Origin of the sequence: Shewanella sp. MSW (assembly GCF_007636515.1) — a bacterium.
Lineage (GTDB): Bacteria > Pseudomonadota > Gammaproteobacteria > Enterobacterales > Shewanellaceae > Shewanella > Shewanella indica.
This window is the reverse complement of sequence record NZ_LVDR01000022.1, coordinates 1-57,671: the sequence shown is the minus strand read 5'-3', so window position 1 is coordinate 57,671 and position 57,671 is coordinate 1. Positions and strand designations below refer to the sequence as shown.

53 protein-coding genes and 1 rRNA gene (1 of these 54 running past the window's edge) are annotated in these 57,671 nt (G+C 53.1%); 40 read left to right on the top strand and 14 right to left on the bottom strand.

What is annotated here, in order from left to right:
• Positions 1 to 45, bottom strand: partial view of a hypothetical protein gene (locus AYI96_RS20630; RefSeq protein WP_256213884.1) — the start only. 87 nt of this gene lie to the left of the window's left edge; only the first 45 of its 132 coding nucleotides appear in the window; the start codon lies at positions 43 to 45; its stop codon lies off the left edge, out of view.
• A gap of 426 nt (positions 46 to 471) precedes the next feature.
• Complete coding sequence (locus AYI96_RS18475; protein WP_039035240.1) at positions 472 to 1,359, bottom strand: DMT family transporter; 888 nt, start codon at positions 1,357 to 1,359, stop codon at positions 472 to 474.
• A gap of 125 nt (positions 1,360 to 1,484) precedes the next feature.
• On the opposite strand from AYI96_RS18475, the gene AYI96_RS18470 reads away from it, so the two are divergent.
• Positions 1,485 to 2,288, top strand: a complete 804-nt coding sequence (locus tag AYI96_RS18470; protein WP_101095141.1) for an AraC family transcriptional regulator — start codon at positions 1,485 to 1,487, stop codon at positions 2,286 to 2,288.
• 618 nt (positions 2,289 to 2,906) lie between these two features.
• On the opposite strand, the gene AYI96_RS18465 is transcribed toward AYI96_RS18470, so the two are convergent.
• A complete protein-coding gene (locus AYI96_RS18465; RefSeq protein WP_224867961.1) occupies positions 2,907 to 3,296 on the bottom strand; it encodes a GreA/GreB family elongation factor in 390 nt (129 codons plus the stop codon).
• A 229-nt stretch (positions 3,297 to 3,525) separates the two neighbouring features.
• Positions 3,526 to 4,500, bottom strand: coding sequence for a LysR family transcriptional regulator (locus tag AYI96_RS18460; RefSeq protein WP_039035238.1), 975 nt, complete (start codon positions 4,498 to 4,500; stop codon positions 3,526 to 3,528).
• Positions 4,501 to 5,183: 683 nt separating this feature from the next.
• Between AYI96_RS18460 and AYI96_RS18450 the strand changes: the two genes are divergently transcribed.
• Together AYI96_RS18450 and AYI96_RS18445 are read left to right on the top strand one after the other, a co-directional pair.
• Positions 5,184 to 5,651, top strand: coding sequence for a GNAT family N-acetyltransferase (locus AYI96_RS18450; RefSeq protein WP_144362124.1), 468 nt, complete (start codon positions 5,184 to 5,186; stop codon positions 5,649 to 5,651).
• Positions 5,652 to 5,969 (top strand): putative quinol monooxygenase, encoded by a 318-nt coding sequence (locus tag AYI96_RS18445; protein WP_071476011.1) that lies wholly within the window; start codon positions 5,652 to 5,654, stop codon positions 5,967 to 5,969.
• Between the two features lie 56 nt (positions 5,970 to 6,025).
• Here AYI96_RS18445 and AYI96_RS18440 read toward each other — a convergent pair whose 3' ends face one another.
• Positions 6,026 to 6,277, bottom strand: a complete 252-nt coding sequence (locus tag AYI96_RS18440; protein ID WP_025888228.1) for a hypothetical protein — start codon at positions 6,275 to 6,277, stop codon at positions 6,026 to 6,028.
• Positions 6,278 to 6,487: 210 nt separating this feature from the next.
• Between AYI96_RS18440 and AYI96_RS18435 the strand changes: the two genes are divergently transcribed.
• The gene (locus AYI96_RS18435; RefSeq protein ID WP_144362123.1) at positions 6,488 to 7,366 is read left to right on the top strand and encodes a radical SAM protein; all 879 of its coding nucleotides are present in this window, start codon (positions 6,488 to 6,490) and stop codon (positions 7,364 to 7,366) included.
• Here the strand turns inward: AYI96_RS18435 and AYI96_RS18430 are convergent, their stop codons facing one another.
• Positions 7,367 to 8,212, bottom strand: coding sequence for a mechanosensitive ion channel family protein (locus tag AYI96_RS18430; RefSeq protein WP_071476012.1), 846 nt, complete (start codon positions 8,210 to 8,212; stop codon positions 7,367 to 7,369).
• 123 nt (positions 8,213 to 8,335) lie between these two features.
• Between AYI96_RS18430 and AYI96_RS18425 the strand changes: the two genes are divergently transcribed.
• Positions 8,336 to 8,827, top strand: a complete 492-nt coding sequence (locus AYI96_RS18425) for a hypothetical protein (protein ID WP_071476013.1) — start codon at positions 8,336 to 8,338, stop codon at positions 8,825 to 8,827.
• Between the two features lie 19 nt (positions 8,828 to 8,846).
• Here AYI96_RS18425 and ygiD read toward each other — a convergent pair whose 3' ends face one another.
• The gene (gene ygiD / locus AYI96_RS18420) at positions 8,847 to 9,626 is read right to left on the bottom strand and encodes a 4,5-DOPA dioxygenase extradiol (RefSeq protein WP_071476014.1); all 780 of its coding nucleotides are present in this window, start codon (positions 9,624 to 9,626) and stop codon (positions 8,847 to 8,849) included.
• Between the two features lie 406 nt (positions 9,627 to 10,032).
• Here ygiD and AYI96_RS18415 point away from each other — a divergent pair, with 406 nt between their 5' ends.
• On the top strand, positions 10,033 to 11,208 hold the full coding sequence (locus tag AYI96_RS18415) for a type III PLP-dependent enzyme (protein ID WP_039035229.1): 1,176 nt from the start codon (positions 10,033 to 10,035) through the stop codon (positions 11,206 to 11,208).
• Positions 11,209 to 11,275: 67 nt separating this feature from the next.
• Here the strand turns inward: AYI96_RS18415 and AYI96_RS18410 are convergent, their stop codons facing one another.
• The gene (locus AYI96_RS18410; RefSeq protein WP_039035228.1) at positions 11,276 to 11,488 is read right to left on the bottom strand and encodes a YdcH family protein; all 213 of its coding nucleotides are present in this window, start codon (positions 11,486 to 11,488) and stop codon (positions 11,276 to 11,278) included.
• 307 nt (positions 11,489 to 11,795) lie between these two features.
• Between AYI96_RS18410 and udp the strand changes: the two genes are divergently transcribed.
• Entirely contained in the window at positions 11,796 to 12,554 is a 759-nt protein-coding gene (udp, locus tag AYI96_RS18405; protein ID WP_025011557.1) for a uridine phosphorylase, read from the top strand.
• A gap of 63 nt (positions 12,555 to 12,617) precedes the next feature.
• Here the strand turns inward: udp and AYI96_RS18400 are convergent, their stop codons facing one another.
• Entirely contained in the window at positions 12,618 to 13,370 is a 753-nt protein-coding gene (locus tag AYI96_RS18400) for an outer membrane protein OmpK (protein WP_039035227.1), read from the bottom strand.
• A gap of 413 nt (positions 13,371 to 13,783) precedes the next feature.
• Here AYI96_RS18400 and AYI96_RS18395 point away from each other — a divergent pair, with 413 nt between their 5' ends.
• From AYI96_RS18395 to AYI96_RS18380, 4 genes are all read left to right on the top strand, one after another.
• Positions 13,784 to 14,245: an NfeD family protein gene (locus AYI96_RS18395; RefSeq protein ID WP_039035226.1), complete on the top strand. Its 462-nt coding sequence runs from the start codon at positions 13,784 to 13,786 to the stop codon at positions 14,243 to 14,245.
• A gap of 22 nt (positions 14,246 to 14,267) precedes the next feature.
• A complete protein-coding gene (locus AYI96_RS18390) occupies positions 14,268 to 15,194 on the top strand; it encodes an SPFH domain-containing protein (protein WP_039035225.1) in 927 nt (308 codons plus the stop codon).
• Complete coding sequence (locus AYI96_RS18385; protein ID WP_039035224.1) at positions 15,191 to 16,147, top strand: SPFH domain-containing protein; 957 nt, start codon at positions 15,191 to 15,193, stop codon at positions 16,145 to 16,147. The genes AYI96_RS18390 and AYI96_RS18385 overlap by 4 nt, the downstream gene beginning before the upstream one ends.
• Positions 16,148 to 16,567: 420 nt before the next feature.
• A complete protein-coding gene (locus AYI96_RS18380) occupies positions 16,568 to 17,098 on the top strand; it encodes a PH domain-containing protein (RefSeq protein ID WP_039035223.1) in 531 nt (176 codons plus the stop codon).
• A 54-nt stretch (positions 17,099 to 17,152) separates the two neighbouring features.
• Here AYI96_RS18380 and rarD read toward each other — a convergent pair whose 3' ends face one another.
• Both rarD and AYI96_RS18370 read right to left on the bottom strand, forming a co-directional pair.
• Complete coding sequence (gene rarD, locus AYI96_RS18375) at positions 17,153 to 18,037, bottom strand: EamA family transporter RarD (protein ID WP_039035222.1); 885 nt, start codon at positions 18,035 to 18,037, stop codon at positions 17,153 to 17,155.
• Between the two features lie 106 nt (positions 18,038 to 18,143).
• Positions 18,144 to 18,608 (bottom strand): thioesterase family protein, encoded by a 465-nt coding sequence (locus AYI96_RS18370; RefSeq protein WP_044733531.1) that lies wholly within the window; start codon positions 18,606 to 18,608, stop codon positions 18,144 to 18,146.
• 204 nt (positions 18,609 to 18,812) lie between these two features.
• On the opposite strand from AYI96_RS18370, the gene recQ reads away from it, so the two are divergent.
• Positions 18,813 to 20,600, top strand: coding sequence for a DNA helicase RecQ (gene recQ / locus AYI96_RS18365; RefSeq protein ID WP_373297560.1), 1,788 nt, complete (start codon positions 18,813 to 18,815; stop codon positions 20,598 to 20,600).
• On the opposite strand, the gene AYI96_RS18360 is transcribed toward recQ, so the two are convergent.
• Complete coding sequence (locus AYI96_RS18360) at positions 20,582 to 22,345, bottom strand: diguanylate cyclase domain-containing protein (RefSeq protein ID WP_144362122.1); 1,764 nt, start codon at positions 22,343 to 22,345, stop codon at positions 20,582 to 20,584. The two genes, recQ and AYI96_RS18360, sit on opposite strands and share 19 nt — an antisense overlap.
• Before the next feature lie 479 nt (positions 22,346 to 22,824).
• On the opposite strand from AYI96_RS18360, the gene leuA reads away from it, so the two are divergent.
• From leuA to AYI96_RS18310, 10 genes are all read left to right on the top strand, one after another.
• Positions 22,825 to 24,393, top strand: a complete 1,569-nt coding sequence (gene leuA / locus AYI96_RS18355) for a 2-isopropylmalate synthase (protein ID WP_144362121.1) — start codon at positions 22,825 to 22,827, stop codon at positions 24,391 to 24,393.
• The gene (gene leuB, locus AYI96_RS18350; RefSeq protein WP_039035217.1) at positions 24,390 to 25,484 is read left to right on the top strand and encodes a 3-isopropylmalate dehydrogenase; all 1,095 of its coding nucleotides are present in this window, start codon (positions 24,390 to 24,392) and stop codon (positions 25,482 to 25,484) included. Before leuA ends, leuB begins: the two co-directional genes overlap by 4 nt.
• Entirely contained in the window at positions 25,484 to 26,893 is a 1,410-nt protein-coding gene (leuC, locus tag AYI96_RS18345) for a 3-isopropylmalate dehydratase large subunit (protein WP_144362120.1), read from the top strand. Before leuB ends, leuC begins: the two co-directional genes overlap by 1 nt.
• A 1-nt stretch (position 26,894) precedes the next feature.
• Positions 26,895 to 27,500 carry a 3-isopropylmalate dehydratase small subunit gene (gene leuD, locus AYI96_RS18340; RefSeq protein ID WP_144362119.1) on the top strand — a complete coding sequence of 202 codons (606 nt, stop codon included), beginning with the start codon at positions 26,895 to 26,897 and terminating at the stop codon, positions 27,498 to 27,500.
• Between the two features lie 508 nt (positions 27,501 to 28,008).
• Positions 28,009 to 29,355, top strand: coding sequence for an outer membrane protein transport protein (locus tag AYI96_RS18335; protein WP_144362118.1), 1,347 nt, complete (start codon positions 28,009 to 28,011; stop codon positions 29,353 to 29,355).
• A gap of 178 nt (positions 29,356 to 29,533) precedes the next feature.
• Positions 29,534 to 30,004, top strand: a complete 471-nt coding sequence (locus AYI96_RS18330) for a nuclear transport factor 2 family protein (protein WP_144362117.1) — start codon at positions 29,534 to 29,536, stop codon at positions 30,002 to 30,004.
• A 25-nt stretch (positions 30,005 to 30,029) separates the two neighbouring features.
• Positions 30,030 to 31,535 carry a glycerol kinase GlpK gene (gene glpK, locus AYI96_RS18325; RefSeq protein ID WP_117200229.1) on the top strand — a complete coding sequence of 502 codons (1,506 nt, stop codon included), beginning with the start codon at positions 30,030 to 30,032 and terminating at the stop codon, positions 31,533 to 31,535.
• Positions 31,536 to 31,624: 89 nt separating this feature from the next.
• Positions 31,625 to 32,338: an NUDIX hydrolase gene (locus AYI96_RS18320; protein WP_071476025.1), complete on the top strand. Its 714-nt coding sequence runs from the start codon at positions 31,625 to 31,627 to the stop codon at positions 32,336 to 32,338.
• Positions 32,339 to 32,488: 150 nt separating this feature from the next.
• Positions 32,489 to 33,355: a ribose-phosphate diphosphokinase gene (prs, locus tag AYI96_RS18315; protein ID WP_144362116.1), complete on the top strand. Its 867-nt coding sequence runs from the start codon at positions 32,489 to 32,491 to the stop codon at positions 33,353 to 33,355.
• 12 nt (positions 33,356 to 33,367) lie between these two features.
• Entirely contained in the window at positions 33,368 to 34,948 is a 1,581-nt protein-coding gene (locus AYI96_RS18310) for a nicotinate phosphoribosyltransferase (protein ID WP_144362115.1), read from the top strand.
• A gap of 31 nt (positions 34,949 to 34,979) precedes the next feature.
• Here AYI96_RS18310 and AYI96_RS18305 read toward each other — a convergent pair whose 3' ends face one another.
• On the bottom strand, positions 34,980 to 35,279 hold the full coding sequence (locus AYI96_RS18305; RefSeq protein WP_052248197.1) for a hypothetical protein: 300 nt from the start codon (positions 35,277 to 35,279) through the stop codon (positions 34,980 to 34,982).
• 571 nt (positions 35,280 to 35,850) lie between these two features.
• On the opposite strand from AYI96_RS18305, the gene mraZ reads away from it, so the two are divergent.
• The 15 genes from mraZ (at position 35,851) to lpxC (ending at position 52,763) form a co-directional block, all read left to right on the top strand.
• Positions 35,851 to 36,309 (top strand): division/cell wall cluster transcriptional repressor MraZ, encoded by a 459-nt coding sequence (gene mraZ, locus AYI96_RS18300; RefSeq protein ID WP_039035209.1) that lies wholly within the window; start codon positions 35,851 to 35,853, stop codon positions 36,307 to 36,309.
• Positions 36,310 to 36,338: 29 nt separating this feature from the next.
• Positions 36,339 to 37,280, top strand: a complete 942-nt coding sequence (gene rsmH, locus AYI96_RS18295; RefSeq protein WP_144362114.1) for a 16S rRNA (cytosine(1402)-N(4))-methyltransferase RsmH — start codon at positions 36,339 to 36,341, stop codon at positions 37,278 to 37,280.
• A 7-nt stretch (positions 37,281 to 37,287) separates the two neighbouring features.
• Entirely contained in the window at positions 37,288 to 37,602 is a 315-nt protein-coding gene (gene ftsL / locus AYI96_RS18290) for a cell division protein FtsL (protein WP_039035250.1), read from the top strand.
• Positions 37,599 to 39,335: a penicillin-binding transpeptidase domain-containing protein gene (locus tag AYI96_RS18285; RefSeq protein ID WP_039035207.1), complete on the top strand. Its 1,737-nt coding sequence runs from the start codon at positions 37,599 to 37,601 to the stop codon at positions 39,333 to 39,335. The genes ftsL and AYI96_RS18285 overlap by 4 nt, the downstream gene beginning before the upstream one ends.
• On the top strand, positions 39,332 to 40,801 hold the full coding sequence (gene murE, locus AYI96_RS18280) for a UDP-N-acetylmuramoyl-L-alanyl-D-glutamate--2,6-diaminopimelate ligase (RefSeq protein ID WP_144362113.1): 1,470 nt from the start codon (positions 39,332 to 39,334) through the stop codon (positions 40,799 to 40,801). The genes AYI96_RS18285 and murE overlap by 4 nt, the downstream gene beginning before the upstream one ends.
• Complete coding sequence (gene murF, locus AYI96_RS18275) at positions 40,798 to 42,174, top strand: UDP-N-acetylmuramoyl-tripeptide--D-alanyl-D-alanine ligase (RefSeq protein WP_144362112.1); 1,377 nt, start codon at positions 40,798 to 40,800, stop codon at positions 42,172 to 42,174. Before murE ends, murF begins: the two co-directional genes overlap by 4 nt.
• Positions 42,175 to 43,257, top strand: a complete 1,083-nt coding sequence (mraY, locus tag AYI96_RS18270) for a phospho-N-acetylmuramoyl-pentapeptide-transferase (protein ID WP_039035204.1) — start codon at positions 42,175 to 42,177, stop codon at positions 43,255 to 43,257.
• A 6-nt stretch (positions 43,258 to 43,263) separates the two neighbouring features.
• On the top strand, positions 43,264 to 44,583 hold the full coding sequence (gene murD / locus AYI96_RS18265) for a UDP-N-acetylmuramoyl-L-alanine--D-glutamate ligase (protein ID WP_144362111.1): 1,320 nt from the start codon (positions 43,264 to 43,266) through the stop codon (positions 44,581 to 44,583).
• Entirely contained in the window at positions 44,573 to 45,790 is a 1,218-nt protein-coding gene (gene ftsW, locus AYI96_RS18260) for a cell division protein FtsW (RefSeq protein WP_144362110.1), read from the top strand. Before murD ends, ftsW begins: the two co-directional genes overlap by 11 nt.
• Positions 45,787 to 46,890: an undecaprenyldiphospho-muramoylpentapeptide beta-N-acetylglucosaminyltransferase gene (gene murG / locus AYI96_RS18255; RefSeq protein WP_039035201.1), complete on the top strand. Its 1,104-nt coding sequence runs from the start codon at positions 45,787 to 45,789 to the stop codon at positions 46,888 to 46,890. Before ftsW ends, murG begins: the two co-directional genes overlap by 4 nt.
• Positions 46,887 to 48,356: a UDP-N-acetylmuramate--L-alanine ligase gene (gene murC / locus AYI96_RS18250; RefSeq protein ID WP_039035200.1), complete on the top strand. Its 1,470-nt coding sequence runs from the start codon at positions 46,887 to 46,889 to the stop codon at positions 48,354 to 48,356. Before murG ends, murC begins: the two co-directional genes overlap by 4 nt.
• A 96-nt stretch (positions 48,357 to 48,452) precedes the next feature.
• Positions 48,453 to 49,217, top strand: a complete 765-nt coding sequence (locus AYI96_RS18245) for a cell division protein FtsQ/DivIB (RefSeq protein ID WP_144362109.1) — start codon at positions 48,453 to 48,455, stop codon at positions 49,215 to 49,217.
• A 3-nt stretch (positions 49,218 to 49,220) separates the two neighbouring features.
• Entirely contained in the window at positions 49,221 to 50,456 is a 1,236-nt protein-coding gene (ftsA, locus tag AYI96_RS18240) for a cell division protein FtsA (RefSeq protein ID WP_039035199.1), read from the top strand.
• A 35-nt stretch (positions 50,457 to 50,491) separates the two neighbouring features.
• Positions 50,492 to 51,664, top strand: a complete 1,173-nt coding sequence (gene ftsZ, locus AYI96_RS18235) for a cell division protein FtsZ (RefSeq protein WP_039035198.1) — start codon at positions 50,492 to 50,494, stop codon at positions 51,662 to 51,664.
• A gap of 178 nt (positions 51,665 to 51,842) precedes the next feature.
• Positions 51,843 to 52,763 carry a UDP-3-O-acyl-N-acetylglucosamine deacetylase gene (lpxC, locus tag AYI96_RS18230; protein ID WP_071476031.1) on the top strand — a complete coding sequence of 307 codons (921 nt, stop codon included), beginning with the start codon at positions 51,843 to 51,845 and terminating at the stop codon, positions 52,761 to 52,763.
• Positions 52,764 to 52,771: 8 nt separating this feature from the next.
• On the opposite strand, the gene AYI96_RS18225 is transcribed toward lpxC, so the two are convergent.
• Positions 52,772 to 53,224 (bottom strand): DUF721 domain-containing protein, encoded by a 453-nt coding sequence (locus AYI96_RS18225; protein ID WP_039035196.1) that lies wholly within the window; start codon positions 53,222 to 53,224, stop codon positions 52,772 to 52,774.
• 28 nt (positions 53,225 to 53,252) lie between these two features.
• Between AYI96_RS18225 and AYI96_RS18220 the strand changes: the two genes are divergently transcribed.
• The 3 genes from AYI96_RS18220 to AYI96_RS18210 all read left to right on the top strand — a co-directional run.
• Positions 53,253 to 54,152, top strand: coding sequence for a M23 family metallopeptidase (locus AYI96_RS18220; RefSeq protein ID WP_039035195.1), 900 nt, complete (start codon positions 53,253 to 53,255; stop codon positions 54,150 to 54,152).
• Between the two features lie 58 nt (positions 54,153 to 54,210).
• A complete protein-coding gene (secA, locus tag AYI96_RS18215) occupies positions 54,211 to 56,934 on the top strand; it encodes a preprotein translocase subunit SecA (protein WP_039035249.1) in 2,724 nt (907 codons plus the stop codon).
• Between the two features lie 530 nt (positions 56,935 to 57,464).
• A 16S ribosomal RNA gene (locus tag AYI96_RS18210) occupies positions 57,465 to 57,671 on the top strand; the annotation flags it as partial.

The window sequence follows — 57,671 nt, the reverse complement described above, 5'->3', positions numbered from 1 at the left end:
CATGGGTTTCTTCTTTTGCTCTTTGCTGTTTTTGTGCTCTTTCATGGTGTTGATTCCATTGATAGCGAAAGCCTGGCTGGGGTTTATCTCCCCGCTTCCTGCAATTTAAGATCCACTTACAGCTGGCATACCGGTCAGTCAGACACCGGCGTGATTCAACCAGTTGGTCGGCTTGGGCCGACCTGGATATTTTACGCCTGTTGCCGAAATACTGCTGTCGGCTTCAATAGAATATTTGTGAATAACGCTCTGGTTTTGAGACGGTATTTGACTAAGGAGCGTTAACAAGCTTTATCTGTGCAGTGCGTCGGTTTGCAGGCCTGGACGCAAGGCGCGGTTCGCAGCCAATGGCCCTGGCCCTTTGCAAGAATTTTCTAAGAGTATTTCACTACAAAGTGGCCAGGGCCGTGCGCAAGATTGTGCGAGAGAGCGAGTGAAAGCTTGGACGAATCAGTCGCTGCCACAACTTTTTTAAAGTGCTTCCGCCTTGAGTATGGCTCTTGGGCGTCTGGCTCGATACTGCACCAGGCTGACCCCGGTCAGCACTAAAGCACCGCCGACATAGTGAGGTATTCCCAATTGCTCATCCAGTAGCGTGGATGCCAGCACGGCAGTGAAAATTGGCATCAGATTCATAAAGATGGCAGTTCTCTCTGTGCCCAGTAGGGCTATTGCTTTGATCCAGGCCCAAGGCGCCAGAATCGAGGCACAGATAGCGGCATAGGCTATCAAGGGCAGTGAAGCCTGAGTAATGCTGATACTGCTGGCAAAAAGCAGCAGGGGGGACAGCATGAACACGGCGAACAGTATTTGCACGTACAACAAATCCCAGGTCGGCAGTTGCAGTGACCAGCGTTTCAACAGCACGCCGTAGAGGGCGTAGACCACGGCGGCCAGCAGTAACAGGAGATCGCCGGGAACCACTGAGGTGGACAGCCGGGCCAAGTCGCCTTGGCTGAGCATAAACAGTAAGCCGCTGAAGGAGATAAAGGCGCCAAGCAGTGCCAATTTGGAGAGCCTTACTCCGAGTAAAGGCACCGCCAGCAACAGGCTGAGAACCGGCACCAGAGAGGTGATCAATGCCATATTGGTGGCGCTGGTGGTCGCGGCGGCAAAATACGCCAGGCTTTGGTTCAGCACCATTCCTAGGCTTGCCAACACGGCGAGTTTGCCAAGATGAGGGCGAATCATGGCGCGGCGGCGCCAAACCCCGGGAAGCAACACTGGGGTCAATAACAAAAGTGCAAAGGCCCAACGATAGAAGGAGATGGCTTCCGGCGCTATAACATCGGCGGAGAGTTTATTAACCAGACTATTGCCGGCCCAGATGGCTACCGCCAATAAGGGAAAAAGATACAAAAAAGGACTCCTCAGCCCTAAGAACAAGGCTTAACAGATAGATAATAGGGGCAGATTATTTCACGTCTTATGTGATATACATATCTGCTATCAGACAAGTTCAATCCGCCTTCGGACATAGGTATATGGCTAATATTTATCATCCACCGGGGCAGCATCCTGGTGATGGCTCACAGGTGTTTTTCTATTACCAGCAGTTTTCACCCGATACGCTGACACCCATGCACAGCCATACCTGGGGGCAACTGCAATTGAGTCGCGGTGGTTTGATGGAGCTGGTGGCTCAAGGGCGGCGCTTTATGTCGTTGTCGCAGTGCGGTATCTGGATCCCGGCCGGTATAAAACATGAGAGCTACATGCGCCGCTGCGTGCAGTACAGTTCAATGAATGTGCCGCAGGAACTGGCTACCAGGCTGCCCAAGCACATCTGCCTGCTGGAGTTGAGTCCGATAGCGGAAGCTATTTTGATGGACTTGAACTCAAGAGGTGTTGAGCTGGCCCATACGCCTGAGGATCAAAGGCTGCTTAAGGTGCTATTGGATCAATTGAGTCGGGCCAGGGAAGTGCAGCCTTTTTTACCGGTAACCGACCATCCCATGTTGCAAGCCATAGCTGCCGAGCTGGAAGCCGTACCTGAGGGCGGGCGCAGTTTTGCTGCCTGGGCAGATACCTTGGGGACAACAGAACGCACTTTGGCGCGCTTGTGCCAGGCAAGGCTTGGGATGAACTATACCGAGTGGCGGCAACGTTATCGCTTTATCCACAGTTTACAATTGCTGCGGCAAGCGATATCAGTAAAAGAGGTGGCATTGACGCTGGGGTATCATCAAACCTCGCCCTTTATTAGTTTGTTTCGCAAGTATGCCGGTTGTACACCACAGGCTTACAGGCAACAACTGGCCCAAGGAAGTGCCCTTGTTCTTCCTTGAAAAAAAGGGGCGCCTTAAGGCGCCCAAAAGGTGGCTCGAAACTAAGGAAGGTGCGAACAAGTCCTCGTGGCACTCTGGCTTACACAGCAATTGGCGTTCAAGGCATCTGACTGAAGGCATGCCGGGGCCTGTCGAAGTCGGATAACGCAGAGAGCCCTTTGCAGTGAAAGCCCCGAAGGGCGTGGCTTACAGGCCTGCCTGCTGTGTTGTGTTTCTTGCAAAGGACTAGGGCCATTTGCTGCGAACCACGCCTTGCATTCAGGCCTGTAAGCCGACGCAGAGCACACATGGGACTTATTTGCACCTTCCCGAAGGAGTAGCTTGGGCTTACTCTTGATCTGCGCGTTTTTCGCGCTTTTCCCGTCGTTTTTCTTTCAGGGATTTAGTTGGTTTTTTCTTCGCTTTTTCTTTACTCATGAGCGTATCTCCTCTTCAATGACCCCTCTCCACGCCGCCGCTTTGCCAGGAGAGAGGGCTGTTTCCCCTTTGACCGACCGGGAAAGAGGCGGTGGTCAAAGGATTAAGCCAAACCCCGGATCATCCTGTCGGGGCAGTTCACGGCTGAATTAAACACTTCAAGGCACTGTCTCCTCTTGTTAAGCGTCTATAAGCATGCAATCAGGCTGGCAGGCAGGGCCTTGGCTGGTTCAGGGATAAGATCTGAAACAGCACGGGGCCACCTGGTACATCCACTTCAATCAGTTCATCCAGCGTACATCCGAGCAGGGCTTCGCCCAGATCGGACAATACCGAATAGCGGCCGGAGTCGGGATCATGTTGTTGTGGATAAACCAACTCTACCTCCAGAAATTCGCCGGTTTTCAGGTTTTGTAGGCGCGCCTTGGTTCCCGGGTGCACCACACCGCCGCCGGGACAGGGTTGCGCCAGTCTGGCGATCACCGATGCCAGGGTCAGTGGTCTCAATGAGACATTGAACGAGTTTTGCAGATAGAGCTGCGATGTTTTGAATGAAAATAGATCTGCCAGTGCAGACAAAGATTTATACACCACCACAACCTCACAGGCTGAAACGGAAAATGAATAGAAAACTTTGTTACTGCCGGATGCGCGGCCGCACCCGGCTTACACTGGAAATGTCAGTGAGGTGCTCTTGAGAGAAAAAGTGTGACTGTACATAATGAGCCTCCGCAACATCAATGCAAGTGCAAGCACTTAAAAATAAGGGAAAATATGACCAACACCCACCATAGCCCAAGGAGATCGTAAAAGCAAACCCTCAATGGTCACAGCAGATATTGGTCGGGGTCATCTGTGCCAAATTCTCCGGGGGAATGACATAGGGGGGTATGTCCAATACCAGATTACCCCAACGTTGGAACAAGGCTTCATAGAAGTATTCGATAAAGGTGCGGCATTTTCTCGGTAGATAGGCGCGTTTGGGATAGATGAGATTGACAGTGACATGCTCCATGGGAAAATCTTGCAGTATCGGCAGCAAGTCACCTCGCTGCAATGCATCATAGGCAATCATCATAGGTAGGCTGGCGATCCCAAGGCCATCTATGGCGGCTTCTCTGGCCAGGGTGATATTGTTGACCTGCAAGCGACAGTCGGGAATGATCTCTTGCCACTGCTTGCCATCAAATATTCGCCAGTTGCCATCTATGTATGGTGATGCCAGGCGTATTCCTTTGTGCTTCAATAGCTCATCGGGTGAAGCCGGTGTACCAAATTTCTGTAGATATTCCGGGCTGGCCATCAACACCTTGTGGGCATTTATCAGGCGGAAGTTTTCCAGTCTCGGGTCATCCAATCCCTGGACATGAAACATCACATCGATCCCTTCTTCGACCATATCTACTTTGCGGTTGGTCAGTTCGGCTTCAATCTGCATTTGTGGATAGTCTTCCAGAAATTTGGCAATTACAGGGCCGAGAGCTTGCTGGCCAAATTCTATTGGGCAAACAATACGCAGGTTGCCGCGGATAGTTTGCTGACTGGCGCTGAGTTGATCTTCGGCGCTGCGTAAATCCGTGAGTATTTTATTGACTTTGTTGAAGTAAATAGACCCTGCCTCAGTCAGTTTCAGGCTACGTGTGGTGCGTAGTAAAAGCTGTACTCCAGTGCTGTGTTCCAACTCGGCTATCTTACGACTAACGGTCGCCTTGGTGATGCCCATTGCCTTAGCTGCGGCGGTAAAGCTTCCCTTATCAACAACTTGTGCAAAAACCTGTATCCGATTAAGATCCATTTTATTGTTACGCCTGTGAAACAGTGGGTTGAGTATCGGGTATCTAATAAATCTACTGAGACAGTTGTAAAATACCACTGCAAACTTCAGGAGTCTAATGATGTCAATGAGTGAGGCCGTCAGCGTTATCTTCGGCTCTCTTGGAATGTGATTACTGACATCGGCAGTCAATATTTATTGAAGCCAAAAACAGTGCTGATATAAAAACTGATATTGCTTGTGCTCGACCCTTGGTGCCGGATGGGGTTGTGTGAGGTAAGGGGACTCGACAGAGCCCGACTTCCACATTGATAACCCGGTTCGCCGATACAGACCTATTTAGATGCGTTTCCCGACCAAACCTTTACTGGTGTTATCGATAGTCTGTCACCGGCCTCCGGCGCCAAACCTATCCCACCTTCTCTAGGCTACGCCGGGAGATGGCTTGGCGCTTAACTCGGTAACTTGGGCTATTTTTCTTTGTGGCGCTTGGCTTTGAATAACAAGCAAGGCCGGTTATTTTGAGGACTCGGGACGAGCGATCACTGTCTTATCGACCACATCATGGGGCAGGCCAATGATTGGAGCGTGCGTCTCTTGGTTATACATCTTCATCCCTCCTATCGTACTCATTGCTGAGATATTTTGCGCCGAATTTCAGACTGGTGTAGGCTGAGTTTCCGAGAAATAACAGAGTACTACCTGTGCAGTGGCAACTATTACCCTTTACAGAGTTAACCTTGGACTCCCTCTATGAGTTGATGAAACTGAGGGTGGATATTTTTGTAGTTGAACAAAATTGCCCTTACCCTGAGTTGGATGAAAAAGACCGCGTGGCGGGGACCATGCACCTGCTTGGCTGCGGTAGTTCCGGAGAATTGTTGGCTTATGCCAGATTGCTGCCAGCAGGTGTCAGTTATTCCCAGGTCAGTATCGGCCGGGTAGCAGTCGCGCCCAAGGCTCGTGGTGATGGCCGCGCCAGGCAGTTGATGCAGGAGGCGATTGTTAATTGTCAAAAGCTGTGGCCGGCTGAAGATATCAAGATTGGCGCGCAGGATTATCTGCGGGCGTTTTACCAGAGTTTGGGGTTTGAAGCGGTTTCAGATGTTTATCTGGAAGATGGCATTCCCCACCTGGATATGTTGTTGCATGCTCAAAAGAAGGACACTTGAATGTCGTTATATCGTATAAACCAGCGTCAAATCGTATGTGTGGCCAGCTTTCTGGCCAAACCAGGCAAAGAACAGGCTTTGATTGAGGTGCTGGCGGCACTAATCACGGATACTCGCAAGGAAGATGGTTGCATTCGTTACGAGTTGAATCAGAGTCGTGATGAGCCGCGCAGGATCACTTTCGTTGAGAAGTTTGTCGACATCGAATCTTTCGATCAGCACTGCGCTAAAGAAGCCATCCAGCACTATTTCCATCAGCAAATGCCTGAGCTGGTAGAGTCCCATCATGTAGAGACTTATCAGGAAGTCATCGTCTGATATTTCCGGGATGAATTGAAGCAGGCTTTAAAACCAATGCCCCGTCCGGGGCATTTTCAGGCCCTGAGGCGAATATCCGGTTGCAGATCCAGCTCTCCTGCCGAGGAGATAGTCGCCAGCTGTGCATGCTGAGCTATGATAGCCAAGGGTCCACTGAGCAGATTACGTACAAACAGCAAGCGATAACCATATCCCTGTAAGCGATAGAAGGCGAGTTGTTGCTCGGCAGTCATGGCATGCCAATGGATGCTATTGCTGACCTGCTCTGCGTCCGGCTTTCGTCTGTCAGGTACTTGTGTGGCGATCATAGTGACTCTTTCCCAGATTGGCACTTGCTGACCATAAGGCGCTGCAGTTGTTACGTATTTGGCTAATATAACAGGCTTGCATGACTTAAAATATGATTTTGTTCAAAAAACAGACTAATTTAGCGCTTCAGTGTTAGCCCTAAAGTTTAAGCCTGGTCGTTACCGGAACATAAAGGGGTAATAGCGATTGGGTCATCGAGGAGGAGCCGTATGTTGTCTTATATTGAACCTGTGTTCCGGCCGCCATCGGAATGGAAATCTCTCATATTGCAGGTAACCAATGGTTGCAGCTGGAACCGCTGCGCTTTTTGCGACATGTATACTCAGGAGCAAAAGCGGTTTAGGGCGTTTAATTTGGAAAAGGTGGAGCAAGACCTGCGCCGGGTTGCAGCTTCCGGCGCCGAGGTGAGCCGGGTGTTTTTGGCCGATGGTGATGCCATGACTTTGCCGTTTGCCAGGTTGGAACAGATTTGTGAGCTGATTCATTACTACTTACCCAATGTCAGTCGCATCAGCAGCTATTGTCTGCCACGCAACCTTGGTAACAAGAGTGTGGAGCAGCTACAGCGGCTGCGGCAACTTAAGCTGTCCTTACTGTACGTGGGCTGTGAGAGTGGTGATGACGAGGTGCTGACCCGTATTGGCAAGGGGGAGAGTTACGCCTCCTCGCTGGCGGCGCTGGAGAAAATCCGTGCTGCCGGGATTAAGTCATCTGTGATGATACTCAATGGTCTGGGGGGTGTGGCTTTATCGAGGCAACACGCACTTAATTCAGCGCGGTTGATGAATGAGGTGCAGCCGGATTATCTCAGTACCCTGGTGGTGACCCTGCCACTTGGCAAGGAAAGAATGGATAGTGCGTTTGATGGCGATTTTCAAATGCCGGACCAAAGACAACTGTTGCTGGAGATGCGTTATTTGCTGCAGGAGTTGGAGTTGAAGCAGACCATTTTCCGTTCGGATCATGCTTCCAATTATTTGGTGCTGAAAGGCATACTTGGGCGGGATAAGGCCAAATTGATGGCGACGGTTGAGGAGGCGCTCGCAGGACGCTTCGCCCTGCGAGCCGAGTGGCAAAGAGGCTTGTGATCAGTTCTCTTGTCGCTCAGTGATCCTTATGTCCCGTGCCGGGCAGGGGATCTGAATTCCTGCTTGTTGCAGGCCTTGCCAGATTTGCAGATTTATTTGGTACTTATCCTGGAAATAGCTGGCAGTGGGAACCCAATAGCGCACGCCGATATCTATGCCTGTGCTGTTAAAACCATTGATACCCACCTGTGATGGGGAGTTGGCATCGACACTGGGATGGCTGCCGATCACCGCCTGAGCGATGGCTATCGCCTGCTGGGGATCGGCTTGATAGTCGATATTGAAGTGGGTTTCCACCAACTTGTTGGCAAAGGAGTTATGTAGTATCTCGCCGACAATGTGTTTATTGGGAATGCTAATCTGCTCGCCTTCCTCGTTGGTGAGTATGGTCAGCCCCAGATGAATATCTTTGACCAGGCCAGTGGTCCCCTTGACCGTGATGGTGTTGCCCACGATAAAGGGACGAGTGACGATAATGGTCACCCCAGCGGCGTAGTTGGATAACATGCCCTGAATTGCCAACCCGGCACCCAGTGACGCGGCACCTATGGCTGCCACCATGGGGGTGACGCTTATCCCCAACTTACCTAAGGCAACGATGGCGATCATTATGATGATCAGTATCCGCACCAGATGGGTGACAAAGGTGGCCAGGGTGACATCGACATTGTGTTTTGCCAACTGGCGGCTGACGGTGTTGGCCACTTTGGCGGCCAGCCACAACCCCAGTAGAAAGATGATCAGTGCACCCAGGAGTTGGAAGCTGTATTTCACCAAAAACTCGGTTATCAGATCATAAACATTTTGCAGCTGCGCCAACTCCAGCTCCAACCCGGTATTTTTCATTGCTTGGCTCCTTTCCTGAAATGTCGCAAGATATGGACACAATATTCCTGAGTCATGTCACTCACTTGTATTCAATAACAGGGTATTCTGCCTCTTTGTTATGGCAAATTAAAAGGGAACTATATGAAGTCTTTTGCGTTTTTATTTTCTCTGTGTCTGACCATATTGGTCAGCCCTATGATCCAGGCTTCCGAATATACAGTGGGCGATAGATTGACTCCCATTTCGCTGCAGGATCAGCATGAAGCAACCATGGTGTTGGATACTTCGGCCAAGTATCTTTTGTTTGGTCGCAGCATGAAAGGCGGGGAGATCATCAAAACTGCACTCGAAGGCCGTGATAATCAGGCGTTGCAACAGGCGGGTATCTTTTACCTGGCCGATATCAGCGGTATGCCATCCTTGATTGCCAAATTTGTTGCCATTCCACAGATGCGGGATCTGACTTTCAGTATTGCTCTGGACAAAGAGGGTGAGATCAGCAAATTACTGCCCGCCGCCAAGGATGCCGCCAGCCTGATCTCTCTGGACAAGTTGGCCATTACCAAGCTGCAATACTTTGATGATGCCGAAGCCCTGAAGCAGGCACTCAAAGAAGCCGGGCTGCAAGACTGAGCCCTTGGCAGCTAGAGCTTCAGCCGAGCTGCAGACTCAACATACTGATAGCCCCCATCTCCAGGCTGTTGTTGAACAGCAGCCTGCGCTCTCCCGGGAAGGCGCTTCCCAATAAATAAAACAGCGGCTGCAGATGCTCATCTGTTGGATGACACAGCTCGGCGGTGTTGGCATCGACCAGGGTTTTATAGTCCAGCAGCGCTGAGTATTCTTCTGCCAATAAACTGTCGGCAACCGCTTGATTAAACCGGGTCGCCCAAGGCCGTGGTGGGCTGCCTGGTGCCAGGACGCGCAGATTGTGGACCACATTGCCTGAACCTATGATCAGTACGCCTTGCTCGCGCCAATGCCTTAACTCGCGTCCAAGCTGAAATTGCTGCTGCGCTCTGAGGTTTTGATCCAGACTCAGCTGAAATACCGGAATATCGGCCTCGGGGTAGAGGTGAACCAAGGCCGACCAACTGCCATGATCCAACCCTTGCGAATTGATACGAGTGACAGGAATGCTCAAACTGGCAGCAACCTGCTCTGCCAACTCCGGCGCGCCGACGGCCGGGTACTGCATGGCAAAGAGCTCGGCGGGAAAACCGCCGAAATCATGTATGGTTTGCGGCCGACGTGCGGTGGAAATAACTGTGCCCCGTGTCAACCAATGGGCCGAAAGTAATAATATCGCTCTGGGCCTGGGGAGTGTTTGTCCCAGCTTTTGCCACTGCTGTGTGGTGGTGTTGTTTTGCAAAGCGTTCATCGGGCTGCCATGGCCCAGAAACAGCGCCGGCATTATCTGTGTTGCGGACATAGAGTCTCCAAATCAGCTATCGGATGCAGCTCCTGACATATTTGCATTCAGCTTACCCGGACGCTCGATTGAAAATAATCGCAAAATACTCGCTATATACTTCCATTAAATCGAATATCCGGTGCACTCTTGCTTGCCGCTATGCTTTACCTGTAGCCGTTTGCTTTGAAGCATCTTCAAGCGAGCAGCAATCATGGTTTGTATTTGAGGGTGAAAGTAGTAATTGCATGATTCTTAATGATTTTAATTTGTAGTCGTTAGGGTTTGAATTTTTGGAATAAAAAATTATTTTTAATGTATAAAAATTCATTGCCTGAGAGGCTGAAATAGCGTTTACTGCGCTGGATTTTAATCCGCATCGGCGAGGCTGTTCGCCGCACTTGAATGTCGAGGAGACACAGGGCCAATGAGCCAATTTCAATCTATTGATGTTGCTGATTATTATGACAATGAAACCTTTGAGCGTATCAAAGCTTTTGCCAGTGATAAGGTGACACCTTTTGTGGTGATAGATACCAAGATCATCGCGAAACAGTATGATGATATGGTGCAGAGCTTTCCCTTTGCTAGCGTTTATTATGCAGTGAAGGCCAACCCGGCACCTGAGATCCTCAGCTTGCTGCGTGATAAGGGCGCCAATTTTGATATAGCCTCCATCTATGAGCTGGATATGGTGATGGAGTTGGGTGTTTCCCCCGAGCGGATAAGCTATGGCAATACCATTAAAAAACGCAAGGATGTCAGAGCTTTCTACCAGCGTGGCGTGACTATGTTTGCCTCAGACTCAGAGGCCGATCTGCGGATGATTGCCGAAGAAGCCCCTGGGGCCAAGGTTTATGTGCGGATCCTCACCGAAGGGACTGAAACCGCCGATTGGCCTTTGTCGCGTAAGTTTGGTTGTCAGAACGAGATGGCCTATGAGCTTTTGGTGCTGGCCAAGGAGTTGGGGTTAAAGCCATACGGCTTGTCGTTCCATGTGGGCTCTCAGCAACGGGATATTGGGGCTTGGGACGCGGCTATCGGTAAGGTGAAGGTGATATTTGACCGGCTCAAAGAGGAACACGGCATAGTGCTGGAGATGATCAATATGGGCGGCGGCTTTCCGGCCAACTATATCGACAAGACCAATAGTCTTACCACTTACGCCGAGCAGATCATTCATTTCCTCAAAGAAGATTTTGGTGAGCAGTTGCCCAAGATAGTGCTGGAACCCGGGCGCTCCTTGATTGCCAATGCCGGAGTGTTGGTCTCTGAGGTGGTGCTCATCAGCCGTAAGTCCAACACGGCACTGGAGCGCTGGGTATTTACCGATGTCGGTAAGTTTTCCGGGCTGATTGAGACTATGGACGAAGCGATTAAGTTTCCGATTTACACTGAGGCTCAAGGGGAGCTGCAACCTTGCGTCATTGCCGGGCCTACCTGCGATAGCGCCGATATAATGTATGAACAGTACAGTTATGGGTTGCCAGAGGAGTTGGCTATCGGCGATAGGCTTTATTGGTTGACCACTGGCGCTTATACCACCACTTATTCGGCTGTGTGCTTCAATGGTTTTCCGCCTTTGCAAGACTACTACTTGTAATCCTGGCTAGGGTTTTAGCCTAAATTGATTTACACAGGGTGCCAATTGGCACCCTATCTGTTTGGGGTTAATTGTTCGCCTTGAGGATGGCGAAAACTTGTTCTTTCAACTCCAGTTTACGCTTTTTCATCTCTTTGACTTCTTGGGTAAATTCACTGGATAGTTGGCTTTCCTTATTCTTTATCTCTTTATCCAGCAGATTGTGTTCATCAAAAAGCTTCTGAAAATGGCTATCGCTGTTCTTGAGGCTGGTGATCAGATCGCGGTATTCCGGAAACATTGGCGCACTCCTGTTGGTTGGGGGATTAGTGTTAACCCTACTCTGTTTGAAATGACGAATTTGTGACCTTGATCAACGGAAAGATTAACCGTTTGGTGGAGGTGAGTGAGGCCTTTTACTGCTATGCTTTCGAACAAGTTGCGGTAAAAATAGTCAGACAATTGTAGCCAACTTGGTAACTCTTTTACGGCTTAATATTTAATTATTGCCGTAAAATCTGTGATCAAGTTAATCTTATCCGCTTCCATACTGGGATAGAGTCTCGTTGAGACGAATTTTACAATCAAAATTGAAAGGGGTTTTCACTATGGCTGATGTATTTCACTTGGGTTTGACCAAGCAGATGTTGGATGGCGCCACACTGGCTATTGTGCCCGGCGATCCTGAACGAGTTAAACGTATCGCTGAATTGATGGATAAGCCAACTTTTTTGGCAAGCCATCGTGAATACACCAGCTATCTGGCTTATCTTGATGGTAAGCCGGTGGTGATCTGCTCTACCGGTATTGGTGGTCCTTCGACTTCCATCGCTGTGGAAGAACTGGCGCAATTGGGGGTTAATACTTTCCTGCGTGTCGGTACTACAGGTGCAATTCAGCCTCATGTGAATGTGGGCGATGTGATAGTGACTCAAGCTTCTGTGCGTCTCGATGGTGCCAGCTTGCACTTTGCACCAATGGAGTTCCCTGCAGTGGCTAACTTTGAGTGTACCACCGCCATGGTTGCCGCCTGTCGTGACGCCGGAATTGAACCACATATTGGGGTTACAGCCTCATCCGACACCTTCTACCCGGGTCAGGAACGCTATGATACCGTTAGTGGCCGGGTAACCCGCCGTTTTGCCGGTTCAATGAAAGAGTGGCAGGAGATGGGGGTTCTTAACTATGAAATGGAGTCCGCGACTCTATTCACCATGTGTGCTTCTCAAGGCTGGCGTGCCGCTTGTGTGGCCGGTGTGATAGTCAACCGTACCCAACAAGAGATCCCCAACGAGGCAACAATGAAGCAAACTGAAGTCAGTGCGGTTTCGATCGTGGTCAACGCCGCCAGAAAACTGCTGGCCTAGGCCTAATAGGTAAAAATGGAAAAGGCGCTCAACGAGCGCCTTTTTAATGAAGCATGATCCGGCTCAGAAATGGTACTGAGCTATTACCGAATAGGTGTTCTGGTCGACACCGTCCACACCATACTTGTTCTGCCAGTAATCATATTCAATACCCACCAAGAGTTTATCCTTTTTGGCTTCACCAAAAAGCACTGCGCCCAGGTCATATTTTATCTGGGGGTTGATGTGGATATTTTCTTTGTAGCCGTCTTCATCGGCGGCGAATACCCAGTCAATAAAGCCGTCGAAAACAATCTTGCTGTTGCCCACGGGAATGTCCATACGGAACACCGGAGTCAATTGCCAGCCATCGCTGAGATTGGCGCTGTTTTGGGCGTCACGGCGATAGGTGTTGAGTTGGAAATAGGTGAAGTAGGGCAGTTTGAGATCCATGCCGACACCGTAGAGTAGCGTCTCAACCGGGCCTTCACCCTCTTCAAACGTCAGGGCCAGCGACAGGTCGGTTACCGGACCGAAACCCACAGGTTCGCCGAGAATTTTACCGGCACTGAAGCGGGTAGAGATCTCACCATAGGTAGTATTGTCTTTGCCGCCATTGTGGCCGTTGAAATTGATAAAGTCCTGAAACACAAACCAGTCACCGTATTTCCAGCCACCGGCGCTTTCCAGGGTAAAAGTGGTTTGTTTGTCGGATGGTGCCAGGTCATAGTCCTGGCCATAGAGTGCGGTTACATTGATATCCCACCATTGCACCAGAGGTTCGCTGAATGCTTGAGGCGAGAGTAACAGAGCTGCACACAGGCAGATTTTTTTCATCTTAGAGTATCCCTTTGGTAGAGTCAGAAGCGGTTTGCTGTTGTGCCGGCAGCTATCTGTTGACGAAATATTTCGTCAAGGCTGAATTCTGTGATTCGATTGCCGGTCAAAAAGCCATGGCAATATAGGGAAAAATCGCGTTGGACTCAAAGCTTTTTTAACTGGCAGAAATACTTGTTACTTAATAATATTTTTGCATTTATTCAATGACTTAACTTGTATTTTGGGAGCTGTTGATTCGAGGCGGGTTAACGGGGATGTAAAGAAAAGTTGAATTTTGTGAGCTGAAAGTCATTTGTGCGGCTCATTCAAGGTCGTTTCAATTGCCCGTCATGACATATTATGTCGCCAAGGTGCGTAACTGCTGATATAGTGCTGAGAATGGATACTTGATTTTTGGGGGGGAGGGATATATGGCATCTTCGGATCCCATGCTTTATTGGGCCTTAGTCGGTATAGTGCTGATGCTGGCCGAACTGATACTGCCTGGCGGGATAGTAGTATTTCTCGGCGCGGCTTGTCTGGTGGTTGCCGGGGCTATCTGGGTGGGTTTGGTTGATGGCTTGGCCCAAAGCCTAACCCTGTGGTTTATCTCCTCAATCGTTTTGTTATTGAGCTTCAGGCAACTGACTCAACGCTTGGTGGGGGGGGACTCTCACGTTGGCAATACTGACGAAGAGCTGGATCTGTTTAATTTGCCGGCTCGGGTCAAGGAAACTATTGGGCCGGGTGAAAAAACCGGTCGCGTCGAATTTCAGGGGGCGGATTGGCCTGCACTGGGAGACGGCTCGGAGATCCCGGCCGGTACTCGGGTGAAGATCATCTGTCGCGACAATATTGCGCTGGTCGTGGAACCATTAGACGACTCTGAATAATCAATCAAGCAGGAAGGACTCTATGTTTGCATTTACCATTTTTATACTCTTTGTTCTGTTTATTCTCTATAAGCTGATGTTGATTGTGCCCATGCGTGAGGTGCATGTCATTGAGCGTTTGGGAAAATTCCGTACAGTGTTGCAGCCTGGCTTTCACTTTTTAATCCCTTTTTTCGATCGAGTGGCTTATCGCCACGATACCCGTGAGCAGGTGCTTGATGTACCGCCGCAGAGCTGTATCTCCAAGGACAATATCCAGCTGGAAGTTGACGGTCTGGTTTACCTCAAAGTGATGGACGGTAAGCTGGCAAGCTATGGGATTGAAGATTACCGCATGGCGGCGGTAAATTTGGCGCAAACCACCATGCGTTCCGAGATAGGTAAGTTGAGCCTGAGCCAAACTTTCTCAGAGCGTGACGCGCTCAACGAGGCAATTGTCCGCGAAATTGACAAGGCGTCCGATCCCTGGGGGATCAAGATGCTCAGATATGAAATCAAAAACATTAGCCCATCCAGGCATGTGATCCACACCCTGGAGAAGCAGATGGAAGCCGAGCGCCGCAAGCGCGCTGAAATCACCCTGGCCAGCGCCGAGAAAGAAGCGATGATCAATCTGTCTCAGGGTGAGCGGCAGGAAGCGATTAACATCTCAGAGGGCCAGAAACAGAAACGCATCAACGAGGCTCAAGGTACGGCACAGGAGATTGCGATTGTTGCCAACGCCCAAGCCGAGAGTATGGCCATGATTGCCAAGGCGCTGGCGGTCAACGGCGGGAACGAGGCGATGAACATGCAGCTCAAGGAACAGTTTATCGAACAGGTCGGTGAGATCTTGCAGAAGGCCGATATTTCTGTGGTTCCCACTGAACTGGCGAAGATGGAAGGTTTTTTCGAGGGTATTCAGCAAGTCAGCAATACAGCTGCCGGTAGCAAAGGAGCGCGCAAATGAATCTGGGACAGATAGATACCGACATGGTCGTACTGGGGATCTGGGGTCTTATTTTTCTGGTCTTTATCATCAAGCTGTTTCAGTCGATTCGCTTGGTGCCAACCAAATCCGCCTATATTGTGGAGCGTTTGGGTAAATATCATATGACCCTGGATGCCGGTTTCCATGCGCTGCTGCCATTTATTGATAAGGTTGCCTATATCCATGACCTTAAAGAAGAAACCATAGATGTACCGCCTCAGGAATGTTTCTCCAGCGATGAAGTGAATGTCGAAGTCGATGGGGTTATCTATATTTCTGTGGTGGACCCGGTTAAAGCCAGCTACGGGGTAACCGATTATCGTTATGCTGCGATTCAGCTGGCGCAAACAACCACTCGCTCTGTGATAGGTACTCTGGAGCTGGACCGCACCTTTGAAGAGCGCGACTTGATTAGTGCCAAGGTGGTAGAGGTACTGGATCAGGCCGGTGCCACCTGGGGGATTCGGGTGCATAGATATGAGATCAAGAATATTACGCCGCCGGAAACCGTGAAAAACGCCATGGAGATGCAGGTCAATGCCGAGCGTGAACGCCGGGCATTGCTGGCCAAGAGTGAAGGCGATAAGCAGAGTAAGATCAATCGCTCCGAGGGTTTGAAACAGGAGATGATCAACCACTCAGAGGGTGAGATGCAGCGCCGAATCAACGAGGCCGAAGGTAAGGCCGAGGAGATACTGGCGATTGCCCGCGCTACTGCAGGTTCGATAGAGAAGTTGGCCGAAGTGATCGCTGCGCCCGGTGGCAAAAACGCACTGCGGATGCAACTGGGTGAGCAGTATCTGGCGCAGCTCAGTGGTCTGAGCAAGCCTGGCAGTAAGATAGTCCTGCCGGGGAACATGGTGGACTTTGAATCCTGGATGGCCTCAATCGGGCTGACTGAAGAGAATGATACCATTCCACCCAGGAGTTAATTTAATCCTCTAAGAATGGAAAGGTGGGGATGCGGCTAAGGATATACATTGTCCGGCGCCGTATCCGTGCCCGTTTGATGCGTCTTGCAGGTACTTGTCAGCCACGTGATTATTTACCAGATTGTTTAGTTCTAGGTTTTTGCTTGCGACTCGAATGAGTGCCGTAGTTTCCGGTAGTGTAAACATACTCCAAAGTTGCTGGGTCATGGATTCTGTTTATATATCAAGCCCCTGCATTTTAAAATTATCCACTCCTTCTTTGAATTAAAGTCTTGCAGACCACATTAAGGCCCTGTTCGGGCTTTGATTTCAGTTTTAGTCGGGCAGCGCTTTTTATTACTGCGAGATTTTATTTTTGACATATTATGTCTTTCAAACCTAAGCTAAGGCCACTTATGCCTATCCATTAAGGAGCAAGAGATGAACAGTGGAAGTTACGAGTTGGCGCCATTGACCGGCGTCGCCATTGGCAGCTTTATCGCCTTGATACTGATGTTGGCGGCTATATTGCTGTTTATCCGCAGGCGAAAGATGCCGACAACGGCCAAGAGCGCCGCCTCGGGTTTGCTGTTGGTAACATTGGCGGGTTCTGTGTGGGTATTTTGGCAGGCGCAGGCATCCAAGGTGGAATTGACGGCTCAAAGCCTGGTGATCGAGGTGCCTTTCTACGGTCAGAGCCTGGCTCCTGAGCATCTGCGTATCTCAGAGTCGAAAGTGATTAAGCTCGGCGATGCCAGTGGCCCCAAGCTTGGCATGCGTACCCAGGGCATAGGTCTGCCCGGTTACACCCTGGGGTGGTATCGGCTCAATGATGGCAGCAAAGCGTTTGTGGCTCTGACGGAAAAAGACAGCGTTTTGTTGTTGCCGACCGACCTTGGTTACAGCCTGCTGCTGAGTATGCCTGAAGCGGAGAGTTTGCTTAAGGGACTGGGGCAGAACCTGCCGGGATAAACGTTGAATATTGCTTAACCGGCCCGGAAACTCCATCCGGGCCGATTGTACTTGTTACCTGCGAGAGCGTTTTTGCAGCATATCCAAAGTAAACACCACCAGGGCGGCCCAGATAAAGCCGAAGGTAATGCTCTTTTCGATATCGAAGGGTTCATCGAACAGGGTCACCGCCATGATAAACATGATGCTGGGGCCAATGTACTGGAAGAAGCCCAGCATGATCAGCGGGATCCGCACTGCCGCACCGGCAAAGCACAGCAAGGGGATGGTGGTGATGATACCGGCAGCCATCAGCAGCAGGTTGAGATCCCAACTGTTGCTGAGCATATTGGCGCTGGCTTCACCGGTGCCCAGCAGTAAAAAGCCCAGCGCTGCCGGCATTAACACTGCAGTTTCGACCAAAAGTCCTGTCTTGGCGTCGACATTGACCTTCTTGCGCAGCAGGGCGTAGAAACCGAAGGAGGCTGCGAGCCCCAGGGATACCAGCGGAATTGAGCCGAAGGAAACCAGCTGGATCACCACCCCGGCAGCGGCAAGCGATACCGCAACCCATTGCAGTTTTCCGAGTCGCTCCCCCAGAAACAGCATGCCGAGCATCACATTGAACAGCGGGTTGATAAAGTAGCCCAGGCTGGCATCCAGCATATGATCATTGTTGACCGCCCAGATAAACAGCAGCCAGTTGCCGGCGATAAGAATCGAAGTCAGCAGCAGTACCGCCAACTGTTTCGGGCGCTTGAGTAACAGCCTGAGCTGTCCGAAACCACCGATAAATTGCATCAGGACCCCCATAAAGACGAAGGACCAGATGATGCGGTGCAACAGGATCTCGGGGGCCGAGACATGATGCAGCAACTTGAAGTACAGCGGCGCAAAGCCCCAAAAAATATAAGCGCAAAGGGCGAGAATGACCCCCTTGCGGTATTCGGTTTCAGGCATAGGTACTACACAATGACGAAAAGGAGAGAAGGGCGATTGTAGGGGGCAAAGCCCCTCGGCTCAAGTTATCGACAACAGATTCAGTGTTTGAGTTTTAAACAGCCACTCAGCCGACCATGTAAGTCCCTGTACCAAAAGCGATATGGCTGCCTTTTTCATTATGCAGCTCCATTCGACAGACAGAGACCCTGTTGCCGGCACGGATCACTGTTCCTGTGCCGCTGAAGACTTCTCCCCAGCCGGGGCGCAGATAGTCGACCCTGAGATCTATGGTGCTCAGGGTTTGCAGTCGCTGTTGCAGCTGCTCCACTGTCCAGTTGTCGCGACTAATAACCAAGCCGGAGAATGCCGTCAGGCCGCCAACCACATCCAGCACGGTTGCGGTAACCCCGCCATGGAGTATTTTTTGATGTATGTTGCCGATTAGCTCCGGCTTCATTTTGATCTCCACTTCGACACCAGAGGCGTCGTATCGGCGGATCCCAAGGCCGAGAAGATTGTGAAAAGGCACGTGTTTATCAAATACTTCTGCTACCTTGGCGAGTACTTCGGCTTGAATGTCCTGGCTCATAGGGCTTCCTGCGGTTGTTGTTTTTTAGAGCAATCAATCTAACGCTAATATGGCCGTTTGCCTAGTCCAGGCGGAAAAATCCCCTCTTGGCTGGCACTCTGGTGTTGGCTTCATTTAGAATAGCGGCCTCTTCTTTGGACACAGACAGTCATGGATCAGCCGCTGAGTATCGCTCCCGAGAGCCTAAATCATCCCCAAGACCCTATGCAGCAAGCCTTGCAGCAGGTATTTGGCTACCGGACTTTCCGTGAAGGGCAGCGCCAGGTGATTGAACGTGTGATGGCCGGGGAAGACTGCATGGTGATCATGCCCACCGGCGGTGGCAAGAGTCTGTGTTACCAACTGCCCGCATTGTTGATGCCAGGGCTGACTCTGGTGGTTTCGCCGCTGATCTCCCTGATGAAAGATCAGGTCGACAGCCTGCTGCAGACCGGAGTCAATGCCGCTTATCTCAACTCATCCCTGCCCAGGGAGCAGAGCCTCAAGGTGCTGCGCCAGTTGCATCAGGGGGAGATCCGCCTGTTGTATGTCTCGCCGGAGCGCTTGCTGCAGCATGAGTTTATTGAGCGGCTGCAATCCCTGCCGTTGTCGATGTTTGCCGTGGATGAGGCGCACTGTATCAGCCAGTGGGGCCATGATTTTCGCCCCGAATATGCCCAGCTTGGCCGCCTGAAACAGCTGTTTCCCGGCGTGCCTGTGATGGCGCTGACCGCCACCGCCGATAAGGCGACCCGGGAAGATATCTGCCAGCGGCTCAATATCGCCCCCTATGTGCTTCTTTCCAGCTTTGATAGACCGAATATTCGCTACACAGTGGCGGAAAAGCTCAACGCCGCCAATCAATTGCGTCAGTTTATTGCCGCGCAGAACGGCGCCGCCGGGATTGTTTATTGCTCCAGCCGCCGCCGGGTCGATGAAGTGGCCGAAAGGCTGAGGTTACAGGGCTATGCCGCCGAAGGCTATCATGCAGGTATGAGCGGTGACGAGCGCGCCAGTGTCCAGGACAGATTTCTCAAGGAACAGTTGGATATAGTGGTGGCCACGGTCGCCTTCGGCATGGGGATCAACAAGTCCAACGTGCGTTTTGTGGTGCATTACGATCTGCCCAAGAGCATAGAGGCCTACTATCAGGAAACCGGCCGCGCCGGGCGAGATGGTCTCGAGGCCGAAGCCTTTATGCTGTTCGAGCCCGCCGATATCGGCCGGGTGCGCCACCTGATTGAGCAGGGGGAACCCGGGCCGCAGCAACAGGTGGAACTGCATAAACTCAATACCATGGCGGCCTTTGCCGAAGCCCAGACCTGCCGCCGCCAGGTGTTGCTGCACTACTTTGATGAACCGGCGCTGGAGCCCTGCGGTAACTGTGATATCTGCCTGGACCCGCCGAAACGCTACAACGGTACCGAGGATGCACAGAAGGTGTTGTCCTGCATATATCGCTTGGGGCAGAGGTTTGGCATGAACCAGTTGATTGAGGTGCTCAGAGGCTCCAAGTCCGCCGCCGTGGTCGACAGGGGGCACGACAAGTTATCCACTTGGGGCGTCGGCAAAGACAAGAGCCATGAACACTGGCTCAGTGTGACCAGGCAGCTTATCCATCTTGGGCTGGCGAGCCAGGATATTACCCGCGGCTCGAGTATTCGCCTGAATCCGGCCGCCAGGCCTGTGCTCAGGGGCGAAGTTGCACTGATGTTGGCCGAACCCAGAATTGACCTGCATGTTACCCGCAGGCGCAGTGTCAGCAGCAAGGCGCCACTCAATTACGATCGCAAGCTGTTTGCCCGTCTCAAGCAGTTAAGGCGCAGCATAGCCGAAGAGCAGGACGTCCCACCCTATCTGGTATTCAACGATGCAACCCTGGCGGAAATGGCGGCGATTTTGCCTACCAGTCAGGGCGAGATGTTGGCGGTCAATGGTGTTGGTGAGCGCAAGTTGGCCCGCTTTGGCGATCAGTTTCTTGACGAGATAGAGGCTTATCTCGCCGGTGACTGATGTTGCTCGGCGGCTTTCTGCTGGCTGAGTTGGTTGACTCCGGCACGCTTCACCAGGCTATCCAGGGTATCGGGCTGCTGCAGCGAGGCTACTCCAATAGGTACACAGTGATCTGCTTGCCAGCTCTGCACTATCGGCTTGAGTTGCTCGCTGACCTGCAAAGCGCCCTGGACTGAGGTGTAGGGCAGCAGGATCACTATCTCATCCATGCTGTAGCGCAGCAGTCTGTCTTGCTCCCTGAGTTTCTGTTCCAGCGCCCGCTGCAGGGCGGAAAGATCCACCTGACGTATATGGCTGGTACTCAGCAGCAGCAGGCTCAAGGGGTAGTTGCCCTTTTTGGCACTGCTGAGCATAACATCTAACTGCTGGGCCACCGGTAGTCTTTCCAGCGCCACAGTGCTCGGTTGTTGCCAGCGGTTACGGCAACTGACCAACCAGAATAGTGTACCTATGATGGCGAGCGCCAGCACTGAAATGGCGCCGTAGGCTTGGCTCAGTTTGGAGCGCTGATCGGCACTGGCAAGACGAATGTTCTGCTGGGTTTCTACCTGCAGCTGCTCCTGCTGGCTGAGCCTGGCCTTGTATTGCATAAAGCGGGTATTGTTGAGCTGTTTTTGGGCCTCGGCTGCGGCCTGGGCCGCCAGTTTCATCGCCTCGTATGCCGGCTTAAACTCTGCTTTTTCGGCGTAATAGTCACTGATAAGTTGTTGGGTGTAGGCCACTTCATCGGCCAGTTGCAGTTGCTCGGCCTGCTGCGCTGCTTGCATCAGTAGCCTTATGCCTTCATCGTCGTTACGCTGGGCAAGACGTACCCTGGCCAATAGCCGGGTAGCACGCATATAGTTGTTTACTTTGCCTTGTTTTTCATAGGTTTGCAGGGCAATGCCCACTAACTCATCGGCGATCTCGGTTCTGCCCCTAGCGAGTTCTATCACGGCTATCTGGCTGTAACTGTTGGCAAGTTCCAGCGGTGAGCCTATCTCGGGCAACAGAATTTTGGACTGTTTCAGCAGGCTGTCGGCTTGGGCTGTATTCTCCTGCGCCAGCGCGACTCCGGCGGCCATCAATAACAGCACATGGCGCACTTTGCCTTTGGCTTCATCTGTGTCCAGTGCCAACTTGAGGTAGTAAGCCGCTTGGCGCAGGTCGCCGGTGGAATACATCAGGCTGGCCATGTCGCCGTAAACATAGGCCAGAGGCGGCGATAACCAGGACGGATTTTGACTGCTGATATCCGGGTAGATGTCCAGCGCCAGGCGCAGATCTTCAATGGCGGTGCCATAATTGCCAAGGTCGTTCTCCAGCTGGCCCTTGAGTCTCAGGGCGTTGACCAGAGCCTGGGGTTGGTTGTGGTGTTTGGCCTGTTCAATGGCGCCGTCGAGTAACAGCAGTGATTGCTTCAGATCATCGAAATTGGCATAGGCATCGGCGCGGCAGATTTGAAAATAACTTTTGGCCTGTTCCAGCCTTAGCTGCCTGGCTCTGGCTTCCCCTAGTTCGGCCAGATTGATGGCGGCGCCGTTGTCTCCTAATTGCAGTAGTGCTTCACATTTAAATAGCTGTAATCTCAGCATTTGGGCCTGATTCAACTCGGAGGCCTGACGCTCAAGTTCATTGATTTGGGTCAGCGCCAGCGTAGGATACTGATAGAGGGTGTTGGCCAGTGTGTCCAACCGCTCCGCGGCCCAAAGCGCGCCAGAAAATGACCACAGGAGCAAGCTCAGTGCCAAGAGGCGAAAATCCATTTTTTCTCCGCTGAGTGAAGGTGAGTTTTGCCGGGCGAAACCGTGTTGGGATAATAACTATTTTTTATCATTTTTGGCACAAAAAATGATGCTATCGGCAAGATTTTATTCATCTATTTAGCTTTGGATTACCAAGGCTTGAATGGTGCAAATCAGCACGTTAAGCCGAAATTTTCAACTGATGCTGAGAAATATAGGCTTGACAGCGAGCAAGGAGGCAGTTAATTATTGAACCTCTTGAACCCGGTGGGAAGAATATAAACCCACTTCAAACGAATTTTTATCTGGTATAGAACGGCTAAATGAACCCACAAATGCAACTGTCTCTCCTCCTCCTTACTCTCGCAGCCACTGCGCGGAGGAGCTAGACTTGCACGTCGATTAGCAAGCCAGAACTCAAAACCCCGCGCCAGAAACCGCGGGGTTTTTTGTTTCTGGCACGGGAAAAATCAATCGAAACCCCTGAATGGAGAATCCAGATGTCTGACAGAGTGTTTATTTTCGATACCACCTTACGGGACGGCGAGCAGGCGCTGGCTGCCAGCCTGACAGTGAAAGAAAAACTGCAGATAGCCATGGCTCTCGAGCGCCTGGGGGTCGACATCATGGAGGTAGGGTTCCCGGTTTCCTCTCCCGGCGACTTTGAGTCGGTACAGACCATAGCCCGTACCATCAAAAACAGCCGGGTTTGTGCCCTGTCGCGGGCACTGGAGAAAGATATCGACGCCGCGGCCCAGGCCTTGTCGGTCGCGGATCAGTTCCGCATTCATACCTTTATTTCAACCTCAAATATCCATGTGCAGAGCAAACTGAAGCGCTCCTTCGACCAAGTGCTGGAGATGGCGGTAGGGGCGGTGAAGTATGCCAGGCGTTTTACCGATGATGTGGAGTTTTCCTGCGAAGACGCCGGCCGGACCCCGATAGATAATCTGTGTCGCATGGTCGAGGCGGCCATCGAAGCCGGTGCCCGCACCATCAATATTCCGGACACTGTGGGTTATACCCTTCCCAGCGAGTTCGGCGGCATTATTCAAACCCTGTTCAACCGGGTGCCCAATATCGATCAGGCGGTGATCTCTGTGCACTGCCACGACGATTTGGGGTTGTCGGTCGCCAACTCCATCATGGCGGTGCAGCAGGGGGCCCGGCAGATTGAGTGTACCGTCAACGGCATAGGTGAGCGGGCCGGTAACTGTTCACTGGAAGAGATTGCCATGATCCTGGCGACCCGCAAGGATATTCTGGGGCTGGAGACAGGCATCAAGGCTCAGGAAATTCACCGCACCTCCTCCATGGTGAGCCAGTTATGCAATATGCCTATTCAGGCCAACAAGGCGATAGTGGGCGCCAATGCCTTTACCCATTCATCCGGTATCCATCAAGACGGCATGTTAAAGGCGCAAAACACCTATGAAATCATGACACCTGAGAGCATAGGCCTGAATCGCAATCACCTGAATATGACCTCACGCTCCGGCCGCCATGTGATCAAGCATCGAATGGAGCAGATGGGTTATTCAGAGCAGGATTATTCATTGGATCAGCTGTACGACGCCTTCCTGAAACTGGCCGACAAGAAGGGCCAGGTGTTCGACTATGACCTGGAAGCCTTGGTGTATATGGAGGGCCGGGCGGCGGCCGACGACCACTTCCAGTTGCAGCAGCTGGTGGTGCAATCCGACTCTACCGAGGGCATGGCCACCGCCACTGTACGTATTGAAGCCGCCGGTGAGGTAGTGACCGAAGCCGCCACCGGCAATGGCCCTGTGGATGCTGCCTATAAGGCGATAGCCCGCGCCAGCGGTCAGAGCGTGGATATCTGCAGCTATAAGTTGAGCGCCAAAGGCGAAGGCCAGAATGCGCTGGGGCAGGTGGATATTACGGCTCAGTACCAGGGGCGCAATTTCCACGGTGTCGGCTTGGCTACCGATGTGGTCGAGGCTTCGGCCGCGGCCCTGGTGCATGTGATGAACCTTATTCAGCGTGCCGACCAGGTGGCGGATCATAAACAGAAAATACAACAGAGAAAGGAGTTGGGTGGCGTATGAGTTATCAGATAGCGGTATTGGCCGGCGACGGCATAGGCCCGGAAGTCATGGCCCAGGCCCGAAAGGTGCTGACGGCGGTAGAGCAACGCTTCGACCTGGCAATGGAGTACGCCGAATATGATGTCGGCGGCATAGCGATAGATAACCATGGCTGCCCATTGCCGGCATCGACCCTGGCCGGATGTGAAGCGGCAGATGCAATTTTGTTTGGCTCGGTCGGCGGCCCCAAATGGGAAAAACTGCCTCCCAATGAACAACCCGAGCGCGGCGCGTTGTTGCCGCTGCGGGGCCATTTCGGCTTATTCAGTAACCTCAGACCGGCCAAGTTACATCAGGGGCTGGAACATCTGTCGCCGCTGCGCGCCGATATCTCGGCCAAAGGGTTTGATGTGCTGTGCGTACGTGAACTGACCGGCGGTATCTACTTTGGCAAACCCAAGGGACGTCAGGGGGAGGGCGAGAGTGAAGAGGCGTTTGACACCATGAGATACAGCCGCGCCGAGATCCGCCGAATCGCCCATATCGCCTTCGAGGCCGCCCGTGGCCGCCGCGGCAAGGTGACGTCGGTCGACAAGGCCAACGTGCTGGCCTGCTCGGTACTTTGGCGTGAAGTGGTCGAGCAGGTCGCGAGCGAGTATCCGGATGTGGAACTGGAACATATCTATATCGATAACGCCACCATGCAACTGCTGCGTCGCCCCTGGGACTTTGATGTGATGCTGTGCTCCAACCTGTTCGGCGACATACTTTCCGATGAAATCGCCATGTTGACCGGCTCCATGGGGCTGTTGTCATCGGCTTCCATCAACAGCAGTGGTTTTGGTCTCTATGAACCGGCCGGTGGCAGTGCCCCGGATATTGCCGGCAAGGGGATTGCCAACCCGGTAGCGCAGATCCTTTCGGCGGCCTTGATGTTGCGCCACAGTCTGCAGCAGGAAGAGGCGGCGGCAGCGATAGAGCGCGCCGTTGGCAAGGCGCTGGCAGATGGCTTCTTTACCTGTGAGTTGCTGGCGCCGGAGCAGCGGCATAATGCCAAGACCACGGCAGAGATGGGTGACTATATCGCCAATGCGATTCGGGAGGGGGTGTAATGGGCAAGACATTGTATGAAAAGGTGTGGGATGCCCACCTGGTGGCGACGCCGGAAGGAGAAGCGCCGATTATTTACGTCGACCGTCATCTGGTGCATGAGGTGACCTCGCCCCAGGCCTTTAGTGGCCTGAAGATGGCCGGGCGCACACTTCGGGCACCGGACAAGACCTTTGCCACCATGGATCACAACACCTCGACCAAGAGCGCCAGTCTGGACGCCTTGAGCCCCATGGCGCGCACTCAGGTTGAAACCCTTGCACAGAACTGTCGCGAATTCGGTGTGCGTCTGTATGACATTCACCACCCCAATCAGGGCATAGTGCATGTGATGGGGCCAGAGCTGGGCATTACCCTGCCGGGTACGGTTATTGTCTGTGGCGATTCCCATACCGCTACCCACGGTGCCTTTGGCGCGCTGGCCTTTGGTATCGGCACCTCTGAGGTGGAGCATGTGCTGGCCACCCAAACGCTGCGGCAGCTCAAGGCCAAGACCATGAGAGTTGAGGTCAAGGGACAACTGGGCGAGGGCATTACTGCCAAGGATGTGGTGTTGGCGATTATCGGCAAGATAGGCATGGATGGCGGCACCGGCTATGTGGTGGAGTTTTGCGGTGACGCGATTCGCGCCCTGTCGATGGAGGGGCGCATGACGCTGTGCAACATGGCGATTGAGATGGGTGCCAAGGCCGGCATGGTCGCGCCGGATGAAACCACGTTCGCCTATCTTGAGGGGCGTCAGTTTGCGCCCAAGGGCACCGATTGGGATGCCGCCCTGGCAGCCTGGAAGACGCTCAAGTCCGATGATGACGCCATCTTCGATGCCTATGTGGAGTTGGAAGGCAGTGAAATCGCGCCGCAACTGACCTGGGGCACTAATCCGGGCCAGGTGGTGGCCATAGATAAACCTGTGCCCAACCCCGCCGAGGAGGCCGATGCCACAGTGCGCGGCAGTATGGAAAAGGCGCTGAATTATATAGGTTTGACACCAGGTACCCTGATGACGGATGTGACCATCAACAAGGTCTTTATCGGTTCATGCACCAATTCACGTATCGAAGATCTGCGCAGCGCCGCGGCGCAGATCCGCGGTCGGCGGGTGGCTGACGGCGTGACCGCCATAGTGGTGCCTGGCTCGGGACAAGTAAAGGCTCAGGCCGAAGCCGAAGGGCTGGATAAACTGTTTGTCGAGGCCGGGTTTGAATGGCGCTTGCCGGGCTGCTCCATGTGCCTGGCGATGAATGATGATCGCCTGGAAAGCGGCGATCGCTGCGCCTCAACCAGTAACCGCAACTTTGAGGGGCGGCAGGGGCGCGGCAGTCGTACCCATCTGGTGAGCCCTGCCATGGCAGCCGCTGCCGCCATTGCCGGTCACTTTGTCGATATCCGCCACGCTGGCCAGGAGAAATAAAATGCAGGCTTTTACTATTCATCAGGGAATTGCGGTGCCATTGGATAGCGCCAATGTGGATACGGATCAGATCATCCCCAAACAGTTTCTATCCAAGGTCACCAAGGATGGCTTCGGTGTCCATCTTTTTCACGACTGGCGCTATCTGGACGATGCCGGTGAGCAGCCGGATCCTGCCTTTGTGATGAATCAGCCCAGATATCAGCGAGCCTCCATTTTACTGGCGCGGGAAAACTTCGGTTGTGGTTCCAGCCGTGAACACGCGCCTTGGGCCCTGGCCGATTATGGTTTGCGGGTGATTATTGCGCCCAGCTTTGCCGATATCTTTTACGGCAATGCCATCAATAATGGGTTATTGCCGGTGATCCTTGAGGCCGCTGAGGTGCAGCAGTTATTTGAGGAGGTAACGGCGACCGAAGGCAGTGAAATCAAGGTTGACCTGCAGCAGTGTCAGGTTGTTTCACCCTCCGGGAAACGCTTTGTATTTCAACTGGCTGAATCTGCCCGTCATAAGCTGCTCAATGGATTGGATGCTATCGGCCTGACTCTGTCCCATGAGCAGGCCATTGCCGATTATGAAGCCGGGCTGCCGGGCTGGCGGGCCTGATCCAATCTGTATATTCAGCGTACACTTGTACAAGAGCAGACCAGTGGCTTGGTAACTGGGCTGCTCTCTTGTGTTCCAAACAAGTATGTTGACCGTCTTAAACTATAATTTGTCATTTAAAAACAATTGTTTGATTGTTTTATCTATAGGGCGGCAGACTAGAGCTTTGAATGCTTAGTGATTTATGCTGTTTGTCTGGTTTAAATTAAGTGAACAAGTGTTTTTATGGGTTTTTGTTTTAGTTGTATTATTTTTCAATAGTTTATGTTGATTTTATAGTGATTTTTCAATCCTTTTTAGCAAACATTAATGCCATTTATTCTCTGTTTTAAGCACTCTTGAAGTGATCTTTGTCACTTTCTTGTCTTTATGTGGTGATTTTTTTGGTGTTTTACTCTGTTTTTTGCCTTCTGCTTGCAAAGATATTCTGTGTCAGTAAACTGCGCCGCAACAAAATGGAGTGATTACTCTATTTAGAAATTGCTAAATGAACAGGCAGAGAATAACAATGAAGAAACAACTTATTGCTGTCGCCATTGCGGCCAGCTTTGTGGGTGCAACGACTCAGGTACAAGCGGCGGGTTTCCAACTGGCGGAATCTTCCGCGACCGGACTTGGACGAGCCTTCGCCGGTGAAGCGGCCATGGCCGATAACCCAGCGGTTCAGGGGCGTAACCCTGCCATGCTCAGCTATCTTGAAGGTCGGCAGATCTCTGCCGGGGCCATCTATGTGATGCCGGACGTTGACGCCACAGGCCAGGTTTCGCTGGCATCTCCTTTGCTGCCGCAATCTATCACCATGAATGCCGATGCGCTCGATGTGGCAGACAACGCCGCAGTACCTAACTTCTATTACTCCAATCAGCTCAACGACAGTTGGACCTGGGGCCTGGCTCTGAACTCCAACTATGGTTTGTCTACCGAACTGTCGGCCGCTCATGCGGCATCTATTTTTGGTAATAAGACAGCCATTACCACAGTAGAGTTGAATACCAATATCGCTTACCGCATTGATGAGCACTTCACTGTGGGTGCCGGTCTGCGCGGCGTATATGGTGACGGTGAAATCGGTGCTTCGGTTCCCGGCTGGATTGAAGGTGTTCGTGCCATCCCTGGCTTGCCTGCAGAGGTGACTTCGCGTTTGCCTGCCGCCGGCACTGAGCTCAAGCATCTGGAAGGTGATGACTTTGGTTATGGATGGCAACTGGGGGCCAGCTGGCAGATCAACCCTGATCACCGCTTGGGTATTGCCTATCACAGCCACGTTGAGCTGGATCTGGACGGTCAGGCCCGTGGCCTGGTCTATACAGGCGGTACTGCCGAGGTGGATGGTTACTTGCCATTAGAGCTGCCGGCATTTGCCGAGCTGGCTTCTTACCATCAGTTGACTGACAACTGGGCGATGCACGCCAGCATCAACTGGACCGACTGGAGCGTGTTCAACAAGCTGGTGGCGTATTTCCCCGGCGAGCAGAAGCCTGTCGGTGGCCTGGAATCCGATCTGGTTAAGGAAGAAAACTTCAAAGACAACTGGCGCTTTGCTCTGGGTACCAGCTACCAGTTGAACAACGCATGGTTGCTGCGTGCCGGTGTGGCCTTGGATAAGACAGCGGTTGACGATGAATACCGTACCATCACTATTCCAGATACCGACCGTCTCTGGTTCAGTGTCGGTGCCGGTTATGCGCCCAGCAAGAACCTGACAGTGGATCTGGGTCTGACCTATATCCGCGCCCACGGTGATGCCCCTATCAACGAGACTCAGGATCTGATGGGCCTGGCTCAGGTTGCCTTCCAGGGCGATGCCAGCGGCCACGTCTGGTTGGCGGGTCTGCAAGTGACCTACAAGATGTAATACCATTCCAGCCAAGGAATGAGACAAGAGCCCCGCCGAGCGGGGCTTTTTCATATCTGTCAGGCAGGCCAGCCCGGCTTGATGGTCACCAAGGTTAGATCTAAGGCTGTTTTATACTTGGCGTGGCCGGTCTCAGGGCTTATATTCATGCTATTGCCAACAAAAGAATAATAAGCCCATGAAATATCCATTCCTGTTTGCCAGCGCTATCTCACTGATTTCAATGCCGAGTTTGGCCGAATCAGATCCTGTCAGTTTGTTTATTCAGGGGTTCAATGAGCAAAAGATTGAGCTGATGTTGGCGCAAACCACCGAAGAGGTGACTTGGTTTAATGTCAGCATCACCAAGGTTGACCGACAGGCTTCCGGGCATGCGGAGTTGGGCGCGGCGATGACCGACTATTTTCAAACTTTGCCGGGGGCCAAGGCCAGTATTCTTGGCTCGCTGAGTTCGGGTAACTATGTCAGCACCTTGGAAAAGGTCAGCTGGCAACAGGATGGCGAACAACACAGCCAATGTAATATGGGCGTTTATAGCTTGAGGGGCGATAAGATTGCCGCCGTCTGGTATTACCCGGCGCAGGAATGTGATATCCCCGAAGCGGAAATTGGCTTACCCCGGGGCGATCAGCCTTGGCAGCAAAATTAATTCAGCCACCCAAGAAAGCTTTCACGTGCAAAAAAAATATATTATTGCCCTGGATCAGGGCACGACCAGTTCACGGGCGATTATTTTCGATCAGCAGGCCAATATCGTGGCCGTCTCCCAGCGCGAGTTCAGTCAGCACTACCCGCAACCCGGTTGGGTCGAGCATGACCCCATGGAAATTTGGGCATCTCAGAGTTCGACACTGATAGAGGTTATTGCCCGCGCCGGGATCCACAGTGACGAAGTGGCAGCCATCGGCATTACCAATCAGCGGGAAACTACTGTCATCTGGGATAAGCTCACGGGTAAGCCAGTTGCCAACGCCATTGTTTGGCAGTGCCGGCGCAGCAAGGAGATCTGTGAGCAGCTCAAGGCCGAGGGGCTGGAGGACTATGTCCGCGACAATACAGGTTTGTTACTGGATCCCTATTTTTCGGCCACCAAGATTAAGTGGTTGCTGGATAATGTTGAGGGTGCCCGCGAGCGGGCCGAAAGAGGCGAGTTGCTCTTTGGCACGATCGACAGCTGGCTGGTATGGAAGCTGACCGAGGGCAAGGTGCATGTGACTGACCCCACCAATGCGTCGCGCACCATGCTCTACAACATCCACAAACAATGCTGGGATCAGACCCTGTTGCAGGCGCTCGACATCCCTGCTTCGTTGTTGCCCGAGGTCAAGCCGTCTATGGCTGTTTATGGCACAACCCGGATTGCCGGTGAGGGCAGTGAAATTCTCATCGCCGGTATGGCCGGGGATCAGCAGGCGGCGCTGTTCGGCCAGCTGTGCGTCGAACCCGGCATGGCCAAGAATACCTATGGCACCGGCTGCTTTTTGCTGATGAACACAGGTGACAAGGCGGTGCGCTCAGAGCATGGGTTGCTGACCACAGTGGCTGTAGGCCCCAAGGGTGAGGTGCAATACGCGCTGGAAGGCTCGGTATTTATGGGCGGCGCGACCATACAGTGGCTGAGGGACGAGTTGGGGCTTATTCGTGATGCCCAGGACACAGAGTACTTTGCCTCCAAGGTAGAAGATACCAATGGGGTTTATCTGGTGCCGGCATTTGTTGGGCTGGGAGCCCCTTACTGGGACGCCAACGCCCGCGGCTCCTTGCAAGGATTGACCCGCGGCGTAAACCGCAACCACATCATACGTGCGGCGCTGGAATCCATCGCCTATCAGAGCCGGGATCTGCTGGATGCCATGAGTAAAGACAGCGCTGTTGCACTCAAGCAACTGAGGGTGGATGGCGGCGCCGTGAGTAACGACTTCCTGATGCAGTTTCAGGCCGATATCACAGATACTCAAGTACTGCGGCCGGCCTTGACCGAAACTACCGCCATGGGCGCGGCATTTTTGGCCGGTCTTGCCTGTGGTTTCTGGGACTCGGTGGAAGATCTTTCTCACCGGAGCGATGTTGAACGTTGCTTCGAGCCGGCCATGGATGAAGGACGGCGGGAGCTGTATTACCGCGGTTGGCAAAAGGCGGTGGACAGGTGTCGCCACTGGCATGAAACCGAGGAACTGTGATGTGCCGGGCGGTTTCTTGTCGGCTGTTATTGTCTCCCATTGAATAGTGACTCAAAATAGTGCCCCAAAGACACCAAAGTGAGCCCGCCATGACAGTGACGACCGAAGACGAATATCTGGCGCAATACAATATCCATGATTATCCGCTGCCGCTAACCAGTGTCGATAGCGTGCTGCTCTGTGTGCAAGAAGGGCAATTGTGTGTGCTCTTGGTCAAGCGTTCCGGGTTTCCCTGCAAGGGGATGTGGGCATTGCCGGGAGGCTTTATCGATCTGCAGCAGGATCAGGATATCGATGCTTCGGCCAAGCGCAAACTTAAGCAAAAGACCGGCATAGTGCCGCCCTACCTGGAGCAGTTACAGAGTATAGGCAATGGCCGCCGGGATCCCAGAGGCTGGTCGGTCACCATCAGCTATTATGCGCTGATGCCTCATCTTGAACCCGTCATGGAAGGGTCTGAAGAGAGCCGCTGGTTCAGCTTGCAGTCGCTGCCCGAACACTTGGCCTTTGATCACGCCGAGATCATAGCCTTGGCACAGGAGCGCTTACGCCAAAAGGCGCTCTACAGCTTGGTGGCGGCTTTTGCCTTGCCGGAATTGTTTACCTTGGCCGAATTGCAGCGAGTGCATGAGGCCATCCTGGGCAAGCCACTGCAGAAGAAATCTTTCCGGCGGCGAATCGAGCAGGCCGGCGTGCTCGCCCCCTGTGGTGAGGGCCGGGCAGAAGTCGGTCGCCCACCCCAGCTCTACCGGGTATTGCCTGAAGCCGCCGATTATCGCTTTGTACGCAACCTGGAAGCTTGAACTCCATTCGAGCTTCTTTGGTTTATTACTATCTTAGCTATTGGTTTAATTCTTTTTTTAAATAAGTGTCCTATAGACTCAAAATAAGCTTGACCGCTCTAAGTTGTTGTTTTAGATTAAGTGTCATTAAGACACTTAGTGGTGAGCGATATGGATATCAGTATTGAGCTAGTAAACAAAGATGCGACCCGACAGGCTTTGACTGTTGAGCAATGGCAGTTTGCCGGTGGTGAGCAGCATGTGCGTTTGGTGGGTTTTGATCGACAACAGCTACAGAGCGCGATTATCTACGCCAGGTTGCAGAGCAGTGATGCCATCATGCAGCTGCTGCTGATCAAAGATGCTTTGGACCGCGCCGCCCCCGGCATTCAGGTTTCACTGCAACTTCCCTATTTCCCCTATGCCCGCCAAGACAGGGTTTGCGTCGCAGGTGAAGCTTTTTCCGCCGCCGTGATGGCGGGGGTGCTGCGAAATGCCGGCTTCAGCCAGATCCGCTGTTGGGATCTACACTCGGCAGTCAGTGAGCAACTGCTGGAGGCCGAGCAGGTACATCAGGCGCAGCTGGTTTGTCAGTTTGCGCAGCTGAAGCAGTGGCTGCAAAGCCACCAGGCGGCGCTGCTGGCACCGGACAAGGGCGCCAGCCACAAGATTGCCAAGGTTGCCGATGCGCTGAGTGCCGCCGGGATTGAGGCCGAAGTGTTTCAGGCCAGTAAACGCCGGGATCCGGCGACGGGCGCTATATTGGCATCCGAGTTGGACGCCGAGGTCGCTGGCCGCAGTTTGCTGATCCTGGATGATATTTGCGATGGTGGCAGAACCTTTATCGAGCTGGCGCGGCTTTTGAAACAAAAAGGCGCCGCCCGAGTGGGACTCTATGTGACCCATGGCCTATTTTCTCGCGGAATAGAGCCGCTGGAAGGTTTGATTGATGCTGTGTTTACCACAGATTCGGTGCGCCCATTGCATCCGTTTGAGTCGCAAATTGTCGAGCTGCACACCTTGAAACTGTTCGAATAAAAGGAGTTTATTATGAGTATCATCGCCCCCTCAATGCAGAAGGATGTCTACAAAGAGTTTCATGGTCGCGCCTATCATCCTCAGGTGACAGAGGTGTATGCCAACTTCACTTCCCGCAGCGGTCGCAATGCCAACATAATGGATAATGACAAGGTCGCTTTTATTGGACTGCAGTATTTTATCAAGAGCTATTTAATGGAGGAGTGGGACAGCTTCTTTCGTCAGCCCAAGGCGCAGGCGGTGGCCGCCCATAAGCGCATACTCAGTGCCATGCTGGGGTATAGCGTTGATGTCTATTATCTGGAAAAACTCCACGACCTTGGGTATTTACCGCTGCGGATCAAGGCGCTGGAAGAGGGCACTCTGGTGCCTTATCTGGTGCCGCCGTTGACCATAGTCAACACCCATCCGGATTTCCCCTGGCTGACCAACATGATAGAAACTGTGCTCAGTTGTGAAAACTGGCCGATACAAACCAGTGCCACCACGGCCGTTGCTTACCTGCGTACCTTTAAAGAGTTCGCCGATAAGACAGGCCTGCCCGCCGAGATGATAGCGTTTCAGGGGCATGACTTCAGTTTTCGCGGCATGTTCGGTAAGCAGGCCGCCGCCATGAGTGGTTTTGGCCATTTGGCCAGCGGCTTTGTTGGAACCGACACCATTCCGGCGGTGCTGTTTGCCGAGAAGTACTATGGTGCCGATGTCGATAAGGAGTTGGTTGGCGCCTCAGTGGATGCCACCGAGCACTCGGTGACCTGTTCCTGGATCCTCGAAGGGGAGATCGCCTTCTTCCGTTATCTGATGCAGACCCAGTCTCCCAAGGGGATCCTCAGTGTGGTGTCCGATACCTGGGATTTCTGGACTCTGGTGACTCAATACTTACCTGAACTCAAGCAGGAGATCCTCGAGCGTGACGGCACCCTGGTGATCCGTCCCGATTCCGGTGATCCTGTGACCATTCTCAGCGGTTATAAGCTGGCGCCTGAATCACTTATCCGCGAATGCGGCCTGGATGAAGCCTTGCAAAAGGCGGCCGATAGCGGTTATGAGGCGATAAGTTGGTATGGTGAGTTTATCGGTCTGCAGCGTCAAATCCTGATGGCCTGCGAGGTGAAGGGGCTTATCGAGTGCCTGTGGGACATTTTTGGTGGCACCTTGACCGACAAGGGTTACAAGCTACTGGATAGCCATGTGGGTGCCATCTATGGCGATGCCATCACGCTTGAGCGCCAACGACAAATACTGCAGCGTTTAATGGATAAAGGTTTTGCTTCCAAAGTCGTGCTGGGGATTGGCTCATACAGCTATCAGTATGTCACCCGAGATACCCATGGCTCGGCAGTCAAGGCGACTCATGTGATAAAAGACGGCGAGCCGCTGGCTATTTTCAAGGCGCCCAAGACAGATAACCAAAAGCGTTCCGCCAAAGGGCTACTGCAAGTGGTTATGCAAGACGGGGAGCTGGTGCTGAGAGACGATGTTTCGGTGACTGAAGAAGCCCAGGGGCTGCTGCAAACCGTTTATGAGGATGGCAAACTGCTTCGCGAAACCAATCTGGCCGAGATACGTCAACGGGTGGCGGCGCAGCTGTGAAGCCTTGATTCAATGGCCCCAGTGGGCAGGGTCAGACATCGATATCTATGATCTGACCCTTGCCTTCTTCTTGAGGCCTGGATTCATTTTTTGCCTCATCTTCCCTACGACGGTTATGTTTGCGCCGCTCGCGGGCAAAGCCTTTTTGTTCTTTGCGGCGATCGCCGATTCTTTCACGTTTGTCTATCTCGGGAGGCAGTTGCGATTGCGGGGCTTCGTGGCTGTCGGGCGCTATAGCTGAGCTGGTCTTGACCTGCTCCACTTCGCGTTTGGGCTGAAATACCGCTTTGACCGGGCGTGCCAACATGGCGTAAATGCTGTCTAATCCCATGATGTCCCCCCTGATTTAACGGTGTTTTTTTAGTTGAACACCGCATTGTCTGTAAGCCTTATATCCTTTTATCGGCCAGGAGTGTTTAAAATTTAGACTGTTATTGTTGTTTCTGGTTCCTTGGGCTTTTGGGGTAAGAATAAATTGCTTCTTTGCATTCACAATAGCGGTTCGCCGAATGACCTGACGGCTTTAGGTTATAAGGGGTAAATCTGCTTTTCTGTGCCTTTAGTGTTTTGTTCTGGGTTCTTGGAGCCATGACAAAGTTTGCGCTGGATCGTATTACTCACATGATCAATTTTGGGAAACTTCTCCACAATCATCTCTTTTCACTGTGAAAATCTTCCTGGCCTGTGTCGAAATTTTCCCCTGACAGGTGCGTTTGCACCACTTTTTGCCACTTGGAATTCGCTAATGTAAAAAATGTTGTGACACGCTGCTAACCCGCTTGGTGACTGGCTTTATTCGAGTTTGCATTGCTTGACAATCCTTGTTGACTGTCCCTAAACTTAGCATCTGTGGGAATTTGTGGATATTTGTGGATCTATTAACTGAACAAGGATGAAACCAAGTGTTTTCCGGCGCAAGTGCTTTGAATCTGGATGCCAAGGGGCGGATCGCTATGCCAACGCGATACCGCGAGCCTCTGCATGCCGATCATCAGGGCAAGCTGGTGATTACTGTGGATATCCAATCTCCCTGTCTGTTGATCTATCCGGTAAACGAATGGAACAAAGTTGCCGACAAACTGCTCGGTTTGTCTGATTTCCAACCGCAGGAGCGGGCGATGAAACGCCTGATGCTGGGTTATGCCCAGGAATGTGAGTTGGATACCAATGGCCGGGTTTTGTTGACTCCGCCGCTCAGACAATATGCCTCCTTGGAAAAGAAGACCATGTTGGTCGGGCAGTTGAACAAATTCGAACTCTGGGATGAACAGGTCTGGCAGCAGCAGTTGGCCGACAGCCTGGAGATGATTAAGAGCCAGGGATTGACCGCCAGTGAGCGGCTGGCCGATTTCTCACTCTGATGAGTGAGACCAGATTAAAGAAGAGAGTGATGAGCCAAAACTTTGCCCACCTGTCTGTCCTGCTTCAAGAAACGGTAGACGGGCTCAATATCCGCCCAGATGGCATCTATATCGACGGTACTTTCGGTCGGGGTGGACACTCACGTCAGATCCTTGCCCGCCTGGGGCCTCAAGGACGACTGATCGCCATCGACAGAGACCCGGCGGCCATTGAAGCCGCGAAACAGTTCGCCGATGACCCGCGTTTCTCCATAGTTCATGGCGGTTTCGGCCAGTTGGCCGATTATGTTGAGCAACTTGGGCTAGTGGGCAAGATAGACGGGGTCTTGCTGGATCTCGGTGTGTCATCGCCGCAACTGGACGATGCCGAACGTGGCTTTAGTTTTCTGCGTGATGGCCCACTCGATATGCGGATGGATAACAGTCAGGGGCAAACGGCGGCGCAGTGGCTCGCCAGAGCAGAGATTGAAGATATGGCCTGGGTGTTCAAGACCTATGGTGAAGAGAAAAATGCCCGCCATATTGCCCGTTGCATCGCCGCTGACCGTGATGAAAAACCGTTTTTACGCACCAAAGATTTGGCCAGCTTGATCGAAAGGATCACCAAACACAAAGAACGTAACAAGCATCCGGCAACCCGGGTGTTTCAGGCGATTCGTATCTATATCAACAGCGAGCTGGATCAGATAGATCAGGCGCTGGAAGGTGCATTGAAGGTACTGGCGCCCAAGGGCCGACTGTCGATCATCAGCTTCCATTCTCTTGAAGATCGCATGGTGAAGCGTTTTATCCGCCGTCACAGCAAAGGCGAGGAAGTGCCTTACGGCTTGCCGGTGACCGAGGCCGAGCTCAACCGTTCACGGCAGTTGTTGCCCATAGGCAAGGCGATGAAACCGTCGGATGAAGAGATTGCCGTTAATGCCCGGGCCCGCAGTTCTGTCCTCAGAATTGCCGAGCGTTTGCCCTACTGAGGTGGCGGTGAGTAAGTCGCAACTCAATCTGGCGCGCATAGTGCTGCGGGATCTTTGGCAGCACAAATGGATTCTTTTGCTGGGCATGCTGGTGTTGGGGAATGCGGTTGCCGTGGTATATACCAGCCACATCAGTCGTACCCAGACCAGTGAGTTGGACAAGCTGTTACAGGAAAGGGATCGCTTGGATATCGAATGGCGCAACCTGTTGCTGGAAGAGCAGTCGCAGGCTGAGCACAGCCGGATAACCCGGATTGCGACCAAGGAATTGGACATGATAAGGCCCTTACCCAATGAAGAGGTGGTAGTGAGACTTCCATGAGAAAACAGGCTAAAAGGATTCAAAAGCCCCAACTGATCCACTGGCGACTGCAGGTGGTGGTGGCTTTTGTTTGTCTGTTGTTTGTCTCGCTTGTTGGACGTGCTGCCTACATTCAGGTAATAGAGCCGGAAAAACTGCGTCATGAGAGTGATATGCGCACTTTGCGAACCACTTCCAACCAGGTGCAAAGAGGGCTTATTACCGACCGCAACGGCGAGATGTTGGCCGTCAGTGTGCCGGTGCGTGCTGTCTACGCCGACCCCAAGGTGGTTCACGACAAGGATGGCTTCAATGATATGCGCCGCTGGCGGGCGCTGGCCGATGTATTGCACGAGCCGCTGGATGAGTTGCTGGCCAGGGTGCAGTCCAACCCCAGGAAACGTTTTACCTATCTCAAGCGCCAGGTTACCCCGGCGGTCGCGCACTATATCGAGCAGCTGAAGCTACCCGGTATCTACCTTAAGTCCGAGTCACGCCGTTACTATCCGGCTGGCGAGATCAGTGCTCAGCTGGTCGGGATCACCAATATCGATGATGTCGGCATCGAAGGCATTGAAAACACCTACAATAGTTGGCTGACAGGCACTCCCTCCAAACAGAAAGTGCGCAAGTCCCGTGACGGCCGGGTGGTTGAGCGACTGGATATCATCCAGGAGGGCGAGAGTCCCAACGATCTGGTGCTCAGCATAGATCAGCGTATTCAGCAGTTGGCTTACCGTGAGCTCAAGCGTGCCACCGAAATGAACCAGGCAACATCCGGTTCCGTGGTGGTACTGGATGTGCACACGGGCGAAGTGCTGGCGATGGTCAACACCCCCTCCTATAACCCCAACTCGCGGGAAAACCTGCAGAGCCACAGGATGCGTAACCGTGCCCTGACAGACACCTTTGAGCCCGGTTCGACGGTGAAACCCTTTGTGGTGGTGGCAGCGTTGGAGGCCGGGATCGTCAAGAATGATGAGCTGATCCCGACATCACCCGGTTGGATGCGTATTGGTGGCCGGCAGGTGCGGGATGTCCGCAACTATGGCGATATGTCATTGGCGAAGATTTTGATCAAGTCCAGTAACGTGGGGATCAGTAAGTTGGCGCTGGAAATGCCGGTGCAGCAACTGCTGGGCACCTATCAGTCCATGGGGCTCGGCAACTATTCAGGGATCAACCTGACCGGCGAGAGTGCCGGTTTGGTGCAGGACAGACACAGATGGTCTGACTTTGAACGGGCGACTCTATCTTTTGGTTATGGTCTGACAGCCACCCCGCTGCAGTTGGCGCGAATGTACGCCACTCTGGGCAGCGGCGGCATACTTTACCCGGTATCGATTCTTAAACTGAAGCAACCGCCGGAAGGCACCCGGGTGATAGCCCCGGACGTGGCCCGCGATGTGATCAACATGTTGGTGGGCGTGACCGAGAAGGGCGGCACAGGTACCCGGGCTCATATTGAGGGCTATCCGGTTGCCGGTAAGTCGGGCACCAGTCGTAAGGCGATAGCCGGTGGCTATGGCGATGATTATGTCGCCCTGTTTGCCGGTGTTGCGCCGGCAAACAACCCCAGGCTCGCCATGGTGGTGGTGATCAACGAGCCCAAAGGGGATAGATATTACGGCGGCGTGGTGGCGGCACCTGTGTTTGGCAAGGTGATGTCCGGCGCGTTGCAGATGTTGAATGTGGAGCCTGTGAGTGATGATGCTCGCGTACAACTGGCTCAGGTACCTAGGAGAGCAGAATGATGTTATTGCGGGATCTGCTGGCTCCCTGGTTTCATTACTCCGGCGCGGAGGCGGTGGCCGAGCCCTGTCTCGACAGTCGGAAAGTAGTTGAAGGTGGCCTTTTTGTGGCCGTTCCCGGACATCAGGCCGATGGTCGGGAGTATGTTGCCGCCGCCTTCAACAAGGGAGCCGCGGCTGCCTTGTTGCATACGGACGATCCGGATGCCCACGGCAAGGTAGAGCGGGAGCAAGGTTTAACCATTTATTTTTTTCAACTGAGTCGGCAGCTATCGGCGCTGGCGGCCCAGTTCTATGGCATTCACGCGGCCAAGCCACGTTTGGTGGGGATTACCGGCACCAATGGCAAGACTTCCGTCAGCCAGCTAATCGCCCAGTGGGTGTCTTTGCTCGGCGAAAAGGCCGGTGTCATGGGCACTTTGGGGAACGGTTTGCTGGGGGAACTCCAGGAAGCGACCAATACTACCAGTGATGCCTTAGCCGTAATGGCCCAGCTCAAGGCTTTTGAGCAGATGGATGTCAGCGTCTGTGCCATGGAAGTATCCAGCCACGGTTTGGTGCAGGGACGGGTAGAAGCCGCGCCCTTTGAAGTGGCGGTGTTTACCAACCTGAGCCGGGATCATTTGGATTATCACCAGACTATGGAGGCTTATGCCGCCGCCAAATTGAGGCTAATGCGGTTTGCCAGTCTCAAACACGCTGTGATTAACCTGGATGACGCCACAGGACAGGCTTGGTTTGAGGAATTACCCAAGGCCAAGTTGCTCGGCTATAGCATTAAGCAAGATCCCAGAGCGGCAGTTATTGCTGTTAACCCTCAATATCACGCCAAGGGCGTACGCGCCGAGATCCACTGGCCGGAAGGTAAAGGTGTGCTGGAAACCCCGCTGCTGGGCGAATTCAATCTCTCCAATCTGTTGGCGGCGTTGACGGCGCTCTATGCCATGGGTTATCCGCTGCAAAAGCTGCTGTCGCTGTCACCGGCTCTGAAACCCGTGCCCGGACGGATGGAGTGTTTCCCGTCGAGAATAGGTTTTTCGCTGGTGGTGGATTATGCCCACACCCCGGATGCGCTGGAGCAAGCGCTCAAGGCGCTGCGGCTGCATACCGACAACCGCCTCTGGTGTGTCTTTGGTTGCGGCGGCGATCGTGACAAGGGCAAGCGGCCGCTGATGGCCCGCGCCGCCGAGGCTTTTGCCGACCGCTTGATGGTCACCAGCGACAATACTCGCAGCGAAGAGCCAAAAACCATCATTGATGAAGTTATGGCCGGGCTGACTCGCCCCGAGGCGGCACTCTCCTGTGTCGATAGGGTGACCGCCATTAAACAGGTTTGCGCCCAGGCCGAGGCGGGAGATGTGATCTTATTGGCCGGTAAAGGCCATGAAACCTATCAGGAAGTGGTCGGAAGCCGTCACCATTATGATGAGCGGGCCTTGGCACTGGAACTTAGCGGAGGCAAGGCATGATCCCTTTGACCCTGCAACAAATAGCTACGGCGCTGAATGCCAAGTTGATTCCGGCAATTGCCGCAGAGCAGCTGATTGAGAGTGTCAGCACAGATAGCCGCGATATTGGCATCCAAGGTTTGTTTATCGCCCTCAAGGGTGAGCGTTTCGACGCCCATGAGTTTGCGCCAACGGCGGTCAAAAATGGCGCCGCGGCGCTTCTGGTCAGCCGTGAATTGGCACTCGATGTGCCTCAGCTGCTGGTGGCCGACCCTCATCAGGCTCTGGGACAACTGGCGACCATGGTACGCAGTTTGGTTTCACTCAAGTGCGTTGCCTTGACCGGCTCCAACGGCAAAACCAGCGTCAAGGAGATGTTGGCGACTATATTGTCGCAATATGCCAAGGTGCTCTACACCGCCGGTAACTTCAACAACGACATAGGCGTGCCGCTGACTGCCTTGCGGCTGGAGCCTGAACACGAATATGCGGTATTTGAGCTTGGCGCCAATCACAAGGGTGAAATTGATTACACCTCGGCCATAGTGCGCCCGGATGTTGCCCTGGTGAACAATGTCGCCAGCGCCCATCTCGAAGGGTTTGGCTCAGAGGCCGGTGTGGCGGCGGCCAAATCCGAGATTTTCAATCACTTGGCCGCGGACGGCTGTGCCATTATCAATGCCGATGACAGATACGCCGAGGTAATGCGTCAGGCTGCGTTAGGCTACCGTCAGTTAAGCTATGGCATTGACGCAGCAGCCGAACTGACAGCCAAAGATCTACAGGCCGATGCCTCGGGGCGTTATCGCTGCATTCTTTGCTGGCAGCAGCAGGAGTATCCGCTGGTGTTGCCGCTGGCCGGACGACATCAGGTGGCTAACGCCCTGGCAGCAACTTCGGTTTGCCTGGCGCTGGGCCTGGATATGGCAAGCATTATCTCCGGCTTGCAACAGATGCAGCCGGTCAAGGGACGCATGTTGCCCACAGAGCTTGGGCGGGTGCAGCTGATCGATGATAGCTACAACGCCAATCCGGCTTCGGTCAAGGCGGCGATCAACTGGCTTCACGAAATTCACGGAAATCGCATTCTGGTACTGGGCGATTTAGGGGAATTAGGCGACAATGCCCCCCTTTTGCATCGCGAGCTGGGTGAGTATGCCCGGGAGGCCGGGATAGATGCCCTGTTTTGCTGCGGTCAATTAACCCAGAACACCAGCCAGGGGTTTGGTACGGAACATCTGGATACCCAAGGGCGTTTGGTGGAAAATTTAATCGAATATATCAATCAGTTACCAGGGAGTGTCACTGTATTGGTCAAGGGGTCACGCAGTATGCGTATGGAACGTGTGGTCGAGGCCCTTAAATCAGCCTTCGGGCGTGGGGAGTTAGTGTAGATGCTGGTGTATCTGGCGGAGTATCTAACCCAGTTTTATACCGGGTTTAACGTGTTTTCCTATTTGACCTTCAGAGCCATTCTGGGGTTGTTGACCGCCCTCAGCTTCGCACTCTGGTGGGGGCCCAAGTTGATCGAGCGTTTGCAGTTGTTGCAGATAGGCCAGGTGGTGCGTAACGATGGCCCTGAGTCACATTTCAGTAAGCGTGGCACCCCAACCATGGGTGGATTACTGGTGCTGGCGGGGATCTTTATCAGTGTCCTGCTGTGGGGCGATCTCGGTAACCGCTATGTCTGGGTGATGTTATTCGTTCTGGGCAGCTTTGGCCTTATCGGCTTCCTTGATGATTATCGCAAGGTGGTGCGTAAGGATCCCAAGGGGCTGGTAGCCAGGTGGAAGTACATTTTACAATCGCTGGCGGCGATTGCGGTGGCCTTTTATCTCTACGCTACCGCGGCCTTGCCCGGTGAAACTCAATTGGTAGTGCCTTTCTTCAAGGATGTGATGCCGCAGCTGGGGCTGTTTTTTGTGGTGCTGGCCTATTTCACCATAGTGGGTTCGAGCAATGCGGTTAACCTGACCGACGGCCTCGATGGTTTGGCGATTATGCCTACCGTCATGGTCGCGGCGGCGTTTGCGCTTATTGCCTACCTCTCCGGCCACGCGCAATTTGCCGGCTATTTGCATATTCCACATCTGCCGGGAGCCGGTGAACTGGTGATCGTCTGTACCGCAATAGTGGGTGCCGGTCTTGGTTTCCTGTGGTTCAACACCTATCCGGCTCAAGTGTTTATGGGTGATGTAGGCTCGCTGTCACTGGGGGCTGCGCTCGGCACCATGGCCGTACTGGTACGCCAGGAGATTTTGCTGGTGATCATGGGTGGTGTGTTTGTAATGGAGACTTTGTCAGTCATCCTTCAGGTTGGATCCTATAAGCTGCGGGGCCAGCGGATTTTCCGTATGGCACCCATACACCACCATTATGAATTGAAAGGTTGGCCCGAGCCCAGAGTGATAGTGCGTTTCTGGATTATCTCTTTGTTCCTGGTTCTGCTGGGATTAGCCACCCTGAAGTTGAGGTAAGCAGTCATGATGAGTCGCTGTTCGCACATAGTGTTGGGATTGGGGGCCACAGGTTTGTCTGTGGTGCGCTATCTGGTGGCTCAGGGGCATGCCCCTATGGTGATGGACAGCCGCCGTAATCCTCCCGGTGCCGAGGCGCTGAAAAATGAATTTCCGGATCTGGAGTTTTGCTTCGGTGGTTTTGATTGCCGTGGCCTGGTGCAGGCTGAGCAGATCATCATCAGTCCCGGGATCCCCATGGATACCCCAGAAGTAAGAGCAGCTCTGGATATGGGCATAGAAGTGATTGGCGATGTGGAGCTGTTTGCTCGCGCCATCGCTGACAAGGGCCCATGTGTGCTGGCGATTACCGGCTCCAATGGTAAGTCAACTGTAACGACCCTGGTCGGTGAAATGCTCAAAGCCGGCGGCAAGCAGGTTGCCATCGGCGGCAACATAGGGGTACCGGCGCTGGAGCTTTTGGGCGAAAACGTCAGTCACTATGTGCTGGAGTTATCCAGTTTCCAGTTGGAAACGACCCATAGTCTTAAATGTTTGGCGTCCACTTGCCTGAACATTTCTGAAGACCATATGGATAGATACAGCGATCTGGAAGCCTATCGTCAGGCCAAACTGCGGCTCTATGAACTGAGTCGACTGGCGATTTTCAACCGGGATGATCCGCAGACTCAGCCCATGTCACCCATGAACAACAATAGCTTTGGCCTGGGCAACCCCGAGGGGGATGAGTGGGGGATCACCGACGGTAAGATTTTCCACGGCAGCAGTGAAATCATGAATCTGTTGGATGTGGCGCTGCTTGGTAGCCATAACCACGCCAACTTGCTGGCCGCCATGGCGTTGGCCGATGCGGCCGGAGTGGATAAGGAAGCCATGGCCAGAGTGGCCCGCGAGTTTAAAGGCCTGCCGCATAGATGTGAACTGGTGGCGGTCAAAAATGGTGCCACCTGGATCAACGATTCCAAGGCCACCAATGTGGGCGCTACCGTGGCTGCTCTCGAAGGACTCAGCGACTATCTCGGCGATGTGATCCTGATTGCCGGTGGTGATGGTAAAGGGGCTGATTTCCGGCCGCTTGCCAATGCGCTGGGCTCTGTGACTCACCTAATCACCCTGGGGCGAGACGGTGACAAGATAGCGGCCCTGAAAGAGGGCGCCATCAAGGTTGGCTCCATGGCGGAAGCCGTGAGTAAGGCCGCCGAGCTGGCGAGTTCCGGAGACATAGTCATGTTGTCGCCGGCCTGTGCCAGCCTGGATATGTACAGCAACTTTATGGCCAGGGGCGATGATTTCCGCCATCTGGTGGAGGCACTGGATGAGCAGTGATGAGCGACAACTCAACCTGTTTGGAACCAGCCTCAAGTGGCGCTGGTCCGACTGGTTCGGTGAAAAGCAATCGCAGGGCATGCAACTGTATGACCGGCGTTTGCTGCTTGCCGTTTTGTCGTTGATCGCCTTTGGCTTTGTGATGGTGATGTCGGCTTCCATGCCGGAAGCCCAGAGTCTGACAGGTAATCCATTTCACTTTGTGACCCGGCATCTGTTCTATTTGGCGGGTTGCGTGGTGATCGCCGCAGTGGTGTTGCAGGTAGAGATGCAGCGCTGGCAGCAACTGAGTCCGCTGATGCTGTTGCTGGTTGGAGTCATGTTGGTAGCCGTGCTGGCAGTAGGCACCACGGTAAACGGCGCGACACGCTGGCTGTCGCTGGGGCCGGTGAGAATTCAGGTGGCCGAGATAGCCAAGTTTGTTTTTGCGGTCTACATGGCCGGTTATCTGGTTAGGCGGCATCAGGAAGTGCGTGAAAACGCCAAGGGTTTTTACAAGCCGATTGCGGTTTTTGCCGTCTATGCCTTCTTGATCCTGATGCAACCGGATCTGGGGACTGTAGTGGTGCTGTTTGTTGGCACGGTCGGGCTGCTATTTTTGGCCGGCGCCCGTTTGCTGGACTTTTTTGCGCTGACCCTGACCGGGGTCATGGCCTTTGTGGCTTTGGTGTTGCTGGAGCCCTACCGGATGCGGCGGGTGACCTCCTTCCTCGACCCCTGGCAGGATCCGTTCGGTAGTGGTTACCAGTTGACTCAGTCGCTGATGGCTTATGGCCGTGGTGACTGGTTTGGTCAGGGGCTTGGTAACAGTATCCAGAAACTGGAATACCTGCCGGAGGCGCACACTGACTTTATCTTCGCCGTTATAGGGGAAGAACTTGGGTTTATCGGCATAGTTGCCGTGCTGGCGGTGCTACTTTTCGTTGCGCTGCGGGCGATTCGTCTCGGCAGCCAATGCTTGGCCATGGATCGGGCATTTGAAGGTTATCTGGCCTACGCCATAGGGATCTGGATCTGTTTCCAGACCGTGGTGAACGTGGGCGCCAGTATCGGCATTTTGCCGACCAAGGGGCTGACACTGCCCTTTATCAGCTATGGCGGCAGTAGCCTCTGGGTGATGACGGCTGCGGTCATGATGCTGATCCGGATAGATCATGAGCGGCGTCTCAGCCTGATCCAGGCGGTACAGGGGAGGCTGAAGTCATGAAAGGTAATAATGTGAATAACAAACGTATTTTGGTGATGGCCGGTGGTACCGGTGGTCACGTTTTTCCGGCGTTGGCAGTGGCCAGACGCTTGGCACAGCAGGGCTGGCAGGTGCGTTGGCTGGGTACCGCCGACCGGATGGAGGCGCGTTTGGTGCCTCAGCACGGCTTTGACATAGATTTTATTGATATTAAAGGTGTGCGTGGCAACGGCATAGTGCGCAAGCTGGCAGCGCCTTTCAAGGTGCTGCGCTCAATTATCCAGGCGCGCAGGGTTATCCGCGAATTTCGGCCAGATGTGGTGTTGGGCATGGGCGGCTTTGCCAGCGGCCCGGGCGGCGTTGCCGCTAAGCTAAGTGGTATTCCGTTGGTGTTGCATGAGCAAAATGCCATTCCCGGGATGACCAATAAGCTGCTTTCCCGTATCGCTACCAAGGTGCTGTGCGCCTTTGCCAACACCTTTGAGCCGGGTAAGGCCGAAGTGGTGGGCAACCCTATTCGCCAGGAACTTATTAGTCTGGGTGGGCAGCATAGAGCCCAACATCAGGATGCGCTGAAAATTTTGGTTGTCGGTGGCAGCTTGGGGGCCAAGGTCTTCAACGACCTTATGCCGGCCGTGGTTGCCGAGGTCAGCAAGTCACAGTCGGTGACGGTTTGGCATCAGGTGGGCAAGGGCAATCAGGCGCCGGTGGAAGCTGAATATCAGCAGCTGGGACAGGATGGCAGAGTCAAAGTGGCTGAGTTTATCGATGATATGGAAGCCGCCTATCGCTGGGCTGACGTGGTCATCTGTCGTGCCGGAGCTTTAACCGTTTCCGAGCTGGCGGCCGTTGGTCTACCCAGCCTGTTGGTGCCTTATCCCCATGCGGTGGATGATCACCAGACCCGCAACGCCCAGGTGTTGGTGGATGCGGGCGCGGCCTTCCTGTTGCCGCAACCGATTGTCGATGTGCCCAGGCTGGCGAACAAGCTGGCCCTGCTTGGCAGTGATAGAAATGAATTGGCCCTGATGGGGCAAAGAGCCAGAGCGGCCGCCGTGCTGGATGCGACCGATAAAGTCGCCCAGGTCTGTATCGAACTGGCAGAGAAAGGAAATAGATGAACAACAGAGCAGAGAAATACGCCCAGCTTCGCGCCATGATCCCGGAAATGCGCCGGGTGCGTCGCATTCACTTTGTTGGCATAGGTGGTGCCGGCATGGGGGGCATTGCCGAGGTTCTGGTCAACGAAGGTTATCAGGTCAGCGGTTCGGATATTGCCGAAAATGCCGTGACCGAACGTTTGGCGGCTCTGGGTGCTCGCATCATTATCGGCCATAGTGCCGAGGCTGTGGTTAACGTTGATGTGGTGGTGGTTTCCACCGCGATTAAAGCGGATAACCCGGAAGTCGCGGCCGCCAGAGCCAATCGCACTCCGATAGTGCGCCGTGCCGAGATGCTGGCCGAGCTAATGCGTTACCGTCATGGGGTGGCGATCGCCGGCACCCATGGCAAGACCACTACAACCAGCCTTATCGCCAGTGTTTATGGCCAGGCCGAGCGGGATCCGACCTTTGTAATAGGTGGCCTGCTTAACAGTGCCGGCACCAATGCTCGCTTGGGGCATAGCCGTTACCTTATCGCCGAGGCCGATGAGAGTGATGCCAGCTTCCTGCATCTGCAGCCTATGGTGAGTGTGGTAACCAATATTGAAGCCGACCATATGGATACTTATGGCGGCGATTTTGAGAAGTTGAAAACTACCTTTGTCGACTTCCTGCATAACCTGCCGTTCTACGGTGTGGCCGTGCTTTGTATTGATGATCCTGTGGTGAAAGAGATCATGCCGCGTATTGGTCGCCACATGGTGACTTATGGCTTCAGCGATGAGGCCGATGTGCAGGCACTCAACTTTAGCCAGGAAGGGCATCAATGCCGTTTCACCGTGCGTCGCAAGGGACGGGATGACTTGGAACTGCTGCTGAATCTGCCGGGACGGCACAATGTACTGAATGCTTTGGCGGCGATTGCCGTGGCCAGTGAAGATGATATAGATGATGCCGCCATAGTGCAGGCGCTGGCGGAGTTCCAGGGAATTGGCCGCCGCTTCCAGCACTTGGGGGCCTACGATACTCCCAAGGGCGAGGTGATGCTGGTTGATGATTACGGCCATCATCCCAGTGAAGTCGCTGCCACTATCAAGGCGGCTCGTGCCGGTTGGCCCAATAAGCGCCTGGTGATGGCTTATCAGCCACACAGATACAGTCGCACCCGGGATCTGTACGAGGACTTTGTCGAGGTCTTGTCTCAGGTCGATGGTCTGCTGCTGCTGGAGGTTTATCCCGCCGGTGAAGCACCTATCGCGGGAGCCGACAGCCGCGCGCTGTGCCGCAGCATCAGATTGCGTGGTCAGGTCGACCCTATCTATGTCGCTACGCCGGAGCAGTTGCAGGAGATACTACCGGATGTGCTTAAGGACGGCGATTTGCTGATGACTCAAGGCGCCGGCAACATAGGGGCCCTGGCGCGCCAATTGGCGAGCAGCAAACTGGGGTTTAGTGATGATAAGAAAGATACGATTTCTGAATAGATTTTCGCCGCTTAATGGCTTGAAAACAGTATCTTTTGACCAAGAAAACCAGCTCTATATAATGGCCGGTTTTCCGCCAAGCTAACGGGCAGGACCATGGCGCTGAAGGACAGGTTGCACAAGGGCCGTGAAAGGCTTGCCGGAGTCAATTGGTATCTCTGCAGCGGGATTGGCTTTCTGCTGTTGGTACTGGCGGCATTCGGCATGGCGGCTTGGAAACTGGGACTGGTGCTGAATGATGCCGAGGCCTTGCCCATAGAGGCAGTGGCGATAAAAGGCGAGCGCCAGTACACCACGGATGCGGAAATCCGTGGCGCCTTGCAGGACTTGATGCAGCGTAGCTTTTTCAGCGCTGATGTGGCCGAGGTGCAGCAGGCGCTGGAGGCTCTGCCTTGGGTATACCGGGCCTCGGTTCGACGTGAATGGCCGGCCAAGCTGAAGGTTTATCTGCAGGAGCAGGTCGCCGTGGCGCACTGGAATCAGGATGAATGGCTCAATGAACACGGCGAGGTGTTCCTGGCGCCACCGCAACCCGGGCTGGAAAATCTGCCTTGGTTGGCGGGACCTGAACCTATGGCACAGGAGGTATTGACCTCCTTTCGGCAGATGGATGAACTGCTGCGGATAAACAGCTTTAAGTTGGATAGATTGAGTCTCAGCCCGAGACATGCCTGGGAGGCGACTTTGGGCAACGGCATCATGCTGGAGTTGGGACGAGAAGACAAGATGGCGCGGATACAGCGTTTTATCAATGTGTATCCGGAGTTGGTTAAACAGGAAAAGAGTGTCGCCAGAGTGGATCTACGCTATGACACGGGTCTGGCTGTAGGCTGGGAAGACGCACAAGAAGAGAGCCGTTAATTAATGACCAAGAACCAAGATAGAAATCTGATCGTCGGATTGGACATAGGGACATCCAAGGTCGCTGTGATCATAGGTGAAGTCTTGCCCGATGGCGAAATCAGTGTCGTCGGTCTGGGTAATCATCCATCACGCGGCATGGATAAAGGCGGGGTTAACGACCTCGATTCTATCGTGCGCAGTGTGCAGCGGGCCTTGGATCAGGCCGAGCTGATGGCAGACTGTCAGGTGTCTTCGGTGTATTTGAGCATTTCCGGCAAGCATATCGCCTGTCAGAACGAAAATGGCATGGTCTCCATCAATGATGAAGAGGTGACTCAGGAAGACGTGGACAACGTCATTCACACGGCCCGTTCGGTGAAGATCCCCACCGAACGCCGCATTTTGCACGTATTGCCGCAGGAATATGCCATAGATGTTCAGGAAGGTATCCGCAGCCCTATCGGCATGTCCGGCATGCGGATGGAAGCCAAGGTGCATATAGTCACCTGCGCCAATGATATGGCCAAGAACATCACCAAGAGTGTTGAGCGCTGTGGCCTCAAGGTGGACGACTTGGTGTTTTCCGGTATCGCTTCGGCCGATGCGGTACTGACCAATGATGAAAAAGATCTGGGTGTTTGTCTGGTGGATGTCGGTGGCGGTACCACAGATATCGCCGTGTATACCAATGGCGCTCTGCGTCACTGCGCCGTGGTGCCGGTGGCCGGCAACCAGGTAACCAGCGATATCGCCAAAATTTTTCGTACGCCACTGTCGCATGCCGAGCAGATTAAAGTGCAGCATGCCAGTGCCCGCAGCTCCATGGTGAGCCGTGAGGACAGTATAGAAGTGCCGTCCGTGGGTGGCCGACCATCAAGAACCATGTCGCGTCATACTTTGGCCGAGGTGGTTGAACCCAGATATCAGGAACTGTTCGAGTTGGTATTCAAGGAACTCAAGGACAGTGGCCTGGAAGATCAAATTGCCGCCGGCATAGTGTTGACCGGTGGTACCGCCTCTATTGAAGGGGCTGTGGATGTTGCCGAAGCCACTTTCGGCATGCCGGTCAGGGTGGCATCACCGCTGCCGGTGAAAGGTTTGTATGAATATGTGGATCAGCCCATCTACTCCACAGGTGTTGGGCTGTTACATTACGGCGCGCGCAGGGTTATCGAACGTCAGTTTGAACGACCCGAGCGTCAAGGGGTGACCAGTCTCTGGAATCGGGTTCAGAGCTGGTTTAAAGGTGAGTTTTAACTTACGTAAACGCAGGTAATACGGAGAATTCAACCATGTTTGAGATCATGGATACTCATTCTGACGAGGCGGTGATAAAGGTCATCGGCGTCGGTGGCGGCGGTGGTAATGCCGTCGAACATATGGTGAAACACAACATCGAAGGTGTTGAGTTTGTTGCCACCAATACAGATGCCCAGGCATTGCGTAAGTCTGCCGCGGGCACCACTATTCAACTGGGACGTGATGTCACCAAGGGCCTGGGGGCTGGTGCCAACCCGGAAGTCGGTCGTGCTGCAGCCGAAGAAGATCGTGAAAATATCCGTGAGGCTATCAAGGGCTCGGATATGATTTTTATCGCTGCCGGTATGGGTGGCGGTACGGGGACAGGTGCCGCACCTGTGGTGGCGCAGATTGCCCGCGAAGAAGGGATCTTGACTGTGGCCGTGGTCACCAAACCTTTCCCATTCGAAGGTAAGAAGCGTATGGCGTTCGCCGATCAGGGGATCACTGAGCTGGCCAAACATGTTGACTCGCTGATCACTATCCCCAACGAGAAACTGCTTAAAGTATTGGGCCGTGGCACGTCATTGCTGGATGCCTTTGCTGCCGCCAACAACGTGCTCTTGGGTGCTGTGCAAGGTATCGCCGAACTGATCACCCGTCCCGGTCTGATTAACGTCGACTTCGCCGACGTGAAAACCGTTATGTCCGAAATGGGTAACGCCATGATGGGCACAGGTGTCGCTCGTGGTGAAGACCGCGCCGAAGAAGCGGCCGAAGCGGCTGTTGCCAGTCCGCTACTGGAAGATATCGACTTGGCAGGTGCCCGTGGCGTGCTGGTTAACATCACTGCCGGCATGGATATGAGTATCGAAGAATTTGAGACTGTGGGTAACCACGTCAAGGCTTATGCTTCAGACAATGCGACTGTGGTCGTCGGTGCTGTTATCGATCCGGAAATGAGCGATGAACTGCGGGTTACTGTGGTTGCTACTGGCATAGGATCGGAAAGAAAACCTGACATCCAGTTGGTATCCAAACCTGCTCCGCGTCAGGAACCTGTGCCAGAGCCCAAGGTCGAAGCCTACATGCCTCAGGAAGAAGCTGCTATGCCTGTTTCTCATAAGAGCAATGCAGTTCCGGCGTCCCAACCTGCGGCTAATCCGCATAAGAACGAGCTTGATTATTTGGATATTCCGGCGTTTTTGCGTAAGCAAGCCGACTGATACTGGCGGGTATCGCGGGTGTAAATTGGGTGAGCCCCTTTGTTTCCAGGAAGCGAAGGCAGGTAAATTTTTGTGAAATTGCCGATTTATGCTAGGATATCCGACCAGCTGCGCCCGAGGAGTGTCGATTTTATCGTCCTAGGCAGAGCTTTTTGTTGAGATGAATACGGGTAACTAAATGATTTTTCAAAGAACTGTTGAAAAAATAGTAAAGACCACAGGTGTCGGTTTGCATTCCGGCAATAAGGTGACTTTGACTATCAAGCCCGCACCAGTCAATACAGGGATCGTACTCGTGCGTACCGATATGCAGCCGGCAGTGGAGATTGCTGCCAAGGCGGAGCAGGTGCGTGAAACGACTATGTGTACGGCTCTGGTTAATGATGAAGGTGTTCGCATCTCAACGATAGAGCATCTGTTTGCTGCGCTCGCGGGCCTGGGTATCGACAATGCCGTTATTGAAGTGGATGCTCCCGAGATCCCTATCATGGACGGCAGTGCCAGCCCCTTTGTATTCCTGCTGCAAAGCGCGGGGATCAAAGATCAGTCAGCGGCCAAGAAATATCTGAAGATCAAGCACACAGTGCGTGTTGAAGACGGTGATAAGTGGGCTGAACTGCGACCTTTCAAAGGTTTCAGAGTCGATTTTGCTATTGACTTCAATCACCCTGAAATTGCCCGTAGTCAACAGCATATGGTGATGGATTTTTCCTCTTCCGCCTTTGTGAAAGATATCAGCCGCGCCAGAACCTTTGGTTTTATGCGTGATATCGAGTATCTGCGTGCCAACAATCTGGCATTGGGTGGCAGTATGGAAAACGCGGTTGTGCTTGATGAATATCGTGTCCTCAACCCCGATGGCCTGCGTTATGAGGATGAATTTGTTAAGCACAAGATTCTTGATGCGTTTGGTGACCTGTATGTGGCGGGTCACGCCATAGTCGGAGAGTTCTGTGCCTACAAGACGGGGCATGCCCTGAACAACCAGCTGGTGCGGGCATTGCTTGCACAGCAGGATGCCTGGGAGTTGGTCAGCTTCGAAAAAGAAGCGGATGTGCCTGTCAGCTTTATGATGCCATCCAATGTGGTGATGGCTTAATCGTAAAACTAGGACTGCCTTTTACGGCTGGCTAATGCAGCCAGCCGTTTTAGTTTCTGGCCCAGCTCACCGTCAGTGTGTTCGGCCAGTGCATTGATATGTGAAGCCGCGGTTTCACTCAGTTGTCTGTGAACCACTTGGGGTTTTGCCCCTGATGTTGCCAGTGCCGGGTTGACTTTAACCTCAATAGCGGTAAGCATTGGGAGCGTTTCTGCCTGAAGTTGGGCAAGAAGTTTGGTTTTTTGGAAGTTAATCCTGGCGGCCCATGCGGCGGAAGGGGTTTCAATAACCAGCACACTTTGGCGCAGATTGGCGACTTGCAGCTGTTCGCTGACAGGGCCTGACAGCAGCTGTTTGACATGCTGGTTCAGATACAACAAAAGCTCCGCTTTCTCGGCCAGATCGGGCAGACGTCCCGACTGATGCAGTAATTGGCTGAGGTGCTGAGGGAGCTTCTTCATTATGATAATAAGATGGCTGAATTAGGCTATGAGTGTAACAGTTTTTATTCAAGGTCGGAATGGCGTGACGCGCTGGCAACCTGGCAAACGCTGGTTGTTATTGCCTATATTGCTCCTCGCTGCGGGCACAGGGCTCTATCATTACAACGCCGAGCGATTTGAGTCGCAACAGGCCAACGTCGACAACGAGCGCCAAGCTCGTGAGCAGCAACAGAAACAAGTCAAAGAACTCAAGCAGGCAACCGAAACTCAGTTGGCAACCTTGGTGGCACATGTCGCCAGAATGCAGGCCAAACTGACCCGGCTTGAGGCTCTAGGGCAAACTCTTGCCCAGAATTACCAACTTGAAGAACAGTTCGATTTCGGCGCCGAGGTAGGTATTGGCGGCCTGAGCGAGCTGGGCACCAGCATAGAGCTGGAGCAGCTGATCTCCGATATGGATCGGCTGGCATCAGGAATTGATAGTAATAATGCTCAGTTGTCCCTGCTTGAAACAGTGGCTTCCAATCTCCATATAGATGAAGAGCGTTATATATCAGGGCGGCCAATCAACAAAGGTTGGTTATCCTCGCCCTACGGTTTACGTAATGATCCTTTCAATGGCCGCAGATCTGTGCATAAAGGCATAGACTTTGCGGGTACAGAAGGAGCCGATGTGATCGCCACCGGTGGTGGTGTGGTGACATGGGCCGGGAATATGTTTGGCTATGGTGAGTTGGTGGAGATAGATCACGGTAACGGATTGCGCACCCGCTATGGTCATAATAAAGCTTTGTCAGTAACTGTAGGTGACGTGGTCGCCAAGGGCGAGAAAATTGCCACCATGGGAAGCACTGGGCGTTCGACAGGACCTCATGTGCATTACGAAGTGTTGCGGGGTGGACAGCAGATAGATCCCAAGAAGTACGTCTACCGCAAAGCAGGTTAATTGGAACTGGCCGCCAGACTCGTAAGAGGCTTGGCCTACAACAGAATAAGTGATTCAGATGTTAGGTAAATTACTGACAAAAGTATTTGGTAGTCGTAACGACCGCACCCTTAAAGCCCTGGGCAAGATAGTCAACAAGATCAACGCGCTCGAAGGTGAATATGAGCAACTCAGCGATGAGCAGCTCAAGGCCAAAACCCAGGAGTTCCGTGACCGGCTTGAAAAAGGGGAAACCCTTAACGACATCATGGCTGAAGCCTTTGCCACTGTGCGTGAAGCTTCCAAGCGGGTGTTCGAGATGCGCCACTTCGACGTGCAGTTGATAGGTGGTATGGTGCTGGACAGCAACCGCATTGCCGAGATGCGCACCGGTGAAGGTAAGACTCTCACCGCCACGCTGCCGGCCTATCTCAATGCGCTGACCGGCAAGGGGGTTCACGTTATTACAGTGAACGACTATCTGGCTCGCCGTGACGCCGACACCAACCGCCCACTGTTTGAATTCCTGGGAATGACAGTCGGAGTTAACGTCGCCGGTCTTGGTCAGCTGGAAAAGAAAGCCGCCTACAACTCAGATATCACTTACGGTACCAATAACGAATTTGGTTTCGACTATCTGCGCGACAACATGGCATTTTCACCGCAGGAGCGGGTACAGCGGCCATTGCATTATGCTCTGATAGACGAAGTCGACTCCATTCTTATTGATGAAGCCCGTACGCCGCTGATCATCTCCGGTGCTGCCGAAGATAGCTCTGAGCTCTACATCAAGGTCAACACACTTATCCCCAACCTGATCCGCCAGGATAAAGAAGACTCGGACGATTATGTCGGTGAGGGTGACTTCAGTGTTGATGAAAAGGCCAAACAAGTTCATATGACTGAACGCGGTCAGGAAAAAATTGAACTTCTGCTGACCCAGGCTGGACTGTTGGCCGAAGGGGATTCACTCTACTCGGCCGCCAATATTTCACTGCTGCATCATGTTAACGCTGCGCTGCGTGCTCACACCCTGTTTGAACGTGATGTCGACTATGTTGTGCAGGACGGCGAAGTGATCATCGTCGATGAGCACACCGGCCGTACCATGCAAGGGCGTCGTTGGTCTGAAGGCTTGCACCAGGCGGTGGAAGCCAAAGAAGGCGTGAAGATCCAGAATGAAAACCAGACCCTGGCTTCTATCACCTTCCAAAACTACTTCCGTCAGTATGAAAAACTGGCCGGTATGACAGGTACTGCTGATACCGAAGCTTTTGAATTCCAGCATATCTATGGTCTGGATACCGTAGTGATCCCCACCAACCGGCCGATGATCCGTAACGATATGGCTGACTTGGTGTATCTCACCGCCAAAGAAAAATACAACGCCATTATCCAGGACATCAAAGGTTGTCGTGAACGCGGCCAGCCGGTATTGGTCGGTACGGTTTCCATCGAACAGTCTGAACTGCTGTCCAACCTGTTGGATCGGGAAAAGATCCCTCACAAGGTACTGAACGCCAAGTTCCACGAAAAAGAAGCAGAAATTGTTGCTCAGGCTGGACGTAGTGGTGCAGTAACCGTGGCCACCAACATGGCCGGTCGTGGTACGGATATCGTCTTGGGCGGTAGCTGGAAAGCGGAAATTGAGGAACTGGAAAACCCAACCGAGGAGCAGATTGCCAAGATCCGTGCTGACTGGCAAGAGCGTCACGATGCAGTGGTCGCTGCCGGTGGTTTGCACATTTTGGGCACCGAGCGTCACGAGTCTCGCCGTATCGACAACCAGCTGCGTGGTCGTTCCGGACGTCAGGGCGATGCGGGTTCATCACGTTTCTATCTGTCGATGGAAGACAGCCTGATGCGGATCTTCGCTTCAGATCGTGTTGCCAACATGATGAAGAAGTTGGGCATGGAAGAAGGCGAAGCCATCGAACATCCTTGGGTATCTCGTGCGATTGAGAATGCCCAGCGCAAAGTGGAAGCCCGTAACTTCGATATTCGTAAGCAGCTGCTGGAGTTTGATGATGTCGCCAACGACCAGCGTCAGGTGGTTTACGCTCAGCGTAACGAACTGATGGATGCCGAAAGCATTGAAGATACCATCAAGAATATTCAGGAAGACGTGATCACAGGCGTTATCGATCAATACATTCCACCACAGTCAGTTGAAGAGCTCTGGGACGTTGCCGGCCTCGAGCAGCGACTCAAGCAGGAATTTGTACTGGACTTGCCGCTGCAGGAGTGGCTGGACAAAGAAGAAGACCTGCATGAAGAGACGCTGCGTGAGCGGATTATCGAATCCTGGCTCAAGGCCTATGAGGCCAAAGAGCAGATGGTGGGCCCTGAGGTGCTGCGTCAGTTTGAAAAGGCTGTGATGCTGCAAACCCTGGATGGTTTGTGGAAAGAGCACCTGGCTGCCATGGACCACCTGCGTCAGGGGATTCACCTGCGTGGTTATGCGCAGAAGAACCCCAAACAGGAATATAAGCGTGAATCCTTTGAGCTGTTCCAGCAGATGTTGGAGTCACTCAAGCACGATGTGATCAGTATTTTGTCCAAGGTTCAGGTACAGGCCCAATCGGATGTCGATGAAATGGAAGCCCGTCGCCGTGAAGAAGAAGCGCGGATCCAACATCAATATCAGCACGCCACGTCTGAAGCTTTGAACGAAGCCGAACAAGATGCTGAAGTCGCGGCTCATACTCCAGTTGTGCGTGATGGTGAGAAAGTTGGACGTAACGATCCTTGTCCTTGCGGCTCAGGTAAAAAATACAAACAGTGTCATGGCAAACTGAGCTAACACACTGTAAGTCATTAAAGGCAATCTTCGGATTGCCTTTTTTGTTGCTTTTAAAACGTCGTTTTTTACTTCATAAATCCATAATTGTGGATAACTCTGGGGGTAAAAAGTGTTTAACGTGTGGCTAACCCTGGAGCCTCAAAAAAGATCGCAAAATGCTGAAAAAAGCCCTTGCGCAAAAGTTTTGGCCCCCTATAATGCGCACCCACTGACACGGCGAACGAGAACAAATATCTGTTCAAATTCAAAGTTGGTAACGCGGCAACAAGCCTTGGTTTCAACGGTGTGAAGATAAAATCATCACTCGCTCGAAACCAGATAAAAAAGGGCTTGACGCTGAAAAAGGGTTCTGTAGAATACGCAGCCCTGACCCGATGAGAATCATCGCGGTACTGCTCTTTAACAATCTATCAAGCAATCTGTGTGGACACTCACAGGCATTGAGAAATCGACAAAACGATTTAACTCGATGAAGAGTGTTCATACGAACAGAATTCATTGAGTCGATTCTTCGGAATCAACCAAAACTTTAATTGAAGAGTTTGATCATGGCTCAGATTGAACGCTGGCGGCAGGCCTAACACATGCAAGTCGAGCGGTAACATTTCAAAAGCTTGCTTTTGAAGATGACGAGCGGCGGACGGGTGAGTAATGCCTGGGAATTTGCCCATTTGTGGGGGATAACAGTTGGAAACGACTGCTAATACCGCATACGCCCTACGGGGGAAAGCAGGGGA

Bases quoted from the DNA above. Each gene is read 5' to 3' on its own strand.
- AYI96_RS18330 (WP_144362117.1), top strand. From the start codon at position 29,534: ATGAAATATCCATTCCTGTTTGCCAGCGCTATCTCACTGATTTCAATG.
- AYI96_RS18285 (WP_039035207.1), top strand. From the start codon at position 37,599: ATGAGAAAACAGGCTAAAAGGATTCAAAAGCCCCAACTGATCCACTGG.
- lpxC (WP_071476031.1), top strand. From the start codon at position 51,843: ATGATTTTTCAAAGAACTGTTGAAAAAATAGTAAAGACCACAGGTGTC.
- AYI96_RS18400 (WP_039035227.1), bottom strand. From the start codon at position 13,370: ATGAAAAAAATCTGCCTGTGTGCAGCTCTGTTACTCTCGCCTCAAGCA.
- murF (WP_144362112.1), top strand. From the start codon at position 40,798: ATGATCCCTTTGACCCTGCAACAAATAGCTACGGCGCTGAATGCCAAG.
- AYI96_RS18220 (WP_039035195.1), top strand. From the start codon at position 53,253: ATGAGTGTAACAGTTTTTATTCAAGGTCGGAATGGCGTGACGCGCTGG.
- AYI96_RS18360 (WP_144362122.1), bottom strand. From the start codon at position 22,345: ATGGATTTTCGCCTCTTGGCACTGAGCTTGCTCCTGTGGTCATTTTCT.
- AYI96_RS18305 (WP_052248197.1), bottom strand. From the start codon at position 35,279: ATGGGATTAGACAGCATTTACGCCATGTTGGCACGCCCGGTCAAAGCG.
- AYI96_RS18470 (WP_101095141.1), top strand. From the start codon at position 1,485: ATGGCTAATATTTATCATCCACCGGGGCAGCATCCTGGTGATGGCTCA.
- murG (WP_039035201.1), top strand. From the start codon at position 45,787: ATGAAAGGTAATAATGTGAATAACAAACGTATTTTGGTGATGGCCGGT.
- AYI96_RS18245 (WP_144362109.1), top strand. From the start codon at position 48,453: ATGGCGCTGAAGGACAGGTTGCACAAGGGCCGTGAAAGGCTTGCCGGA.
- AYI96_RS18445 (WP_071476011.1), top strand. From the start codon at position 5,652: ATGTCGTTATATCGTATAAACCAGCGTCAAATCGTATGTGTGGCCAGC.
- leuD (WP_144362119.1), top strand. From the start codon at position 26,895: ATGCAGGCTTTTACTATTCATCAGGGAATTGCGGTGCCATTGGATAGC.
- AYI96_RS18385 (WP_039035224.1), top strand. From the start codon at position 15,191: ATGAATCTGGGACAGATAGATACCGACATGGTCGTACTGGGGATCTGG.
- AYI96_RS18425 (WP_071476013.1), top strand. From the start codon at position 8,336: ATGAAGTCTTTTGCGTTTTTATTTTCTCTGTGTCTGACCATATTGGTC.
- AYI96_RS18320 (WP_071476025.1), top strand. From the start codon at position 31,625: ATGACAGTGACGACCGAAGACGAATATCTGGCGCAATACAATATCCAT.
- rarD (WP_039035222.1), bottom strand. From the start codon at position 18,037: ATGCCTGAAACCGAATACCGCAAGGGGGTCATTCTCGCCCTTTGCGCT.
- AYI96_RS18415 (WP_039035229.1), top strand. From the start codon at position 10,033: ATGAGCCAATTTCAATCTATTGATGTTGCTGATTATTATGACAATGAA.
- ftsA (WP_039035199.1), top strand. From the start codon at position 49,221: ATGACCAAGAACCAAGATAGAAATCTGATCGTCGGATTGGACATAGGG.
- prs (WP_144362116.1), top strand. From the start codon at position 32,489: ATGGATATCAGTATTGAGCTAGTAAACAAAGATGCGACCCGACAGGCT.
- AYI96_RS18225 (WP_039035196.1), bottom strand. From the start codon at position 53,224: ATGAAGAAGCTCCCTCAGCACCTCAGCCAATTACTGCATCAGTCGGGA.
- AYI96_RS18380 (WP_039035223.1), top strand. From the start codon at position 16,568: ATGAACAGTGGAAGTTACGAGTTGGCGCCATTGACCGGCGTCGCCATT.
- ftsW (WP_144362110.1), top strand. From the start codon at position 44,573: ATGAGCAGTGATGAGCGACAACTCAACCTGTTTGGAACCAGCCTCAAG.
- AYI96_RS18460 (WP_039035238.1), bottom strand. From the start codon at position 4,500: ATGGATCTTAATCGGATACAGGTTTTTGCACAAGTTGTTGATAAGGGA.
- AYI96_RS18335 (WP_144362118.1), top strand. From the start codon at position 28,009: ATGAAGAAACAACTTATTGCTGTCGCCATTGCGGCCAGCTTTGTGGGT.
- udp (WP_025011557.1), top strand. From the start codon at position 11,796: ATGGCTGATGTATTTCACTTGGGTTTGACCAAGCAGATGTTGGATGGC.
- AYI96_RS18310 (WP_144362115.1), top strand. From the start codon at position 33,368: ATGAGTATCATCGCCCCCTCAATGCAGAAGGATGTCTACAAAGAGTTT.
- AYI96_RS18395 (WP_039035226.1), top strand. From the start codon at position 13,784: ATGGCATCTTCGGATCCCATGCTTTATTGGGCCTTAGTCGGTATAGTG.
- leuB (WP_039035217.1), top strand. From the start codon at position 24,390: ATGAGTTATCAGATAGCGGTATTGGCCGGCGACGGCATAGGCCCGGAA.
- AYI96_RS18430 (WP_071476012.1), bottom strand. From the start codon at position 8,212: ATGAAAAATACCGGGTTGGAGCTGGAGTTGGCGCAGCTGCAAAATGTT.
- AYI96_RS18370 (WP_044733531.1), bottom strand. From the start codon at position 18,608: ATGAGCCAGGACATTCAAGCCGAAGTACTCGCCAAGGTAGCAGAAGTA.
- AYI96_RS18390 (WP_039035225.1), top strand. From the start codon at position 14,268: ATGTTTGCATTTACCATTTTTATACTCTTTGTTCTGTTTATTCTCTAT.
- leuA (WP_144362121.1), top strand. From the start codon at position 22,825: ATGTCTGACAGAGTGTTTATTTTCGATACCACCTTACGGGACGGCGAG.
- recQ (WP_373297560.1), top strand. From the start codon at position 18,813: ATGCAGCAAGCCTTGCAGCAGGTATTTGGCTACCGGACTTTCCGTGAA.
- murD (WP_144362111.1), top strand. From the start codon at position 43,264: ATGATGAGTCGCTGTTCGCACATAGTGTTGGGATTGGGGGCCACAGGT.
- murE (WP_144362113.1), top strand. From the start codon at position 39,332: ATGATGTTATTGCGGGATCTGCTGGCTCCCTGGTTTCATTACTCCGGC.
- leuC (WP_144362120.1), top strand. From the start codon at position 25,484: ATGGGCAAGACATTGTATGAAAAGGTGTGGGATGCCCACCTGGTGGCG.
- murC (WP_039035200.1), top strand. From the start codon at position 46,887: ATGAACAACAGAGCAGAGAAATACGCCCAGCTTCGCGCCATGATCCCG.
- AYI96_RS18435 (WP_144362123.1), top strand. From the start codon at position 6,488: ATGTTGTCTTATATTGAACCTGTGTTCCGGCCGCCATCGGAATGGAAA.
- rsmH (WP_144362114.1), top strand. From the start codon at position 36,339: ATGAGCCAAAACTTTGCCCACCTGTCTGTCCTGCTTCAAGAAACGGTA.
- ygiD (WP_071476014.1), bottom strand. From the start codon at position 9,626: ATGTCCGCAACACAGATAATGCCGGCGCTGTTTCTGGGCCATGGCAGC.
- mraY (WP_039035204.1), top strand. From the start codon at position 42,175: ATGCTGGTGTATCTGGCGGAGTATCTAACCCAGTTTTATACCGGGTTT.
- secA (WP_039035249.1), top strand. From the start codon at position 54,211: ATGTTAGGTAAATTACTGACAAAAGTATTTGGTAGTCGTAACGACCGC.
- AYI96_RS18410 (WP_039035228.1), bottom strand. From the start codon at position 11,488: ATGTTTCCGGAATACCGCGATCTGATCACCAGCCTCAAGAACAGCGAT.
- ftsZ (WP_039035198.1), top strand. From the start codon at position 50,492: ATGTTTGAGATCATGGATACTCATTCTGACGAGGCGGTGATAAAGGTC.
- AYI96_RS18440 (WP_025888228.1), bottom strand. From the start codon at position 6,277: ATGATCGCCACACAAGTACCTGACAGACGAAAGCCGGACGCAGAGCAG.